Consider the following 57,671-nt stretch of genomic DNA (forward strand, 5'->3'; position numbering starts at 1 on the left):
TGAGGCCGGATTTGGCGGACAATTAAATGTATTTGAATTAATGAAAAGTATGATTGAAGCAGGAGCAGCAGGTGTTCACTTCGAAGATCAATTATCTTCGGAAAAGAAATGCGGACATTTAGGCGGAAAGGTGTTATTACCAACACAAACAGCAGTGCGCAATTTAATTTCAGCACGGCTAGCGGCAGATGTAATGGGCGTATCGACAATCATTGTTGCAAGAACGGATGCGGATGCAGCAGATTTAATTACAAGCGATATCGATCCAGTCGATCGAAAGTTTATTACAGGAGAAAGAACGCCAGAAGGTTTTTACCGTACAAAAGCGGGGCTCGATCAAGCAATTGCGCGCGGCTTAGCATATGCACCATATGCAGACCTTGTTTGGTGTGAAACATCTGAGCCAAATGTAGAAGATGCAAAGCGCTTTGCTGAAGCGATTCATGAGAAGTATCCAGGGAAATTACTAGCTTATAACTGTTCGCCATCCTTTAACTGGAAACAAAAATTAGGTGAAAAAACAATTGCAAACTTTCAAAAAGAAATTGCATCATACGGTTATAAATTCCAATTCGTAACGCTTGCTGGATTCCATTCCTTAAACTATAGCATGTTTGAATTAGCACGCGGTTATAAGGAGCGTGGCATGGCAGCATATTCTGAATTGCAACAAGCAGAATTTGCTGCTGAACAATACGGCTACTCCGCAACGCGTCATCAGCGCGAAGTAGGAACGGGTTACTTTGATGAAGTCGCGCAAGTTATTACAGGTGGTACATCTTCGACAACAGCGCTGAAAGGTTCTACGGAAGAGGCGCAGTTTACAAAATAAGTGAGGGGACAGGTGTCGATACTAGGCGCCTGTTTTCTATTGAAAAAATTCTTTTTGTATATCTGTTTCGTTTTTTAGGGTGATAGCTCTATTTTATAGAGAGTATAAAAATTGGAAGATTTATTTTTTAAAAAAAGTATACATCTTATCTTTATTATGTTATACTAATCTCAGTTGAATAATTAAATTAAGCAATCCATATATTATCAAGTGCTGAAAACGAACGAGAAAAAGTATGTGAGAACTGTTTTATGTTTCGTATTTGATAATGTGTGGATTCTTTTTTTACATGAAAAACTAAAAAATGTATTTTCTTAGGAGGAAATAAGAATGACAGTAACAGGACAAGTAAAATGGTTTAATAATGAAAAAGGATTTGGTTTCATCGAAGTTCCAGGTGGAAGCGATGTCTTTGTACATTTCTCTGCAATCACAACTGAAGGCTTCAAATCTTTAGAAGAAGGCGAAAAAGTTAGCTTCGAAATCGAAAATGGTAACCGTGGACCTCAAGCTAAAAACGTTGTAAAACTATAATTTTATTGTGTGTGATAAAAAAGATGGCTTTGGCCATCTTTTTTGTTATACATTTTTGAGGAAATACATATGGTGTAATAACCCTTCTTTGCTTCTTTACCTTACTCTATATGGGCATTTGGACTTTTGAAGCAGTCTTGTTCATGAGACTAACGAATATGTTATAAATATTTCAAACATGGAAAATCTACTTTTAGTTGAAATAATATCTCTATTTGGAACGAACTATATACATTTTTGACGTTGGGTATTTTTTATGGAAAGAAATAATGTCATTTTTAAGTTTTATAAAAGAATGTAAAAAAATTGAAAATTTTAATTATTTTACAAAAGGTGTGATACAATTATTTGTGCAGCTGCTAATATAAATGAATTTTATAGAAGGAGTGAACACACCATGGATGGTAGAGCTGAGCGCTATGTTGAAAATTACGTAATAAATAAAAAAACTATGGCTTTACTGCCTGTTATTTTAGGGGAAAAAAATGTAATAACGAGAGTAATTGAAGTGGAAGACTCTTTTTTTATGTTCCAAAAGCCGCTTGATATTGTAGAACGAAGCTGTCGTAAGCATGGATCGAGTTTTTTAGGGAGGAAAGAAGGAACCAAAGAGTTAACACGTATTACTCATAAAGCACCTATCGCAATTAGTCCCACCGATCAACTTTATTTCTTTCCCACGTATTCCTATTCAAGAAAAGAATGTGCATGGCTCTCTCATTTTCATATTGCAAGCAATAAAGAGTTAGCAGACGGCAATCTTATTATTCGGTTCATTAATGTGTTTGCAGTGAAATTAGAGATGTCAAAGAGTAGTTTTGAGAATCAACAAAACCGTACAGCAAAGCTGAGAACAGAATATGAAGATCGAAAAGATAAACAAGGAAACTTGCAGTTTAAGCCAGTTGCAAAAGAAGCGATATCAACGTTAAGACCAGCGTATGAAAAAGTCTACCTTGTAAAGGAAGAAGATATAGAAGGAGAATGATTAATAAATCAGGTAAAATGCTCATATAATAAAAATGAAAAGAAACCAGATATGATGAAGTAACTGGTTTCTTTTTTGTTACATGGAAACATGAAAGGTGTAAAATCCTGTCAAATCATGATAGATAATCATACGATAATCAGGAAGGGTTTTTACATCATCGTATGGAACTTTAATACATACATCTCCATCTGTTATATCTACCATTTCCTCTTTATACGAAGCAATGATAAAGTAGGGATAGTGAAAATAATAAAGGGGTAAATTGTAGAATGGATTTTCAAACAATCAAAGAATATTTTTCAACAGAAAATATGGACCAACTTGTCGAGAGTTACCGGGCGTTTGGTCTGCTCCTTGGCATTGGCTTGCCAATGGCAGAAGCGCTTATTCCCGTACTTCCACTGATCGTATTTGTTATGGCAAATGCGGTTGCTTTTGGTCTATGGCTTGGATGTTTCTATTCTTGGATCGGTTCGGTGCTGGGGGCGTTTCTTGTTTTTCTTGTTATTCGTAAGTTTGGGCGAAGTCGCTTTTTTTCTTTTATAAATAAACATCCGAAAGTACGGAGTGCGATGGGATGGATTGAACGAAAAGGATTTGCACCTATTTTTGTATTGTACTGTTTTCCTTTTACGCCATCTGCATTGATTAATGTAGTCGCGGGATTATCGCGCATTAGTGTAAGGCAGTTTGGATTAGCTCTAACACTTGGAAAGCTTGTTATGATTTTTATGTTAAGCTATATCGGTCATGATTTAACTTCTTTTATCCATAATCCTGTAAAAACAATTATTGTGATAGGAGTTGTTTTTATTCTTTGGTATGTTGGTAAGAAAATTGAAGTGAAATTAGAACTGCATTGAGGAGAGAAGTCCGCGCTGTACATACAGCTTCATTGTAGAAAAGGGTGAGGGGAGAGGCTGATGAAGCAAACTTTGAAAAAAGAAAGCGTAGAGTGGATGAGAACGATCCTTATCGGGATACTACTAGCTCTTTTTTTTCGAACGTTTTTCTTCTCGACTTATGTTGTAGAGGGAAAGTCGATGATGCCAACACTTCAAGATGGTAATATGCTTGTTGTGAACAAAGTGAGCTATCAAGTTGGAGAGTTACATCGATTTGATGTTGTTGTATTCCATGCGAATAAAAAAGAGGACTATGTAAAACGAATCATTGGTTTACCTGGAGATTATATTGAATATAAGCAGGATAAATTATATATTAATGGTCAATTTGTTGATGAACCGTATTTAGAAACATATAAGGAACAAGTGAAAGGACGCCAGTTGACAGGAGATTTTAAGTTGGAAGAGTTAACGAAAAAAAAGGTTGTGCCAAAAGGATATATTTTTGTACTTGGCGATAACCGTCTTGGTAGCTGGGACAGCAGACATTTTGGTTTTATAAAAGCAGATGCGGTTGTTGGAAAAGTCGATTTACGTTATTGGCCGATTAACGAAATGCAAATGAACTTTTCAAAAGGTGAGTAGAATGATTTATAATATAGAAAAGAGGAAAAAAGGCAAGCAGTCTCTGTTTGTCTTTTTTCGTGTCCTATAATACAATGATGACAGCAAACTAACGTTCGTTATATAGGTGAAAGGTGGGGTTATATGTCACTTCGATTTGTGATTGGAAGAGCTGGAAGTGGGAAAAGTACACTTTGTTTACGAGAAGTGCAAGAAGAGTTAAAAGAGCGCCCAAGAGGGAAAACAATCTTGTATCTTGTTCCTGAACAAATGACATTTCAGACGCAGCAGGCGTTAATAGGAAGTGAAGAGGTAAGAGCTTCTATTCGTGCACAAGTGTTTAGTTTTTCACGATTAGCTTGGAAAGTGTTGCAAGAAGTAGGAGGGGCAAGTCGTCTTCATATTGATGAAGCGGGTGTGCATATGTTACTTCGCAAAATTATTGAATCGCGCAAAGAAGGATTATATGTGTTTCAAAAAGCCGCTGAACAAAATGGCTTCTTTGAACATCTTGGAGGTATGATTGCAGAGTTTAAACGTTACAATATAACGCCATCTCATGTATATGAAATGTGGCAACAGTTAGATGCGCATAGCAGTAGCGCCGAACAAAAGTTGCTGGCAAATAAAATATATGATTTGCAGCTATTATATGATGATTTTGAACGAGCTTTAATTGGAAAGTATTTAGATTCGGAAGATTATTTACAGCTCCTTATTGAGAAACTGCCGTTTTCTGAGTATGTAAAGGATGCAGAAATTTATATTGATGGATTTCATTCGTTCTCCCCGCAAGAGCTTGAAATTATAAGGCAGCTAATGAGATGCGGAGCAAGAATGACGATTACATTAACGGTGGATGAAAAAACGTTCGCCCAGCCAGTCAATGAACTGGATTTGTTTTATGAAACAGTGCTGACGTATGAAAAAGTAAAACAAGTAGCACGTGAAGAGAAAGTGGTAATGGAAAAAACGATTTCGCTCGTAGAACAGCCGCGATTTCATTCTCCAGCATTAGCGCATTTAGAAGCTCACTATGAATCGCGTCCGAACGAAAAGTTTTACGGAGAGACGAGTATTGCCATCCATACAGCTGCGAATTTACGAGCGGAGGTAGAAGGAGTAGCGCGAGAAATTCGTAGACTTGTTGCAGAAGAGAATTATCGATACCGCGATATTGCCGTACTTCTTCGGAACGGAGAAAGCTATTATGATGTGTTAAGAACATTATTTGCAGATTATGATATTCCGCATTTCATTGATGAAAAGCGCTCGATGTCTCACCATCCGTTAGTCGAATGTATTCGTTCTGCTTTAGAAATAATTAGTGGGAATTGGCGTTATGATGCTGTTTTTCGCTGCGTGAAAACAGAACTTTTATATCCGCTGGATGTAAAAAAAGAAGTGATGCGTGAAGAAATGGATGAGTTTGAAAACTACTGTTTGGCGTATGGTGTCCAAGGTAAGAAATGGACCGCCGATGAGCCGTGGACGTATCGTCGTTATCGCTCTCTTGATGAGGGGAACGAGGTGATAACAGATCGTGAACGCCAAATGGAAGAGAAAATGAACCGTCTTCGTGAGATTGTAAGAACGCCAATCATTCGTCTGCAAAAAAGATTGAAACGTGCAAGTACTGTTATGCAAATGTGCGAAGCTGTATATTTATTTTTAGAGGAGCTAGATGTTCCGAAGAAATTAGAACAACTACGTGTACGTGCTGAAGAAAGCGGGGATTTCTTATTTGCGACAGACCATGATCAAGTGTGGGAAGAAGTGATGAATCTTCTTGATACATTTGTTGAGATGCTTGGAGAAGAAAGTATGTCTCTATCGGTGTTTATTGATGTGATGACGACAGGGCTTGAGGCACTTCAATTTGCCAATATCCCGCCATCGTTAGACCAAGTATTAATTGCAAATATCGATCGCTCTAGACTTTCAAATATTCGGGCAACATTTGTGATTGGTGCAAATGAAGGTGTGATGCCAGCTACGCCGACAGATGAAGGGATGCTTTCTGATGAAGAAAGAGATGTTCTTGCAGCAGCGGGCGTGGAATTAGCACCAACGACAAGACAAACGTTATTAGAAGAACAGTTTGTCTTGTATCAAATGGTGACAAGAGCATCTGAGAAACTATATATCTCTTGTCCTCTTGCAGATGAAGAAGGAAAGACATTACTAGCTTCTAGTTTTATGAAGAAAATAAAGAGAATGTTTCCTAATGTGAAAGAGACGTTTGTAACAAACGATGTAAACGACTTATCGCGCGCAGCACAAATTTCATATGTAACGACGCCAGAAGTAACATTGTCATATGTGATGCAACAACTGCAAACGTGGAAGCGATACGGTTTTGAAGGTGATTTAGACTTTTGGTGGGATGTATATAATTTCTACGTTACATCCGATGAATGGAAGCAAAAAAGCAACCGTGTATTATCCAGTTTGTTTTATCGAAATCGTGCGAAGAAATTAAGTACGGCTGTAAGTCGAATTTTATATGGAGATAAAATAAAAGGAAGTGTCTCTCGTATGGAATTATTTAATCGCTGTGCGTACGCTCATTTTGCACAGCACGGTTTATCATTGAGAGAGCGCGATATATTTAAATTAGATGCACCAGATATCGGGGAGCTGTTCCATGCAGCGCTAAAGAAAATTGCGGACAAGCTCTTGCGTGAAAAACGGACTTGGGCTGATTTATCCATAAAAGAATGTGAGCATCTTTCCATATTAGTAATAGAAGAAATTGCTCCATTATTACAAAGGCAAATTTTATTAAGCTCAAATCGACATGCTTATTTGAAACAAAAATTACAGCAAATTATTTTTAGAACATCGCTTGTGCTTAGGGAACATGCTAAGGCGAGTGGATTTGTTCCAGTTGATTTAGAAGTTCCGTTTGGTATGGGAGGCAAAGACTCATTACCACCGATGGAATTTACATTATCAAACGGTGTGAAAATGGAAGTTGTCGGCCGGATTGATCGAGTTGATAAAGCGGAAGATGAGAGCGGTACGTTTCTTCGCATTATTGATTATAAATCGAGCTCGAAAGCGCTGGATTTAACAGAAGTATATTACGGATTAGCATTGCAAATGCTGACGTATTTGGATGTCGTCATTTCTAATGCTGGTACGTGGATGAAACAGGGGGAAGTCGCATCACCAGCAGGTGTGTTATACTTCCATATTCATAATCCACTTGTTGAGGTGAAAGGTGACGCTTCTGAAGAGGAGATTGAGAAAGAAATTTTAAAGAAATTTAAAATGAAAGGGCTCGTGCTTGGAGATGCAGATGTTGTTCGTTTAATGGATAACAAACTATCAACAGGAAGCTCTGACATTATTTCAGCCGGGTTAAAAAAAGACGGAAGCTTCAGCGCACGCTCTAACATCGCAAGTGAACAAGAATTTTCTGTGCTACAAAAATACGTACACCATACGTTTGAAACGATCGGAAAAGACATTACAGAAGGTGTCATTGATATTGCTCCATATAAAATGGGGAATAAAGCAGCGTGCACATTTTGTCACTTCCGCTCTGTCTGCCAGTTCGATGAATCGCTGGAAGACAATCAGTTCCGTACATTAAAAGATATGAAAGATAGTGAAGCAATGGAGAAAATACGAGAGGAGGTCGGGGAATGATGGTAGAAAATTGGCCAGCAAAACCAGAAGGGAGTCAATGGACAGATGATCAATGGAAAGCTGTTGTGGCACATGGACGTGATATTTTAGTTGCAGCAGCAGCAGGTTCCGGGAAAACAGCAGTACTCGTTGAACGTATCATTAAAAAGATTATTAATGAGGAGAATCCGGTAGATGTCGATCGCTTACTCGTTGTAACATTTACGAATGCAGCCGCGCAAGAGATGAAAAATCGAATTGGGGAAGCGTTAGAAAAAGTATTAATTGAGGAACCGAGTTCACGGCATATACGGAAGCAGCTGAGCTTATTAAATAAGGCTTCCATCTCAACAATTCATTCTTTTTGTTTACAAGTCATTCGTTCATATTATTACATGCTTGATATCGATCCTCGTTTTCGCATCGCGAATCAAACGGAAAATGAGTTATTAAAAGAAGAAGTGTTAGATGACATATTAGAAGAAGAGTATGGAATGGAAGAGAATCAACTATTCTTTGAACTTGTCGATCGCTATACGAGCGACCGTAATGATGATGATTTGCAGCGAATGATTTTGGCGCTGCATACAGCAGCAGGAGCGCATCCAAATCCAGAAAAGTGGCTTGATAGATTAGTAGAAGCGTATAATGTGGAAGGAAAAACAATTGAAGATTTAATGTATGCTTCTTATTTATTAGAAGATGTGAAATTCCAGCTTGAAACAGCAACGGAGCACATTCGAAAAGCAATGGAATTAGCGATGCTTCCCGATGGTCCTGCTCCTCGCATGGAGACATTACAAACGGATCTCGTTTTACTAGAAACGCTATCTCATGCTGCGCGCAAGTCGTGGACAAGTGTATATGAAGCAATGCAGCATGTATCGTGGCAAACGTTAAAGCGTATTAAGAAAAGCGATTATAACGAAGATATTGTGAAACAAGTCGATTCTCTTCGCAATAAAGCAAAAGATGAAGTGAAGAAATTACAAGAAGAACTGTTTAGTCGTAAACCAGAAAGCTTTTTACGTGATTTTCAAGAGATGCACCCTGTATTAGGAAAACTCGTGCAGCTTGTTAAAGAGTTTTCGAACCGATTTCAAGCGATAAAACGTGATAAAGGAATGGTTGATTTTACAGATTTAGAGCATTTTTGTTTGCAAATTTTAAGCGAGCAAGGTGAAGATGGTGAACTGCGCCCATCGCCAGTTGCACTTCAATACCGCAATAGATTTGCGGAAGTTCTCGTTGATGAATATCAAGATACAAACTTCGTTCAAGAATCCATTATTAAACTCGTAACGAAAGACTCTGAGCAAGAAGGTAATTTGTTTATGGTCGGTGACGTAAAACAGTCTATTTATCGCTTTCGATTAGCAGAACCCGGCTTGTTTTTAGGAAAATATAAACGTTTTACACAAGAAGGATTAGAAGGCGGAATGAAAATTGATTTAGCGAAAAACTTCCGCAGTCGTCATGAAGTATTAGCTGGTACAAACTTTATTTTCAAACAAATTATGGGCGAAGAAGTTGGTGAAATTGAGTATGATGCTGACGCTGAATTAAAGTTAGGTGCAAGCTATCCAGAAGGAGAAGATGTAGCGGCAGAGTTATTATGCATTCACCAATCTGAAGAAGAAGTGCTAGATGGAGAAGAGGGTGAAGAAGTAGAAAAAGCGCAGCTGGAAGCACGTCTCATTGCGCAGCGCATAAAAGCGATGGTTGACTCAGGATATACAGTATATGACCGGAAAACGAATGAAATGCGTCAGGTCCAATATCGCGATTTTGTTATTTTACTGCGCTCGATGCCGTGGGCGCCGCAAATTATGGAAGAATTAAAGCTGCAAGGCATTCCAGTATACGCAGAACTTGCAACGGGCTATTTTGAAGCGACAGAAGTAAATATTATGATGAATGTTTTCCGCGTTATTGATAATCCGGTGCAAGATATTCCGCTAGCAGCTGTACTTCGTTCGCCAATTGTTGGGCTAAATGATGAGGAACTTGCGATGCTTCGTGCGCATGCAAAGAAAGGCTCTTTTTATGAGGTGATGCGCTCGTTCTTACGAGGAGCACCGCTTGAAGGAGAGAAGGAACTGCATGAAAAGCTAAAGTGGTTTTATCACTTACTGCAAGGATGGCGTGAGTTTGCGCGTCAGCAATCTCTTTCTGACTTAATTTGGAAAGTGTATCGTGAAACTGGGTATTATGACTTTGTCGGCGGATTACCTGGCGGAAAGCAACGTCAGGCAAACTTGCGTGTTTTATACGACCGCGCAAGGCAATATGAGGCGACATCATTTAGAGGGTTATTCCGCTTTTTACGCTTTATTGAGCGCATTTTAGAACGCGGTGATGATATGGGAACTGCAAGAGCTCTTGGAGAGCAAGAAGATGTTGTGCGCATTATGACCATTCATAAAAGTAAAGGACTAGAGTTCCCAGTTGTGTTTGTGGCAGGGCTCGGCCGTCGTTTTAATACGCAAGATTTAATGCAGCGTTTCTTATTGCATAAAGACTTCGGATTTGGTTCACAATTTATTGACCCGCGCAAGCGAATTAAATATACGACATTATCGCAATTAGCGATTAAACGAAAAATGAAACGCGAGTTAATTGCAGAAGAAATGCGTGTATTATATGTTGCGTTAACGCGTGCAAAAGAAAAATTAATTTTAATTGGAACGGTGAAAGATAAGGAAAAAGAAATGGAAAAATGGCTTGATACACGGGAGCATACAGAATGGTTACTACCAGATTATGTACGCGCTAGTGCGTCATGTTATTTAGATTGGATTGCTCCTTCCTTATACCGACATCGAGATAGTGAAATACTCCTTGAATTAGGACAAGGTACGATTCCAAATGAAATTTATGAATATGATACAAGCTGGAAAGTAGAATTCGTTGATGGCAAAACGTTACTCGCACCAGAGCCAGCTCAAGAAGAAAAGCAAGAGTTGTTAGAAGCGCTGCGTGAGAAAAAGGCTGTCCCGTTAGAGAGTGAACGAAAAGATGAAGTATATAATCGATTAACATGGAAATACGAATACGAGGATGCAACGCTTCAACGTGCGAAGCAATCTGTTACAGAGATTAAAAGAAATTATCAATCGGAAGATGGAAGTGATACGGCCTTTATTCAAAAACTACGTGCGCCAATTCGAACACGTCCGCGTTTTATGGAGAAAAAAGGCTTAACATATGCAGAGCGTGGAACAGCTGTTCATGCCGTTATGCAGCATGTTGATTTGAAGCAATCTATTACAATTGAATCTATTCAAGAGCAAATCGCAAAAATGGTGAATAAAGAGATCTTAACCTTTGAACAAGCAGAAGAAATCAGTGTCGAAAGAATAGTGGCATTTTTTGAAAGTCATCTTGGAAAACGAGTGTTAGAAGCGAAAAGTGTTGAGCGAGAAGTACCGTTTACGATGATGCTTTCAGCAAAAGAAGCGTATCAAAATTGGCAAGGTAAGAGCGAAGAGACGATACTCGTACAAGGGGTTATCGACTGTATGATCGAAGAAGATGATGGCATTACGTTAATTGACTTTAAAACAGATACAATTGAAGGGAAATTTCCAGGTGGATTCGATCAGGCGAAACCGATTTTAGAAGAGCGCTATAAAGTACAGCTTTCCTTATATGCTAAAGCACTAGAAAAAACGTTACAACACCCTGTAAAAGAAAAGTGTTTATACTTTTTTGATGGAAATCATGTGATTACGATTGAGGAATAGAAATGATGTGAGAAAGGAACTGTGTCACATGACGACAATAAGAATGAACGCTATGGTAGCATAAAAAAGTAGGAGACAATTCTCCTACTTTTTTATGCTGTCACGATTTGGTCTTGGTCGGCTACATCAGGGTCAAATGTATTTGTTGCACTTACACCGTTAAATGTGTTGACAATAAAAGCAACATTTGAAGCACCTGAGCCATTGTAGGCTTTCGTATTTTCTTTTGGAGAAACATTATAAAAATCACCTAAGTTAAAAGAGCCATTACTGTTTTGCACGATAAGGTTTCCGACAACAGATGGCATAAGATTCCCCCACTTCATTCGTCTTCTTTTCAACATTATATGGGTTATTTTCTAAAAGGTTCATTCATTCCATGTATTGACGGATTTGTATAATCCGAGAGTTGCTAAATACATAGTCAACAGAGCCGATTTGAAAACAAGCTGAATTTAATAGTGTGAGTAAGTTGACATCGTTTACTTCGATAAAAGGGCTTTCGTTTGTAATATTCAGTTTGACATCGGTTGAACGTTTCGGGATTGTAATATATTTATCAGTAAACAGTTTAAAAGCATCAAGTCGACCTTCACCTTTTAAATAAAAAGGGATTTCTCGATGCACTGCAAGAGCTCTACTTTTTAAGGCCATTTGATTTGCATCTCCAACTTGGAAGACGGCGCTAATCCCCATCGAGACGACAGAAGCATTTTGTACGATCGAGACATGTCGAAACATAAGTGTGCTTCTCCTTAACCTGGAGTAGAAGGAACATCTGTAACAAGTGGTACAAACGGTCCTTCTGTCACAGATTCAAACGGTGTATCAAGAATAGAAGAGAGAATAAGGAGATTTGCGTCTCCAATTAAAAAAAGGGAGGAAGAAGATACCCCATTTGTTTTAATTTGCCCTACTTTCATTTCACGGTTGATCACATTTAAGTTCATATACTTACTCCTTTCGGAAATTACCTGGTATATGTTGAATAAAGGAAAGAAAAGCTTTATCAATATCCTGCTTCATCGCTTGAACGATGACAGCATGCAAATGTTCTGGATTCGAAGTGATATCGTCATATGGCTGCACTTGAGACAAATAGTATGGAAGACGATGCTCCATTTGTTTTTTAATATCATCTATCATCATTTGACGATACATTTCATCAAGAGGTGTTCCTTCCTCTCTTTCGAAATGAAGAATTCTATTATATGCTTCTTCATCTAAATAACGATGCATTTCTTGAATAATACCTTGATAAAAGTCTGGATGAATATCTTGTTCTGTTTCAGGGTTTACTTTCAATGTTTCTGTATCCACTTGAAAGTCTTCAATTTGTTGTTCGGTCTTAGCAAAAGGATTTAAGCCGATATTTAATGTCCCATTTAAATTTTCTACTTTTAACTGATCGAATTTGTACTCCACTTTTCCTATAGAAGAGGAGGGACGACTTTTTAACTCTTCAATTTCTTCTTGTAATGTATGCACTTGTTGTTCTAAAGCATGAATGGTGTTTTGTTGCTGTTGAAGAATTTGTTGAAATTGCTGTAAATAAATATATACATCTTGATTCATGAAATATAATCTCCTTTTCAATAGGGAGGGTGCATGCTATATATTTATGATGGAACTCGGTTAAGAAGAACTAGGTGTTGGGTTAATCGAAATAATTTGTCCTTTTGCTTTGAGCGGACGGACGGGTGCTGTAAAGCCTCCTGTATTTGAAAATTTGGAGAGGGATTTAATACTTCCAGCTGTTCCAATTTGAAAAATAGAAGATGTTGTAATACTATCTATTTGAATTTTGTTAATGATAATACTCTGTTGCACATAGAAGTTCAATGTGTTATAACCTCCTTTTAATTCGTCCCTACAATCGCTTGGTCAACGACATCTGTATCATTAACAGTTGTTGTATTTTGATAGTTATATACAGACACGTTATCTCCAACATTAAAAGAACCGGCTCCTGCAAAGGCACGAGAGTAACTAATCGGTCGAATTGCGAATACATCTCCGATATGAAAAATTCCGCTTGATCCAATATTGACAATGCGAATCTGTCCGACCATTGCTGGCATAGCAAACACCTTTCATCAATAAAATTTTTAGTTTGTTATTATGTATGACTCGAAAAGTATATATATGTTTCATAAAACGGAAGTCTCTGTTTTCTTTCTACTTAGGAAAAATAAAAGACATACACTTTAATGAGTATGTCTATCTATCGTATGAATGGCGGTAGTATTTGTTTGTATAAGAGAAATAATATTTAAGAGCTTGTCCAATTCTTGACTGCAATTTACTGTCTTTTGAGAGGTAATTCCATAACGTTCAGCAAAATAGATCATTTTTTTTCGCTTTTTTTCAATTACTTGCTCAAACATACAATCGGCTCCACTCTATATAAATTTTTAAATGTATATATGTAGTACAAATTATACAAAAATTCCATAAAAAAGAAATCGCTTCGATAAAAAAGTAAAAATTCTACATTTTATTTGAAAAAGCAACTAAGAACCAATTGTAAAATAAAGAATATTGTAAAAAATAAGGAAGGATAGAAGGTTTTTTTCTAAGGAATGCGAATACAATTATAGTGTATGGAGTTTTAGGATGGAGAGTGGAAATTTTGCGTTTGGTGACGGTGAAGAAAGATGAGAAAGTGTTTATTGGTGTTGTAGACGAAGAGGAAAAGAAAGTGCTGCATTTAAGAGAAGCACAAAAACAAAAGGGTGAAAAAGTTACGCTTCCAATTACCATGTTAGAATGTATTGAAAGAGGAAGCGAATGTATGGAAAAGGTGCGTGAAATTGTAAATTGGGCAAACGAAAATAAACTAGCAGCTTACTATTCCTTACAAGAAGTGAAACTATTAGCTCCTATACCGAGACCACGGAAAAATATTCTTTGTGTTGGGAAGAATTACCGTGAACATGCGCTCGAAATGGGAGGAGAGGAATCTATCCCAAACAATATAATGATTTTTACGAAGGCACCTACGACTGTAATAGGGAATGGTGAAAAAATTAATAGCCATTCGCACGCGACGAGTGAATTGGATTATGAAGGGGAACTCGCGATTGTCATTGGAAAGCGAGGCAAACAAATTCCAAAAGATAAAGCAATGGAATATATATTTGGTTATACGATTGTAAATGATATAACAGCGCGGGATATTCAAAGGAAGCATAAACAATTTTTCTTGGGGAAAAGTTTTGATACATTTTGCCCGATGGGGCCGTATTTAGTGCATAAATCAGGGATTCAGTCTCCCAGTCAATTACACATTGAAACAAAGGTAAACGGGGAAGTTAGACAAACTTCTAATACGGAAAATATGATATTTCCGATAGAAGAAATTATTTCTACTGTGAGTAAAGGAATGACGCTTGAGCCTGGAGATATCATTGCAACCGGGACGCCCGCGGGCGTTGGAAAAGGCTTTAATCCACCAAAATTTTTGCGTGCTGGTGATGAAGTGATCGTAACAGTCGAGGGCATTGGAACATTAAAAAATATCGTAAAGTAAAAGACTACCTTTTTGAAAAGAGGTAGTCTTTCTTTCAATCTTTTAGTTCAAATGTCATTTCAAATCGTAAGAGAGGCTGTCCGAAAAAAGAGGATCGCCTAATTTATATTAAGATAATACAGCTTTAATTTTTTGGAACGCCCACTCTAAATCGTCTTCAGAAATAACAAGAGGTGGCGCGATGCGAATGACATTCTCATGAGTTTCTTTACATAGTAAGCCTTCGTCTTTTAATTTCTCGCAATATGGACGAGCAGGCGTATTTAATTCGATTCCAATAAATAATCCTTTACCACGAACTTCTTTAATCATAGGATTCTTAATTTCTTTTAATTGGCCGATTAATTTTTCTCCTAGTTGAAGAGAGCGCTCTGTTAATCTTTCATCTTGTAATACATCGAGAGCGGCAATCGAAACGGCACATGCAAGTGGATTACCGCCGAATGTAGAACCGTGAGAACCTGGTTCAAATACGCCTAGAATATCGCGGTTTGCTGCAACACAAGAAATTGGGAATACGCCGCCGCCTAGTGCTTTACCAAGGATATACATATCAGGGATGACCTCGTCCCAATCACATGCAAATAGCTTACCAGTACGGCCTAGTCCTGTTTGAATTTCATCTGCAACAAATAGAACATTCTCTTTCTTACATACATCATATGCTTCTTTTAAGAATCCAGCTGGTGGAATGTTGATGCCAGCTTCACCTTGAATTGGTTCTAAAATAAATGCTGCTGTATTCGGTGTAATAGCCGCTTTTAATGCTTCTAAATCGCCGTAAGGGATTACGATAATACCAGGAAGCATTGGGCCAAATCCGCGTTTATATTCATCGTTGGACGACATAGAAACTGCGCCCATTGTACGTCCGTGGAAGTTGTCTTCACAAACGATAATTTCAGCTTTATTTTCTTCTACTTTTTTCACATCATATGCCCAGCGGCGTGCTGTTTTGATTGCAGTTTCAACAGCTTCCGCGCCTGTATTCATTGGAAGAATCATATCTTTATGAGTAAGTTGTGCTACTTTTTCATACCAAGGGCCTAATTGGTCGCTATGGAAAGCACGTGAAGTAAGTGTAACGCGATTTGCCTGTTCAATTAAAGCATTGATAATCTTTGGATGACGATGTCCTTGGTTTACTGCAGAATATGCACTAAGTAGGTCCATATAACGATTACCTTCAGGATCTTCTACCCAGACACCTTCAGCTTTTGCGATTACGATTGGAAGTGGGTGGTAGTTGTTAGCTCCGTATGTGTCTGTAAGTTCAATAATATCCTTTGTTTCAATCATGATTGTTCCCCCTTTTGTTATTACAAGAAGTTTGTAAATACTCTAAATATTATATCATTTAAATGTGAAAAAGCGAAACATTTCCTAAAAAAGAAATAGACATGTTATCATATAAAGTGAATAAGTGTGACAAAGAGGAGGTTGGGGATTGTGACAACACATTTGCATATTACAGCATGGATATTAGGACTTCTTTTATTCTTTGTGGCGTATTCTATGTATACGGCAGGGAGAAAAGGAAAAGGTGTACATATGGGATTGCGTCTTATGTATATGATCATTATTGTAACGGGCTTTCTGTTGTATCAAAGCATTATGAAAACAGCTACAGGCAACATGCACATGTGGTACGGCATTAAAATGCTAGTAGGCATTTGGGTTATTGCTGCAATGGAAATGATTCTTGTGAAAACAAGTAAACAAAAACAAGCAGGAGCGTTTTGGGTGCAATTTATTATTGCGTTTGTTGTTGTACTATACATTGGATTACGATTGCCAATGGGATTTGCACCATTTGCGTAAAACAAAACCATCTTATTTTCCGTACGGAAGCATAAGATGGTTTTTTATTATATCTTGTTTATTGTGCATCTATATGCAATACTTCCCCATTTGCCTTTGTAAATTGAAATATATCTTTAGCACATGAGGAATAGCGGACATAATGATGGTGAAGAGCACATATCATGTCTTCGTTATCAAATAAAAGAATATTGACGCCTTCACATGGTTGCTCTTTCGGCTGCAATGATAAGAAGTTATGACAATAGATACAATCGTATAAAGAATAATGAATTGTTTGCAAAGTATCGATGAATAGAGAGAATGCAGAGTCAGATAGTTCTTCTATCCATTCGTTGTAACTGAAGAGCAATTTTTTTCGAATTCGTATCATTTCACCATTTTGCAAAGGGTGATGTTCATCGGCAATTTGCAATATATTTTTTTCGTAAAAGCGAGCTGGCAACCAATTGTTGTTATATAAAACTTCAAATCCATCTTCAATGATATCTTCTAATAAAAAAGCTTCATCATTCTCATCATCAAAAAAAATCCATTCATCGTTTATATACTCCACGTTCCCGATTGTATGAGCGCGCGGTTGATTATACAAAATATGTTTACGTTGTTTCATTTGTTATGTCTCCTTTTATAAAACTTGTTATTTCTGTTATGGACAGTTCAGGAACGCTTTATAAGTATGGAACACCTAATTTATATTGGGCATAGAATAAACACACACTTTAAGTAATAAATGCTTCATCATGAGAACCAATTAGGCTTTTACATGTCATATCTTCATTTTTCCTTTTTGGTTCTATTCAGCTTTTGAACGGAGTAAAGTTATACGGATATAGGATAGGAAGGATGATTTATATGTGCGGGATTACTGGATGGATTGACTATAAGCGGGCGTTAGAAGGAGAAAAAGAGACCGTTATGAAGATGACGGAAACGCTCGCAAAACGTGGGCCAGATGATACGAATATTTGGATTGATAAACATGTTGCTTTTGGACATAAACGATTAATTGTAGTAGATCCAGAAGGCGGAAAACAGCCGATGACTTGTCTAAAGGAAGAATCCAACTATACAATTTGTTACAATGGCGAGCTATATAATACAGAAGATATTCGAAAAGAGTTATTGCGAAGAGGTTACACATTTAAAGGACATTCCGATACTGAGGTGCTATTAGCTTCTTATATAGAATGGAAAGAAGAGTGTGTTAATCATTTAAACGGTATATATGCTTTTGCAGTATGGGACGAGAAAAAAGAGCATATTTTTATCGCAAGAGATCGTTTAGGGGTAAAACCATTATTTTATAAATACGATAGCGGAAGATTACTGTTCGGTTCAGAACTGAAAGTTATATTGGTGCATCCTGATGTCAAGGCGGAAGTAACGATAGAAGGTTTGGCAGAAATATTTGGACTTGGCCCATCTAGAACTCCTGGACATGGTGTATACGCTGGTATTCAAGAATTGCGGCCAGGCCACGCACTTACATTTTCAAAAGATGGTTTATGTGTATGGAGATATTGGAATGTAGAAAGTAAGAGGCATGAAGATTCATTTGAAGAAACGGTCGAGAAAACAAGGTTTTTATTACAAGATGCAATTACGAGACAATTGGTTTCAGATGTACCGCTATGCACATTTTTGTCGGGCGGAGTCGATTCAAGTGCAATAACGGCAATTGCCGCAAAAGAATATGAGCGCTCCGGAAAGGGACAGTTACACACATATTCTATCGATTATGAAGATAATGAAAAATATTTTCAAGCAAACGCTTTTCAGCCAAATTCAGATGCACCATTCATTGACCTCATGACGGAAACGTTCCGTACAATCCATCACCGCTGCGTCATTTCTAATGAAAGGTTAGCAGAATATTTAACAGAGGCTGTACTTGTTCGTGATTTACCAGGTATGGCAGATATTGATTCATCTTTGTTATGGTTTTGCCGAGAAATAAAACAAAAGTTTGTCGTGGGTTTATCGGGGGAGTGTGCAGATGAGATATTTGGTGGTTATCCATGGTTTTATAGGGAAGATGATTTACAATCTAGTGCATTTCCGTGGATGAGATCAACGAGGGCGCGGGAGCAACTTTTAAAGGAGGAATGGCGCCGAAAATTAAGGCTGCAAGAGTATGTGCAGCAACGTTATGAGGAGTCGGTACAAGAAGTACCAGTTTTAGAAGGTGAAAGCACAGTGGAAGCGAAACGACGACAATTATTCTATTTCAATATGATTTGGTTTATGACAACATTATTAGACAGGAAAGATCGCATGAGTATGGGAGCAAGCTTAGAAGTGCGCGTACCATTTGCAGATCATCGCCTTGTCGAATATGCATGGAATATTCCTTGGGAAATGAAAATGTATAAAAATCGCGAAAAAGGTCTACTGCGAAAAGCGTTAGAAGGTATATTACCCGATGATATTTTATATAGAAAGAAAAGCCCATACCCAAAGACGCATAATCCTCATTATACGAAAGTAGTAACAAGATGGTTACAAGAGTTATTAGAGGATAAGGGATCGATTTTACATGAATTATTTGATAGAAAAAAATTACAAGAATTAATTGAATCAGGGGGGAGTGCGTTTCAAACACCGTGGTTCGGACAATTAATGACCGGACCACAACTTTTGGCACATGTAGCACAGATTCATATTTGGTTTAAAGAATACGGAGTAAATATTAAAGAATAGGAAAAAATGGCTCACGCGTGTTGTGAGCCATTTTTATTTTCACCAATCGGGGCGTTAATGCAGGAGAAAATATCAAATAAAATCCATAATCATATTATAAGTAATATTTATTTAGAATTATTCTTTTGACATATTTATTATTGATTGATACACTTAGAAACAGATGTTCTTGAAAAAGATTCTCATTTATAAAATTGAGGTGTAAACAAATAATGAAAAAGAAAATAGGTTTACTTGTAATGGCATATGGAACACCGGAATCGTTGGAGGATGTAGAAGCGTATTACACGCATATTCGACATGGTTGTAAACCATCTGCGGAAGCGCTTGAAGATTTAATTATGCGCTATAAAGCAATTGGTGGTATTTCACCACTTGCAAAAATTACAAAGGAACAAGCTCGTCAGTTAACTGCTTCATTGAATGAAAAATTTACAGATTATGAATTTGTTTGTTACTTAGGATTGAAGCACGTTGCTCCTTTTATTGAAGATGCAGTAGCAGATATGAAGCGTGAGGGGATCGAAAAGGCAATTAGTATCGTATTAGCGCCCCATTATTCAACATTTAGTATTCAAGCATATAATGACCGTGCAATTCATGCTTCAAGAGAAATAGGAGGTCCTGTCATTGAACCGATTGAACAGTGGTATGACGAGCCGAAATTTATTGCATACTGGGCAAATCAAATAAAAGAAACATTTGGGAAAATTAAACATAAAGAAAAAGCGGTTGTCATTTTTTCAGCGCATAGTTTACCAGAAAAAATTATTGCTGCTGGTGATCCTTACGTAGAACAGCTCCAGCATACTGCAGATTTAATTGCAGCAGAAGCTGGCATTCCACATTATACAATTGGCTGGCAAAGTGCGGGGAATACAGGGGAGCCGTGGATTGGACCAGATGTGCAAGATTTAACGAGAGATTTGTATAAACAGAATGGTTATGAATCTTTTATATATTGTCCAGTAGGTTTTGTGGCAGAGCATTTAGAGGTTTTATATGACAATGATTATGAATGTAAAGTTGTGACGGATGAATTACGTGTTGCATACTTTAGACCAGCTATGCCAAACACGCAAGATGTATTTATTGATTGTTTAACTGAAATTGTTTCTAAAAAGGTAAACAAAATGATTGACAATAAGTTAATTTTGAATAATAATTAAATTATAATAATTTTAAATAAATAATAATTGTTAGTAATAAAGAGGAGGCTCTCTTGATGAATTTAAATAATCGCTTAACAACAAACCAAGGTGCTCCAGTTGGAGATAACCAAAATTCTCGTACAGCAGGTCGTCGTGGTCCGGTCGTATTAGAGGACTATCATTTAATAGAAAAACTTGCTCATTTTGATCGTGAACGTATTCCAGAGCGTGTTGTCCATGCGCGTGGTGCAGGTGCTCACGGTGTATTTGTAACGAAGCATAGTATGAAAGAATATACAAAAGCAGCATTTTTACAAAAAGAAGGAACAGAAACGCCTGTATTCGTTCGTTTCTCAACAGTTATTCACGGCCAAGGTTCTCCAGAAACAGCACGTGACCCACGCGGTTTCGCTGTTAAATTTTACACAGAAGAAGGAAACTATGATCTTGTAGGGAACCATATACCTGTTTTCTTTATTCGTGATGCGATTAAATTCCCTGATATGATTCATGCTTTAAAACCAGCACCTGATACAAATATTCAATCACCAGATCGCTACTGGGACTTTATGACATTATCTCCAGAGTCCACTCATATGATGACATGGGTATTCTCTGATTACGGAACACCTGCAAACTATCGTCAAATGGAAGGTTTCGGGGTGCATGCATTTAAATGGATTAATGCAGATGGCAAAATTGTATATATTAAATATCATTGGAAACCACAGCAAGGTGTACGTAACTTAAATGCGAAGGAAGTTGTAGAAGTACAAGGAAAAGATTTCAATCATGCAACTCGTGATTTATTTGATGCGATTGAAAGCGGAAATTATCCAAAATGGGATCTTTACGTACAAGTGATGCAAATTGATGAGATGGATTCTTTAAGCTTTGATCCATTAGATACAACAAAAGTATGGCCGGAAGATCGCTTCCCTCTAATTGAAGTAGGAACAATGACATTAAATCGCAATCCACAAAACTTCTTTGCTGAAGTAGAGCAAGCAGCGTTCTCTCCAAGTGCAACCGTACCTGGTATTGAGCCTTCTGAAGATAAAATGTTACAAGGACGATTATTCTCTTATCCAGATACACAACGTTATCGCCTTGGTACGAACTACTTACAAATTCCAATCAATTGCCCATATGCAGCAGTTCGTAACCAACAGCGTGATGGTGCAATGCAAGTGAATCAAAATCCATCAACGATTAACTATGAACCAAGTCGCCATGCGGAAAATCCAGTTGAAGATCCTAATTACCGTGACTCAACTATGAAACTTGAAGGTTATGTATCTCGTGAAAAAATTGAAAAACCAAACGACTTCGAGCAAGCTGGTGAACGTTACCGTTCATTTACAAAAGAAGAACAAGATAACTTAATCGCAAACTTAGCAAATGATTTAAAAGATGTGCATGAACAGACAAAATTACTTGCAATTTGTAACTTCTTCCGTGCCGATCGTGAATATGGAATGCGTTTGGCAAAAGCTTTAAATGTTGATATCTCAGCATATGTAGGAAATCTTACAAAATAAGTAGTTTATATTCTCTAATATAAAGTAATGGTTACATTTAGAAAAAAGACGACTGAGGGATAAATGCCTCAGTCGTCTTTTTGTTACTTTTTGCGTTTCTTATGACAATGACATTTGTAGTAATAGTAGTCATGGTGCTTATCATAGTAGAGATGATCGTATTTATCTTCATATTTGTCATAATACTTATCATGTTTGTCGTAGTATCTATCTTTGCATTTGTCTTCGTAATGATCTTCATATTTATCGTAGTATTTTTTATAACATTTACATTCCAAGTCGTAATGATGATCGCATTTATCGTCGCGTTTCTTATAATAGTATCCCATATTTCTACCCCTCCTTTTTATTTGTTACTACCACTTTATGAAATAAAAGAGAGAAAGTAAGTGTGCTTGTCCATTGTGATTAAAAAATCCGCGGTCTCTATATATGGTAAAAATAAAAAATCTCTCGTGTAAGAGGAACTGTGCAAGATGTGATATGCGTTTTTGAAAGAAAATTGATATACTATTCTTACAATTAAGATAAGGTTGGGGGATTTGTGTGAAAAGAATATGGCGAGGTACATGCACTTTGATTTGTATAACAATTTGTCTCATCATGCCTATACAACAAAGTTTGGCAAAAGAAAAAAGAGAATGGCAAGATGAAGTGGTATATTCCATTATGATTGACCGCTTTAATAATGGAGATGCGAAAAACGATAGCGGTCTGAATACGGAGAATTTAGAGGATTATCAAGGCGGGGATATCTCAGGAATTATAAAGAGGCTTGATTACATAAAAGATATGGGATTTACTGCAATTATGCTTTCACCTCTTTCGGAAAGTAAAAAATATGATGGAACAGGTGTGGGGAATCTGCGACAGGTAAATGAACATTTTGGTTCATTGCAAGATGTAAGGAAGCTTGTGCAGGAAGCTCATAAAAAGGAGATGAAAGTGATATTTCAATTTATCGCTGGAGAAGAAGATTCGCGACAAATGGTAGATGTAGTAAAATGGTGGATGCAAGAAGTAAATATAGATGGAAGTTATTTCATACATAGTGAAAAGTTGTCCAATGATTCGTTACATGACATGAAGAAACAACTAAAAGATATAAAAAAAGATTTTGTAGTTCTAACAGATGAAAAGGAAAGTGCACATAACGATTACTATAAAGCAATAACGAATGCATTTTCAAAAACAGATCGCTCCATTCAGCCATTATATCATGCAAGTTTAATAGAGGCGGAGCAAGTTATGAATACATATATTGATCATCAAAATACGAAAAGGTTTGTGCGTCTTGTAAAAGAAAATGGCTATTATCCGCCAGCTCGTTTAAAGTTAGCACTTGCTTATTTATATACATCTCCAGGGCTACCAATTGTCTATTATGGTACCGAAATCGCGCTAGATGGCGGAGACGTTCCAGATAATCGGCGGTTAATGGACTTTAAAACGGATGAAAAGTTTTTGCGATATATAACAAAACTAGGAGAATTAAGGAAAGAACTGCCGTCTTTACGCCGCGGTACCTTTGAACTATTACATGATGAAGAGGGAATGAGTATACTAAAAAGAACATATAAAGATGAAGTTACTATTATTGCTTTAAATAATACGAAAGTAACAAAAAAAGTTGCGTTGCTGGCAAATATAGTAGGAGAAAAGCGACAATTAAGAGGGCTGTTAGAAGATGAAATCATAAGGGAAGAAGGTGGGAAGTATTATCTTGTATTGAAGCGGGAAGAAGCAAATATATATAAAGCTGGTGAACAAACAAGTATCAATTGGGTATTTGTATCTATGATTGTACTTGTAAATCTTGCATTTATCGTGTTTTTAATTGCAGTCAAAAAGCGTGGGAAACAGGTATGAATAAGAAAACATCCTCCGCATGCGGAGGATGTTTTCTTATTAACGATAGTTAATGAATTGTACATCAATTGGTAAATCAGCGCTGCGAATTGCTGCGATTACTGCTTGTAAGTCATCACGGCTTTTACCAGTGACACGTACTTGATCATCTTGTACTTGTGTTTTTACTTTTAGTTTTAAATCTTTAATAATGCTGTTAATTTTTTTCGCATTATCTTTATCGATACCTTGTTGTAAGGTTGCACGTTGACGTACTGTGTTGCCAGCAGCATTTTCTACTTTTCCGTAGTTTAAGTTTTTAATGGGTACGTTACGTTTAATAAGTTTTGAAATAAGAACGTCTTTTACTTGTTCTAATTTAAATTCGTCATCAGAAATTAAAACAAGTTCTTCTTTTTCTAATTTAATGTCACTTTTGCTTCCTTTAAAGTCATATCGATTTTGAATTTCTTTTAACGCGATGTTAATAGCGTTTGTTACTTCAGGTAATTCTATTTTTGAAACGATATCAAAAGAACTCTCTTTTGCCATAGGAGCACCTCCAAATTAAATTCCACTTCCTATTATAGTTAATTTTGGGCAGTTGGACAAATAAAGGAAAAATCGTGTTATAATGTACTTTTGTTTGGAATGATAAAAATATAACTTTATATATAGAAGGGAATTAAAAAGTATGTATTTTAAACCAGGATCGATCGAACAGGTAACGGTTTTACGTCAAACGGAAATCGGATATATGGTCGGGCACGATGAAGAAGAAGTGTTCCTACATAAAAATGAAGTTGCAGGGGATATTGAAGAAGGTGACACAATTGATGTGTTTTTCTATCTTGATCACCAAGAGCGTATTGCTGCAACAATGAAGACTCCACTTATTACAACAAGTGATTGGAATTGGGTAAAAGTTGTTGAAGTGAAAGAGCGCTTAGGAGTATTCGTTGATATCGGTGTTTCGAAAGATATTTTAGTACCAGCGGATGAGTTTCCTATTTATACACCAGTTTGGCCTGAAGTAGGAGATGAATTATATTGTACGCTAAAATTAACGAAGCGTGGCCGCTTAATTGCGTTACCAGCAAGAGATGCAGACATGCAAGAAATTGTAGTGGAAGCAACTCCATCTATGCGTAATAAAAATGTAAATGGGCGTGTGTATCGCTCACTTCAAGTTGGATCATTTGTATTAACAGATGAACATTTCCGGGCTTTTTTACATCATACAGAACGAAAAGAGCAAGTTCGTATTGGCCAGCGTGTAACAGGTCGTATTATTGACGTGAAAGAGGATGGTACAATTAATATTTCACTTCTGCCTCGTAAAGAAGAGGGAATAGAAGATGATGCTACGGTTATTTATGAATATATGGAAAGTCGCGGGGGCGCCATGCCATTTTGGGATAAGAGTTATCCAGAAGACATTAAAGAACGATTCAATATGAGTAAAGCAGCGTTTAAGCGTGCACTTGGTAAATTAATGAAAGAAGGAAAAGTGTATCAAGAAGAAGGCTGGACATACTTTAAAAAATAAGAAAACGAACAAGCACTTTGCTTGTTCGTTTTTGAAAAGAAACCTTGTCATAATTTGTCGGGAAATCGATATTCCTTGTCGAATCGCCGATATATTTTATTTTGCGCCGATATATCGTGCTCAACCGCCGATAAAAGTGTTACTTGCGCCGATATAATTTCATATACCGAGCACTTTGCTCATCTATATTCCTATTTATTGTTGTTGCTTTAATAAACTGGAGAATGTATCTTTTAAATCGCTATCTTTTACGTTAATATCAGCTTTTTTGAATTCATTTAATAATATTTTTTGATGGATAGCTTGATCTGCTATTCGTTCTTTTTCGAGATTTTTACGAATGGAATCTTTTACTTCATTGTATGGTTTTAACTCTTTTTTGTCAGTTAATTTAATAATGTGGTACCCATATGATGATTTAATCGGTTTACTAATTTCTCCGACCTTCAATTTATAAGCTGCTTCTTCAAATTCAGGTGCCATTTTCCCTGGACCGAAGTAACCAAGGTCGCCGCCTTTCTCTTTGGAACCTGGATCTTCCGATTCTTGTTTTGCTAATTCTTCAAAAGAAGCACCTTCATCAAGTTTTTTCTTAATCTCGTTTGCTTTTTCTTCATTATTTACTAAAATATGGCTTGCTTTAATTTCAGGTTTATAATTCGCTTTTATATCTTTTTCGGTGATGCTTTCTTTAATCGCCTGTTCCATTGCTAATTTAAAGCGAATTTGATTTTTAAAGTCATCTTCATCTTTCAACCGATTACTTTCTAATACTGCTTTAAATTGATCACCGAACTGCTCTTTTGCCTTTTTGAATTCTTTATTGACCGCTTCATTAGATACTTTATATTTTTTTGTCATGATATCTTGTGCCATCATTTCGTATAGTACATCTTTTCCGTAGCGACTTTTTAATTGTTTCTCAAAATCACCTTTTGTAATGGTTGAAAATTTCGATGTCGCAATGGCATCTGAACTGCCTTGTGCACCACAAGCAGATAATGTGAATGTTCCGATCGCTAAAGTTGCAATGAGTAATGTTTTTCTCTTCATATTAGCACCTCATCAGAAAATGTTATTGTTATTGTAGAATAGAGAAGTGAAAACGAAGTGAATTTGAGATGTTTTTTAGCAAAACGTAAAAGTACATCAACGGTTTAGTTGATGTACTAAGACTATTAAAGGTGATCAGTTTTTTTCGAGTATGCGCGTTTTCCTTGCTGAATATTTTTTTGCTCTTGTTCATTTTTTAGAGCGCGTTTTGCATTATTATCACGTGCTTTTTTATCATTATCACTTGTATGTGGCATATGTATCAACTCCATTTCTAAACAGTTATATGTTTATCATTTCCGTTTTCGTAAAGACTATGTATACTGATAGTGAGGAACTCTTGACCGAGGTGAATGACAGATGGATTTGAAACTCAATTATGTAGAATTGATGAAAAAGTTAATTATTGTAATCATTGCAGGCTTATTAAATGCCATTGGAATGAATTTATTTTTAACACCGGCAAAGGTATATGCAAGTGGTTTTGCAGGTCTGTCTCAATTACTTTCTCAAATATTAAATGATTTTGCATCGATCCATGTATCAACAGGTGTGCTTTTCGCACTGTTTAATATTCCGGTTGTTATATTAGCATGGAAAAAGGTTGGAAAAGCATTTACTTTATTTAGTTTTTTATGTGTTGTCTTTATGACGTTATTTTTAGAAATTATTCCAGTGCGAGCTGTTTCACATGATATTATTTTAAATGCAATTTTTGGTGGGCTTATTTCAGCGATTGGAGTAGGGATTGCATTAAAGTGGGGAGCATCTACAGGTGGTTTAGATATTATTGCAATGATTATATCGAAGGTAAAAGATAAGCCTGTCGGAACATACTTCTTTTTCTTTAATGCCATTATTATTCTGGCCGCGGGATATGTATATGGCTGGGAGAAAGCACTTTATACATTAGTCACTTTATATGTATCATCGCGCATTATTGATGCGATTCATACACGCCATGTGAAAATTACAGCCTTTATCGTGACGAAAAATGGCACTGATGTACGAAAAGCAATTCAATCACGTTTAGTGCGAGGCATTACGACCGTACCGGCGACAGGGGCATATACGAATGAAAATAAAGAAATGTTAATGATTGTGATTACACGTTATGAGTTATACGAGTTAGAAAGAATTATTAAACAAGTCGATCCAGGGGCATTTACAAATATTGTGCAAACAGTTGGGGTATTTGGCTTATTTAGAAAAGATTAAAGAGGACCATTTCGGTCCTCTTTTTTAATATGCATTTGTAATACTTTGCAATTGCTCTTGCATTTCACGAAGCTGTATTTTTTCAGCTGTACTTGAATGAGTATAAGCGGACTGCAAAGCGTTTTTTGCTCGGTATACGAGTTCTTGCTGCTCAGTACCACTTGAACAAGAAATGGCTTTCGAAACAGCGTCTCGTGCTTGCTGAAATAGTAAGTTCCCCATTTAAACCCCTCCAAGAGAAGAGTTGTTTCGTTCTTTTTCTGCATCAGCTAATGTACCGCGGTACGGGAATCTTGCATCATGCTTCATAACAGCATCTCGACCTTGCTGGATAAAACGTTTTGATTTGTTCTTTTTACCCATTCGTAATTCCCCCTTTTGTTAGCTGAAAACAATTGACGCGACTTGCGTCTACTTATAGTATGAGCGATTTAAGGTAAACTATAAGTAGGGAATTTTTAGATTACAATCCAAGAGCCTCTTCTAAATAAAGGGCAATGCCGTCTTCCTCATTCGTTAATGTTGTGTAGTTTGCAAGCGACTTTAATTCAGGAATCGCATTTCCCATAGCGATACCGTGACCTGCATACTCAATCATTTCGAAGTCGTTATCTTCATCACCAAAAGCGATAATGCGCTCTTGTGGAATGTTATAATGGCTTGAAATCTTTTGCAATCCAATCGCTTTATTCAGACCGCTTTTTACGATTTCAATAATCGGCCAAGGAGCGCCCCACTTGCGGTGATCAATGACTTCAGCATGCATATCTGTTAAGTGCTGACGAATTTTATTTGCTTGCTCATCAAGGGTATCGATTAATAAGCATGTTGGATGGTCTTGTAGAATATTTAATAAATCTCCTGTGAAAATATTTGGAGAACCAAATTCAAAAATATGTTTTTTATCCTCATCAATTTCTCGAACATATACATCATCCATCACTTCAGCATAAATATTTTTTACACCAAAATCGAAGCAAGCTCGTACAATTTCTTGTGCAGTTGAAAGTTCGAGAGGTGAATGATGTGTCCCCCAATTTGCGTCAAGTGGGTGATGTACATATGCACCGTTAAAATTTACAATCGGTGTGTTTAGACCAAGTTCTTGATAATATGTTTGACTAGCGCGAAATGGACGACCTGTTGAAATGACAACGATATGTCCTTGTTCTTTCGCTTTTTCGAGCGTTTGTTTTGTTCGCGCTGAAATCACTTTATCATCTGTTAATAGAGTACCATCTAAATCTAATGCAATTAAATGCTGTTTTTTCATATTTTTCACCTCTTATAAAATTTTTTATGTCGATCTGTATTTCCATTTGTTTTATGCAGAAATAAGAGGTTGGAAAAGGGAGACCTCCATAGATGAAAGTTTCACTATATATCCATCTTACGTCGTGAAGTGCTAGAATGTCCACTGTTTATAGCTTAAAATAAGAAAAGTCAATATATTTTTAGAAAGTTCAAATAATATTTCTTTCATTTTGTACAATTTGTGAAAAGGGTTACATGAACTGGCTATACAGACTATAATGAAAACGTAATCTTCTCGTATATGTTTGACTCTCCTTTGAAACTGATCTCGTATAGATCAGTTTCTTTTTTTTCAACATACTTGCTTTATTTTCCTTCTTTATTAAATAAATACATATGTGTAGGATCTAAAAATATGATTTGTTTCCTAAACATAACAGAAAGGCTTTTTGGAAAATGGATATACTAATGTTGTAAAGATTCATGGAAGGAGAATGAAGATGGGACAAAGTCATAGATTTCGTGCTGGGCAAAAAGCTCCAAACAATGGGCTCTACGTCGAGATTGGTGAAACTGGCAGTATGGTAAAAAATCCTCAAATGGTAAAATTAACAGCTGGTGAAAGATTCCCGGAAAATTCAAACCATAACCGCCAGTGGACATATAAAAGAAAACCGTAAAGAGACCCGCAGCTTATTGCTGCGGTTTTTTATGTAACTTCTGAAATATGCAATCAAATTGATTGTATAAAAAAGGAGATAAGAGTATAATAAATTACAAAAGGTCAAAGAAAGTCAAATAGTCAACAAAGGTCAAAAAATGTGGAGGAACTGTAAAGATGGACTTAAATCAAATGACGACAAAAACACAAGAAGCGATTATGAGTGCCCAATCTTTAGCGGTATCTCATCATCACCAAGAAGTAGATACTGTTCATCTATTGCTTGCGTTGCTAAAGCAGCAGGATGGATTAGCGGTACGTATTTTTCAAAAAATGAATGTGAATATAGAACAATTAACGAAAGAAGTGGAAACGCTTATTCAGAAAAAGCCATCTGTAACAGGAAGTGGGATAGAAGCTGGGAAACTGTATATTACAGGCGCTTTGCAACAATTGCTCGTTAAGGCAGAAGCGGAAGCGAAAAAACTGCAAGATGAATACATTTCAGTAGAACATGTATTATTAGCTTTTTGTGAAGAAACAGGGGATGTAAATCGTCTATTTTCTAATTTCCGTATTACAAAGGATACATTACTACAGTCTTTAATGGCAGTTCGGGGGAATCAAAGAGTGACAAGTCAAAATCCAGAAGTAACATATGAAGCGTTAGAGAAATATGGCCGTGATTTGGTCGCAGAAGTGAAACAAGGAAAAATTGACCCTGTAATTGGACGCGATAGTGAGATTCGCCGCGTCATTCGCATTCTTTCGCGTAAAACAAAAAATAACCCTGTGTTAATTGGTGAACCTGGTGTGGGGAAAACAGCCATTGTGGAAGGATTAGCGCAGCGAATTGTAAAAAAAGATGTACCGGAAGGATTAAAAGATCGCACCATCTTTGCGTTAGATATGAGCGCCCTTGTAGCTGGAGCAAAATTCCGCGGGGAGTTTGAAGAACGTTTACAAGCTGTATTAAATGAAATTAAAAAGAGTGAAGGACGTATTCTGTTATTCATTGATGAACTGCATACAATTGTAGGAGCTGGGAAAACAGAAGGAGCAATGGATGCTGGGAATATGTTGAAACCGATGCTTGCGCGCGGCGAGCTTCATTGTATCGGTGCGACAACTTTAGATGAGTACCGAAAATATATTGAAAAAGATCCGGCGTTAGAACGTCGTTTTCAACAAGTATTAGCGGAAGAGCCAACGGTGGAAGATACGATTTCTATTTTACGTGGTCTCAAAGAGCGTTTTGAAATTTATCATGGTGTAAATATCCATGACCGTGCGCTTGTAGCAGCTTCTGTATTATCTGATCGCTATATCTCTGATCGTTTTTTACCGGATAAAGCAATTGATCTTGTTGATGAGGCATGCGCTACCATTCGGACAGAAATTGATTCTATGCCAACAGAATTAGATGAAGTAACGCGCCGCATTATGCAGTTAGAAATTGAAGAAGCGGCGCTTGGAAAAGAAACGGATCGCGGTAGTCAAGAAAGGTTGAAAACATTACAGCACGAGTTATCTGATTTAAAAGAAGTGGCAAGTGGCATGCGTGCGCAGTGGGAAAAAGAAAAAGAAGAAATTCATAAAGTACGCAACTTGCGCGAGAAATTAGAGCGTTTGCGCCGTGAACTGGAAGAAGCAGAAGGAAACTATGATTTAAATAAAGCGGCTGAACTTCGTCACGGTAAAATTCCAGAGGTAGAAAAAGAATTAAAAGTAGCAGAAGAAGCCGGAACACATCATGAAAACGAGAACCGTTTGCTTCGTGAAGAAGTAAGTGAAGAAGAAATCGCAAATATTGTTTCGCGCTGGACAGGAATTCCAGTAGCGAAATTAGTAGAAGGAGAACGTGAAAAGTTACTGCGATTAGAGCAAATTTTATCAGAGCGTGTAATTGGTCAAGAAGAAGCAGTAAGTCTTGTAGCAGATGCAGTTCTTCGTGCGAGAGCAGGAATTAAAGACCCGAATCGCCCGATTGGTTCTTTCATTTTCTTAGGACCGACAGGGGTTGGGAAAACTGAACTTGCGAAAACATTAGCACAGTCGTTATTTGATAGCGAAGAACAAATGATCCGGATAGATATGTCTGAGTATATGGAAAAACATGCGGTATCCCGTTTAATTGGAGCGCCTCCAGGATATGTAGGGTATGAGGAAGGCGGACAATTAACAGAAGCGGTTCGTCGCAAACCATATTCCGTTATTTTATTGGATGAAATTGAAAAAGCACATCCGGAAGTGTTTAATATTTTATTACAAATGTTAGATGATGGTCGCATTACCGATTCACAAGGACGAACAGTCGACTTTAAAAATACAGTAATTATTATGACATCAAATATTGGATCCGCATATTTATTAGAAGGATTACAAGAGAATGGCGCTATAAAAGAGGAAGCAAGAGACCTTGTTATGGGGGAACTTAGAGGACATTTTCGTCCTGAGTTTTTAAACCGTGTAGATGAAATTATTTTATTTAAACCACTTACAACTCATGAAATAAAAGGAATTGTTGATAAGATTGTAAAAGAATTACAAGGACGTTTAGTGGAGCGTCATATTACAGTTGCATTAACAGAATCCGCAAAAGAATTTATTGTAGAATCTGGGTTTGACCCTATGTATGGTGCACGTCCGTTAAAAAGATATGTGCAGCGCCAAATTGAAACGAAACTTGCAAGAGAATTAATTGCAGGAACAATAATAGATAATAGCCATGTAGTAGTAGATGTAGAAAATAATGAATTCGTTGTGCATGTGAAATAAAAAATGTCCGGACATTGATCCGGACATTTTTTAATGTTGCTCTGCTGGTTCGTTTGGAATTGCAGCTGCAATTGCCATTACAAGAATTGCAAGAACAACTGAGAAAATAGACGCTTGTTTAAAATCGTATATACCGCCAGTCATAGAGCTAATTACATAACTCATCATATGTACAAGCAGGAACGACCAAATAAAGGCCCAAATTACACGCATCTTTTCACACCCCTATTCGTTCAATCTGCCTTTATTGTAACACAATTGAAAAAAGAATATAGAAAAATATTTGTGGAATTTTCAAAGCAAATTCGTATTCCATTCATACATTATAAAGAGAAGTTTTTTATGTTTAGAAAATAAGGCGGGAGACAAATGAGTATTACGGAACGTTTTTTCTACTTGGAAGAAGAACCATGTGTGATTTACTTACCAGAAAAACCTAATGGATTTTGCATTATGCTTCTTGGCGATTACAACTACTTTATTGAGAATGGTACAAGTTTATGGATGCAGCACACAGGAAGAGCGTATTTTTTAAATGGACTTATAAAGAAAGGATATACCGTTTTTTCATCCAATCTATACGGAAGACATTGGGGAAATGATCAGGCTGTTCGTTTAGCAAAGCGATTATATCATGTTGTGATGAAGAAAGAGACCTTAAATGAAAAAATTCATATATTGGCAGATGGAATGGGAGCGCTTGTAGCTCTTGAGATGATGCATCGTAATCCGGAATGCATACGTTCTGTTGCTATGTTAAGTCCATGTCTAGATTTACCAGCATATGTGGAATTTGAGAAAGAACATAAATTTTTCTATAAAAGATTAGTGAAAGAGTTATTGCAAGCATATGAGGTGAAGGAAGTAGAGCTAGCGACGAAAATTGATAAAAAATCATTCCGATATTTACCTTCTTGCGTGCCAGTTAAAATGTTTGTCTCGACACAAGAAAAGAAGGAACGTAAGCAGCTGTTTCGGGAATACGAGAAACAGCGATTGGATAAGAAATGTGACACATCTTTATCGTTTCACTTACAAGATGTGAAATATAAAACGATTCATCAAGTATGTCGTTTTTTCAAAAAATACGAGGAAGAATTATGAAGCTCCAACATACATAAAGAAGGAGCTATTTGTTTAAGAGAAAGAAAGGATTGATGACATGAATCGCGTGCTCATTATAGGTGCTCTTACATTTGTTGGATATCATCTTGTGAATAAAATGCTCGCTGAAGACATTGAAGTGTACGGAATGGACTTTGCAGATTTTGAGAATATCTCAAAAATAGAGGAAGAAAAGTTAATGTTAATTGGACGGAATGCTTTATTTACCTATTCCGACATTAGAGATGATCGGGAATGGCATGAAATAGAGAACAATCCCTTTGATGCGGCATATTTTTGTTTATGTGAACCGAACCAAAATGCGGGATTTCGAAAAGAACAGGTCATTTTACAATATTTAAAACGTGTTACGCATATGTGTGAAGCAAATGAAGTGAAGCTAAATGTCGTTTCATCTATTGAAGTCGGAAACCGGAACGAATCGGAAAATAAGCGAATGTTTATGAAGATTGAAGAAGAAGTAAAAAAAGGTGATCTTTCCTACAGCATATTTCGTGTCCCTACATTGTATGGACCGTGGCAACCAACATTTATGATCTATCATCAACTGATGCTATCGGAAATAAATGAACAGGAATGTGAGTTAACTTCTACTGAAAATAGGTGTGACCTTTTATATGTAGAAGATGTATGTGAATATTTATTGGAAAAGGGAACGGATATAGAGAATATAGGGGTATATAACTTAATTAGCGGGAAGAGAAAACTTTGGGAAAAAGGAATGCATCTTTTAAATGCGAATGATAAAATGAAGGGGCGTGTGGAAGAAAAGCAAGAAACATTTGCTAACATTTGCATGGAAAAACATACCCCGTTAGAATTCGGTTTAAACAAACAATTTGCGCACGTAAAAAAATATAAGCGATTATATGAAGGTTGAAGCGCTATATATTTACAATTCGTAAATAAAGATAGCGAGATGAGAAAGGATGAAATGATATGAATGAAAAAAATATGCAGTTTTTACAAATCGCAATGAAATATTTACCAGAGGCAAAAGCAATTTTAGATGATCATGGAGTGGCACTTGATATGGAGAAAGCCCAGCCGGTATTAGAATTGTTAATGAAAGTGATGAATGAAGCATATGAACTAGGCAAGACAGAAAAATAATTTGTTTATTAGGAAGGAAAGCCGACAATTGTTGGCTTCTTTTTTATGGAGAAAATATAAGGAAGGAATGAAGGGGATTTCTTTGCGTAAAGTTTCACGTTCCGACGAAATATATTCTAGACAAATAAACATTTATGTTTTAGAATTAGTACCACGTCATAATATTTGATATAAAACGGAGGGCTGCAATGTGAATGTAGGCATTTTAGGAATCGGAAGATATGTGCCAGAAAAAGTAGTCACAAATCATGATTTAGAGAAGATAATGGACACATCCGATGAATGGATTCGTACAAGAACGGGAATATCGGAGAGACGAATTGCCGATGATACAATAGATACATCATATATGGCTGTTGAAGCCTCTAAAAAAGCAATAGAAGATGCGGGAATTACTGGTGAGGATATAGATTTGATTTTAGTTGCAACTGTAACACCGGATCATTCTTTTCCTGCTGTAGCATGTATGGTCCAGGAACAAATTGGTGCAACACATGCAGCTGCAATGGATTTAAGTGCAGCATGCGCTGGCTTTATGTACGGGATGATTACAGCTCAGCAATTTATTCAAACAGGTACTTATAAACACATATTAGTGGTAGGCAGCGATAAATTATCGAAGATTGTCGACTGGAAAGATCGCAATACAGCAGTTTTATTCGGAGATGGAGCAGGAGCTGTTGTTATGGGAGCTGTTTCAGACGGTAAAGGAATTCTTTCATTTGAATTAGGAGCAGATGGAAGAGGTGGAAAGCACCTTTATCAAGACGAATATGTTATGATGAACGGCAGAGAGGTCTTTAAATTCGCAGTTCGCCAACTTGGTGATTCTTGTCTCCATGTTTTAGATAAAGCAGGTCTCACAAAAGCTGATGTTGACTTTTTAGTTCCGCATCAAGCAAATATTCGTATTATGGAATCTGCAAGAGAGAGATTAGATTTGCCACAAGAAAAAATGAGTAAGACGATTGAAAAGTTTGGAAACACATCTGCTTCTTCTATTCCAATTGCTATGGTAGAAGAATTGGAAAAAGGACGAATTCAAGATGGGGATCTTATCATACTCGTTGGCTTTGGTGGTGGATTAACATGGGGGGCAGTTGCTCTTCGTTGGGGTAAATAAGGACTGAGAGAAAAAAGGAGTGTATTTTGTATGGAAAAAAAGAGGGTCGTAATTACTGGATTAGGAGCTGTAACGCCAGTTGGAACAGATGTTGAAACTGCTTGGGAAAATATTAAAAATGGTGTATCTGGAATCGGACGACTAACACGATTAGATCCAGAGCAATTTCCAGCAAAAGTAGCAGCAGAAATTAACGACTTTGAAGTCGAAAAATATATTGAGAAAAAAGAAGCGCGTCGCATGGATCGATTTACACAATATGCGGTAGCGGCAGCAAAAATGGCAGTTGCTGATGCGAAATTAGAAATTACAGAAGAAAATGCACCGCGCATTGGTGTATGGATTGGTTCTGGAATTGGGGGTATGGAAACATACGAAGAACAATTCAAAATCTTCATGGAAAAAGGCGCGCGCCGCGTAAGTCCGTTCTTCGTACCGATGATGATTCCTGATATGGCAGCTGGTCAAGTATCGATTGCGACAGGTGCAAAAGGAATTAACACTTGCTCCGTAACAGCTTGTGCATCAGGAGCAAACTCAATTGGAGATGCTTTTAAAGTCATTCAGCGCGGGGATGCTGATGCGATGATTGCAGGGGGGGCAGAAGCGCCTCTTACGCATATGGCATTTGCAGGATTTAGTTCAGCGAAAGCATTAACATTTAATGAAGATCCAGCGACTGCATGTCGTCCATTTGATAAAAATCGCAGCGGTTTTGTCATGGGAGAAGGTGCAGGTATTCTTATTCTTGAAGAATTAGAACATGCATTAGCACGCGGTGCTCATATTTATGCAGAAGTTGCTGGTTATGGTGCAACAGGAGATGCATTCCATATTACACTACCTGCGCCAGGTGGTGAAGGCGGCGTGCGCGCAATGCGTCAAGCCTTAGCTGATGCAGGTCTTAAACCAGAAGATATTGACTACATTAATGCGCATGGTACAAGTACAGATGCCAATGAAAAATATGAAACAATGGCGATTAAAGAAGCATTTGGTGAACATGCATATAAAGTAGCAATTAGTTCCACGAAATCAATGACAGGTCACTTATTAGGAGCAGCTGGTGCTGTTGAGGCAATTTTCTCTATTAAGTCCATTACAGATGGAGTCATTCCTCCAACAATCAACTATGAAACACCAGATCCAGAATGTGATTTAGATTACGTACCAAATGAAGCAAGACATCAAGAAGTCCGCGCCGTATTAAGTAACTCATTAGGATTTGGCGGACATAACGCAGCGCTAGTATTTAAGGCATATAAATAATGAGAACGAAAGAGGCTGTCCAAAGTAGGGCGGCCTCTATTTATTTTTGTCCTTAATGTGCCCTCTTCTTTTTCTGCATATATATAAGAAAAGGAGGTAGGTAAGATGGGGGTTATTCAAACTGCTAATTGGATGAGATTATATTATGGACGCCCAGAAAAGCTGTGCGAGAAGTTTACAAAGTATATTCCATTACCAAAAGAGCAGCTATATCGATTTCTCATTTCAAAAGGTATGTATCGTCCTGTGCGAAAAGGTGAAAATGAAATTCGGCAATTAGAAGAAAAACAAATTTGGACAAAATTGTCCGCAGAATATGAAGCGTTAAAAAAATGGTTAGGAGGTCCGGATGTTCCGGTCTTTCTTTTACTATCAGATCCATATAATCGCACCGTACAAGAGGAGTACAATGGAAAAGCTGGTTTAACAATGCGGCATGTTATCTTTTTATTTGTATGCGGGAGAAATTCGATTCAAGAATTAAAAGCGTTGCTGACTCATGAATATCACCACATATGCCGACTGCATCAAATCGTCAAAAGAGAACAGGAGTATACGTTATTAGATACAATGGTCATGGAAGGATTGGCAGAACAAGCCGTTATAGAACGACATACAGAGCAGGCGTGCGCCCCGTGGACGTTATATTTTTCAAAAGAAGAAGCGTTGTATTATTGGAAGAAAGTAATAAAAGAGAAACGAGATATAAGGAGAGGGACAAGGGAGTATGACGCTATTTTAAATGGAATCGGACCGTATCCGAAAATGTTAGGGTATGGGGTAGGTTTTCATATTGTAAAAGAATGCGTGGAAGTAACAAAAGAAAATACGCTTTCTTTCATGTCTATCGATGCCAAGCATATATTAAAAAAGGCGAATGCATTTGCTGAATAGTCACTTTGGGAACTTGGCGATGCCAAGTTCTTTTTCGTCATTAAAATAATAAGTAGAATATATTTCCTTACATGGAATAAATTTTACCGAAAATGAACATAATGATTGGTACAAATAGTAGTGAAGTGAGGGGTAGAGAAATGTTATATCTGCATGATGTATGGGTAAATTGGTTTGAAGGTGAAGAAAATGGGTATAACGTTTGTCATTTTTACGAATGGCGGAAAGATGATACGATTGAATTGTTAGATCAAGTGCCATTATTAAAAGTAGATGCCACATTATATCATTACATCGAGAACGAATTATTAGAACTTCCACAACAATTATTGGAAGACGTACATCATAAAGCTTATATTCGTAAAAATCATGAACGTTTGCAACAAGAGTATTGCTTCGTTGTTACAGATGGAAGAGGAATTATCGCTGTAGATACAATTGGATACAATGTACCAATTCGAAAGAGTAGACTGATTCCTCGTCAAGAGCAAATGGTGTATGAGATGGTGGAGAATGTACAAGCAGAGAAGTACAAGTTTCAAATGGAAGAAACGGAAAAAGAACATCATATTTTATCACCATCACCTCATATTATGAACGGATTAACCCGTAAAGAAAGACAGTTAAAGCAATTATTATTTATGGCGTTAGATCAATTACATACAACGAAAAATCCAGCTGAAATTCGCTATTGGTACACAGAGTGGGATCCATCTGCTTATGGAGCAGTTCAACATATGGAATTTGAAGATGTTTGGAAACAGCTTTATGAAGAAGCGAAAAACGGCTGGTCAGAAAAGCATGAACAGCTATGTGAACGCCTTGTAAAAGGACAACCATTCTTTGAAAAGTTATGGGAAATGGAGAACGAGCAGAAAGTAAACTAAAAAACCGCCGCAATGGGCGGTTTTTTTAGTTGATTTTAGAGTAGCAGAGCGAGCTGTCTGCGCTTTTTGTAGAATCCAGTTCCGGCAGCAAGCTCTTCGTGTCTAAGAACCTTCCGCATAAGAAGGCAAAGAACGCCTTCTATGCGAAAGAACCTTAGCCAGTCAGAGCTGAGCGAGCCGCCTGTGCTTTTTGATGGAATCCAGCTCTGGCGTCGAGAATGTTCGGTGGCTTCGCGCCTTCCTGCGAGGCAAAGAGCGCCTCTACGTCAGGAGCTCCATCCCCCTCACATTTTAAGCGAGCCGCTTGTGCTTTTTGATGGAATCCAGCTCCGGCGGCGAGAATGTTCGGTGGCTTCGCGCCTTCCTGCGAGGCAAAGAGCGCCTCTACGTCAGGAGCTCCATCCCCCTCACATTCTAAGCGAGCCGCCTCCGCTTTTTATGTTACCTACGTTTTCTGCTTAGTCCCATTGCGTTTTCTACTTTGCGCAGTTGTTTTATTGCGACGCGGTTTGCTTTTTCGGCACCTTTGTCTAGGATTTCGTCTAGTTCTGGAGAGTTGATTAGTTCGTTATATTTTTCTTGGATTGGTCGGATTGCTTCTGCGACTACTTGTGCTAGGTCGCCTTTGAAGTCACCATATCCTTTTCCTTCATATTGTGCTTCTAGTTTTTCAATTGTTTTTCCAGAGAATGAAGAGTAGATTGTTAATAAGTTTGAGATACCAGGTTTGTTTTCTTTATCGAATTTTACGATACCGTCAGAGTCTGTTACGGCGCTTTTAATTTTCTTTTCAATTGTTTTTGGTTCATCAAGCATGCAGATCATTGCCTTTGGATTTGGATCCGATTTACTCATTTTTTTCGTAGGTTCTGTTAATGACATAATGCGCGCACCTACTTTTGGAATGCGAATTTCAGGAATTGTGAAGACTTCGCGATAACGTTTATTAAAGCGTTCTGCTAAATCACGTGTTAGTTCCATATGTTGTTTTTGATCGTCACCAACTGGTACGATTTCAGTGTTGTAAAGTAAAATATCAGCTGCCATTAATGGTGGATACGTAAGCAGTGCAGTTGGAACAGATTCGCGGCCAGCTGCTTTATCTTTATATTGCGTCATGCGTTCTAATTCTCCAACAGATGCGATGGATTGCATAATCCATCCTAATTGAGCATGTGCTGGAACTTCGGATTGGACAAATAAAGTTGCTTTTTCCGGATCAATGCCGCATGCAATATATAATGCCGCAAGACTGCGAATATTTTTGCGAAGTTGTACAGGATCTTGAGGGACTGTAATCGCATGTTGGTTTACAATACAGAAATAGCAGTCATGTTCATTTTGAAGTTCTGTAAATTGTTTCATTGCTCCTAAATAGTTTCCAAGCGTAATGGTTCCACTTGGTTGAATACCAGAAAAAATAACTGACATACATCATTCCTCCTTAAATTTTCAATAATGAATGATTGAAGAGCAGGCTACTATGAATTGGTTGTCAGGGTGGAGAAGGGCTAAGCGAGCCGCCTGTGCTTTTTGATGGAATCCAGCTCCGGCGGCAAGAATGTTCGGTGGCTTCGCGCCTTCCTGTGAGGCAAAGAGCGCCTCTACGTCAGGAGCTCCATCCCCCTCACATTCTAAGCGAGCCGCCTCCGCTTTTTAAATAAAAAAAGTCCATTCATCCCTTATGACAATAGGGACGAATGGACCGCGGTACCACCCTAATTATTTCACAGTTGTGAAATCTCTTTAATCCATTTAACGTTTGGATTACGCCAAAGCCTACTTCTTTCGGTTCGGTTTGGTGCTCAAAAGCCCATTCCATATTGTGTAATTACTTGTTTGCACCGACCACAAGCTCTCTGAAATTACTACAATATGTACTCTTCTTTATCATTGCATCGTATTAGATTTATTCTTTGATAACGATCGTTCTTGAATAAGAATGAACGATCGTTATTGTGATAACAAAATGTTTGCAAATCATTATATCATTACGAAAGATGGTTTGCAAACTACATCAGAATGGTGACACTAATGATTGTTGAAAGGGCTGCTAGTAGAAGACCTGCGAGACAAATTGGATAGGTCCATTTGAATGAATATGTTTTATAGATCCGTTCTTTTTTATCTTCAGGTGCTTCCAGTTCTTCAATAAGAGATTCAATTTTTTTGTTCGTTCCAAATACTTTTTGGAAGGCGTACATCGTTACGTTGAAAAAGCCATTTTGAAATAAGAATAAAAAGCCACCCACAATCACAAAAACTAGTGCAATATAAAAAGATAAATTGACGAAATTTAACAAAAAATGAGGTGAAGAGAGCAAAGCACCGATACTAGAAACGATGATTGCTATGAAAATTAGTATACAAGTATGGAAAAAAATTTGTTTCAAAATGTTCCCCTCCGTAAAAAAATTTTACTGGAATTATTATACTATGAAAGTTATAATGAGTAATATAATTAATTATTTGAAAATTATACGCAATTGTAAGTTGTATTTCAATATGGTGGAATCAATGCTAAGTTATCCCTTTATCAAAAAATAAATATTTTATTTAAAATTTTAACAAAAAAACAAAAAATTATATTCACAATTGTTGTATTATATGTATAATGAAAATTGTAGAAACTTGGAGATTATTCTTTCAATTTCTAGCGAATTGGGTACAGGACGTGCAATTAGGGGAGGCAGTGCAGCTATGAAGAGAAAGATACCATTATTACTTGCGTCAACATTGACTGTAAGCATGTTACTTGGGGCTTGTAGTTACCAAAAAGATGATGGAAAAGCAAAAGGGAAAGAAGCGGCATCTAGTAGTAATGGAAAGCCGATTCTGAATTTGACAGAACCATCAGAAATTCCGTCAATGGATGCATCATTAGCATCAGATTCAGCATCATCAACAGTGTTAAACAATACGATGGAAGGATTATATCGTATTGGTGAAAAACAAAAAAGGATGCCTGGTGTTGCAGAATCATTCGAAAAGTTGGATGACGGTAAGAAGTATATATTCAAGTTGAGAAAAGATGCGAAATGGTCAAACGGCGATCCTGTCACAGCGAAAGATTTTGTATATGCATGGAAAAGAGCAGTAAATCCAGATACAAAAGCAACATATTCTTATATTATGTTTGATATTAAAAATGCAGAGAAAATTCATAAAAGAGAATTGTCACCGGATCAATTAGGAGTCAAGGCGGTTGATGACTATACATTAGAAGTGGAATTAGACAACCCAATTCCTTATTTTGTTGATTTAACAGTGTATCCTGTATTTTATCCGCTGAACGAAAATTTTGTGAAGTCACAAGGAGATAAATTTGGTTTAGAAGCCAATACAACTTTGTATAATGGACCATTTGTGATGAGTGAATGGAAGCATGAACGTAGTTTCCAACTTAAGAAAAATCCATCCTATTGGGATAACAAAACTGTTAAAATCGAAGAGATTAACTTTAATATTGTAAAAGATACAGCAACGAATGTGAACTTATATGAAACAAATGCGATTGATCGTACACCATTAAGCTCGGAATTTGTAGATAAGTTTAGACAAAGTTCAGAGTTTAAAACGAGAGAAGAAAATGGGGTTGCCTATTTAAGATTTAATCAGAAAAATCAGTTCTTACATAATAAAAATTTACGAAAAGCAATCTCCATGTCTTTTGACCGTGAAAATATCGCGAAAGTTATTTTAAATAATGGAGCGATTGGTGCTTACGGATTTGTTGGAAAAGATTTTGCTGAAGGTCCAAATAAAAAAGATTTTCGCGCTGAAAATGGTAAGTTAGTTAAAACGGATACAAAAGAAGCAAGAAAACTTTGGGAAGCCGCGAAAAAAGAGCTTGGAACTGATAAAGTTGAACTATCAGTTTTAAACTTTGATGATGACGATTCCAAAAAAGTTGGTGAGTTCTTAAAAGGTGAAATTGAGAAGAATTTACCAGGTGTAACCATTCATATAAAACAACAACCGTTTGCGCAAAAAATGAAATTGGAAGACTCAGGGGAATATGATATTTCACTTGCTGTTTGGAGTCCTGATTATCCAGATCCAATTTCATATTTAGATATGTTTGTGACAAATGGTACGCAAAACAAAACAGGATACTCAAACCCAAAATATGACGAATTCATTCAAAAAGCAAAAACAGACACAAAAGATTTACAAGCTCGTTGGAATAATCTTCTAGAGGTTGAAAAAATGTTAATAAAAGAAGACGCTGTTATTGCACCAATATTCCAAAAAGGATCTGCCTATGTTATAAAAGATGGTGTGAAAGACATTATTCCAATTTCTTATGGTGGTAAACTAACATATAAATGGGCGTCCGTTGAAAAATAGTAGTTTTTATCGGCAGCCCGATTGGTGAGGATTCATAATCAGTAGGGGATGAAGAACCCCCTGCTGATTAAAGTTTCACTTAATTTCATCGTTTATAAAGGGGATATGTCCATGATGGGCATATGCTCTTATTTTAAAAATATAAAAGTAAGAATATTTAAAACTATCTTATTGCTTTTGAAAAAAATGGGGAGGTGCTTGACTATGGGACGTTATGTATTAAAGCGTTTCGTATATATGTTTTTGACATTATTTTTAATTACATCATTAACATTCTTCTTAATGAAATTATTGCCGGGTTCTCCACTCAAAAATCAGGAGAAATTATCTCCGGAACAAAAAGAAATCATTTTGGAGAAATATGGTTTAAATGATCCGGTACCAGTGCAGTACGCACGCTATTTAGGAAACTTAGCAAAAGGCGATTTAGGAGTATCGTTCCAATATGATAATCGTCCGGTAACGGATATGATTGCAGAACGTATTGGACCATCCGCCCAGCTCGGTTTTCAGGCAATTCTTTTAGGGTCATTTATTGGGCTAATTTTAGGAATTATTGCAGCACTTCGAAATAATACATGGGTCGATTATGGGGCGACGATTATTTCCGTACTCGGAATGTCGGTACCATCCTTTGTATTTGCAGCACTATTACAATATTTCGTAGGGGTAAAACTCGGCTGGTTCCCAGTTGCATTCTGGAAAGGACCTGAATTTACAGTTATGCCAACAATCGCTTTATCGATGGCAGTTATTGCAACAATCGCACGTTTTGCTCGTGCTGAATTAATTGAAGTAATGCAAGCTGATTATATTTTAACAGCGAAGGCAAAAGGAATTAGTCAAGGCGTCATTATTGTGAAACATGCTCTTCGTAATGCACTGATTCCAGTTGTTACAATTTTAGGGCCGATGGTTGCAGGGTTGATTACAGGAACACTTGTTATTGAGCAAATTTATGCTGTTCCTGGACTTGGGGAACAATTCGTTAAGTCGATTACATTAAATGATTATACAGTTATTATGGGGACAACAATTTTCTATAGTGCAGTCTTTATTTTCGTTATTTTCATCGTAGATATTTTATATGGAATTATTGATCCTCGTATTCGTTTAGCGGGAGGGAAAAAATGATGAAAGATGTACAAAAATTATCTCCAGATTTATTTCAACCAGCAAATCAAAGTAATGTTGATAATGAAGTCATTGCCCGTCCGAGCTTAACGTTTTGGCAAGATGTAAGAAAACGCTTATTTCAGCATAAAGGTGCAATGTTCGGTCTTGTATTATTAGTTATTATTACATTACTAGCGATTTTTGGACCGATGGTAAGTAAGTATTCTTATAAAGATCAAGACTTAAGTCGTGCGAAATTGCCACCAAAAATTCCAGTGCTCGAAAATATTCATTGGTTACCATTTGATGGAACAGACCAATATGGTGTGGATCAATATAAAAAACGTGATATTAAAGAGTCTTTCTGGTTCGGTACAGACGACCTAGGTCGCGATTTATGGACAAGAACATGGGATGGGACACGTGTATCATTATATATCGCGCTTTTAGCAGCTGCGATTGATTTAATTATCGGGGTTGCATACGGAGGGATTTCAGCGTTCTATGGTGGACGAGTAGATAATATTATGCAGCGTGTTATGGAAATTATTAACGGTATTCCGTATTTAATTATCGTTATTTTAATGGTAATCATTATGGGATCTGGTATATGGTCAATTACACTTGCGATGGCGATTACAGGTTGGATTGGGATGTCACGTATCGTTCGTGGACAAGTATTAAAATTAAAAAATCAAGAATATGTATTAGCATCACGTACACTAGGTGCCACAAACACACAATTAATTATCAAACATTTAATTCCAAACGTAATGGGGCCGATTATCGTTATGACAATGTTCACAATTCCAACTGCGGTGTTTGGTGAAGCGTTCTTAAGTTTCATTGGTCTTGGTATTCAGCCACCATTTGCATCACTTGGCTCACTTGTAAATGATGGTTACAAATCCATTCAAACGTATCCACATATGATGTTCATCCCTGCGATTGTCATCAGTATGTTAATTTTAGCATTTAACTTAATGGCGGATGGATTACGCGACGCGTTAGATCCAAAAATGCGTAAGTAAAAGAGGGGAGAGGTAAAGAATGAAAAAATTGCTAGAGGTAAAAGATTTACAAGTCTCCTTTGATACGCATGCAGGTGAAGTACAAGCTGTACGCGGTGTTACTTTTGATTTGAAAAAAGGAGAAACATTAGCGATTGTAGGGGAGTCTGGTTCCGGAAAATCAGTGACTTCCAAGGCGTTAATGGGATTAATCCCAAATCCGCCAGGACGTATTAAAAAAGGAGAAATTTTATTTGAAGGTCGTGACTTAACAAAACTAACAGAAAAAGAAATGCAGGCTGTGCGTGGAAAAGAGATTGCGATGATTTTCCAAGATCCAATGACGTCCCTCAATCCAACGATGACAATTGGCAATCAAATTATGGAAGGCCTTATTAAGCATCAAGGAATGAGCAAAGCGGATGCTCGCAAAGTTGCATTAGAGCTTCTTGACCTTGTTGGGATTCCAAATCCAGATGCTCGTTTAAAACAATATCCGCACCAGTTTTCCGGTGGTATGAGACAGCGTGTTGTAATTGCAATGGCACTAGCTTGTAATCCGAAATTATTAATTGCCGATGAGCCGACAACTGCACTTGACGTTACGATCCAAGCACAAATTTTGGAATTAATGAAAGATATTCAGCAAAAAACAGAAGCAGCTATTATTTTTATTACGCATGATTTAGGTGTAGTGGCAAATGTTGCTGATCGTGTCGCTGTTATGTATGCGGGGAAAGTTGTTGAAATCGGAACAGTTGATGAAATTTTCTATAACCCGAAACATCCATATACGTGGGGCCTTATTGCTTCTATGCCAAGTTTAGATGGTTCTGAAGAAGAACTATATGCAATTCCGGGAACGCCACCAGATTTATTAAAGCCGCCAAAAGGTGATGCGTTCGCACCACGAAATCCACAGGCTTTAAAAATTGATTTTGAAATGGAGCCACCTTTATTTAAAGTGAGTGATACACATTATGCGGCAACTTGGTTACTTCATGAGCAAGCGCCGGAAGTAAAACCACCAGCAGCTGTTGAAAAACGTATTCTTCAAATGAAAGCAGGTGAACAACATGACTAAACAACGTGAAAAATTAATTGAAGTAAAAAATGTAAGTCAACACTTCAACGTAAGTGGTGGTGTTGTTAAAGCGGTTAATAATATTTCATTTGATATTTACCGCGGAGAGACATTTGGTCTTGTAGGAGAATCTGGTTGTGGAAAATCGACAACTGGAAGAACGATCATTCGTTTATATGATGCAACAGCTGGAGAAGTATTATTTGATGGTGAAAATGTACATGGTAAAAAATCTCGAGCAGAACTAAAAAAATTCAACCGAAAAATGCAAATGATTTTCCAAGATCCATATGCATCGTTGAACCCTCGTATGACAGTAGGAGATATTATTGCAGAAGGCATTGATATTCACGGATTAGCAAAAAATAAAAAAGAACGTATGGATCGTGTGCATGAGCTATTAAAAACAGTTGGTTTAAATAAAGAACATGCAAACCGTTTTCCGCATGAATTCTCAGGTGGACAACGTCAGCGCATCGGGATCGCTCGTGCCTTAGCGGTAAAGCCTGAATTTATTATTGCCGATGAGCCAATTTCAGCGCTTGACGTATCCATTCAAGCACAAGTTGTCAACTTAATGAAAAAACTACAAAGAGAAAAAGGGTTAACATACTTATTTATTGCCCATGATCTATCGATGGTAAAATATATTAGTGATCGCATTGGTGTTATGTATCGTGGTCAAATTGTAGAATTGGCGAGCAGCGATGAATTATATGAAAATCCAATTCATCCGTATACAAAATCTTTACTTTCAGCGATCCCACTTCCAGATCCAGATTATGAGCGAAATCGTAAACGTATTGTATACGATCCATCTCAGCACCAATATGGAAGTGAAGTACCAACAATGCGAGAAATTCGCCCGGGACATTTTGTTTTATGTTCGGAAGCTGAGTATAAGAAATATAAAGGAATTTATCAATAAAAAAAGCGGCTTTCATTGCCGCTTTTTTTATGCTTGCATAGGCACTGTTTCTTCTTGTACTTCTGGTTTAACAAGCGCATAATTTTCCCACAATCGACTTCTCCAGCGGAAGAACATAATAATCGCACGTGTCCATTCATCAATTGCGATTGCTAGCCAGATTCCAGGAAGTCCCATGTGTAAATAAAATACAAAAAAGTATCCGAGTGGTAAGCTCATTAACACCATAGAAAAAGCTCCGATGAGAACAGGATATTTGGCGTCACCTGCTGCACGCAGTGAATTGATAATAACGATATTCATCGTGCGTCCTGTTTCTAATAGAATGCTGAGTAAAAGAACGGTCGCCCCTAACGCGATTACATCTGGATTATGTGTAAATAATTGCATTAATTGTATGCGGAATGTAATTACGAGAATGACCATACATAAAGTGACAAATAGAGCCCATTTCACACTTTTCCATACGCGTACATAAGCTTCATCTTGCTTACTTCCACCAACTAAACGCCCAACGATAATCGCTGTTCCCATTCCAATCGCGATAGCAAATAAATATGTGAACATGGAAATATTGGTTGCGTATTGTCTAGCGGCTAATGAATCAGCCCCTAAATACGTTGCGTAGTATAGAAAGACAATTTGACAAGCTTGGTACATGACTTGCTCAAAGGCAGAAGGAATTCCGATTTTTAAGATTTTTCCTACATATTCTTTCGATAGAGTAAAGTAATAGGTCAATTTGACGCGGTATTCCATCACACGATAAAGCAACCAGAAGAAGACAATCAATGCGATCAGTCGGCTGAATGCAGAAGATATCGCCGCTCCTTGTACTCCAAGTTCAGGCATACCGAACTTTCCGAAAATCAGCATATAGTTTCCAGCAATATGAAGAATATTCATTCCGAATGAAATAAACATGGCTTGTTTTGTAAATCCATGTACACGAATAATAGCAGCAAGTGAATTAATAATTGCTTGAAGAAAAATTGCTCCGCCAACAATGGATAAATAATTTTGAGCGTAAATTAATACATCACCTTGTAAATTCATTGCCGCCATCATATGTTTTGCAAACAAAAGAAAACCGGCGCTTATTACAAGCCCGACTACCAAGTTTAATGTAACTGCTAGTGCTGATATTTTAGAGGCTTCCATATATCGTTTCGATCCGAGGTATTGAGATACAACAATCGCAGCGCCGTTTCCGATTACTTCCAGTACTAATATTGCAATGTGGAGATATTGATTGGCTGCACCAACGCCTGATACAGCATCATCAGATAATGCACTTAACATAAACGTATCGGCAATCCCCATTAACATAAACAGAAAAACTTCTAAAAAAATAGGCCAAGTTAAGAAAAATAAATTTAACTTCTCCTCTTTTATATCTTTTGCATGAAGAGCTGTCATTACGTCCCCCTCTTTACAAACATTGTTTTTTAGCAAAGTGTATCTTATCATACTTTATTAACACTTGCATGCATTTTGTTGCGTAATTTATAAAGTTTTTAAACGCGATTTTTCTAGTTAGAATGATTATACAAGTATATCTATGTTTATAAGAAGTGGTTATATTTTGATAATTTTAAGTTACGAAAGCGAAAGAAGTTTTTTTGTATTATAAATAGAAAAAACAGTAATATAAAACGTTTACAAAGAAGTTTATAATAACAGAAAATTTTAATGAAATAGAAAAAAGATACCAAAAAATTATATTTATGTGTATAATATAAATTGTTGGAATATACATATATTTCTTTTTGTTCGAAAATGAAAAGGTTAACATTTGTAGGGGGATGGAATTATGAGGAAAAAACTACCGATTTTCGTAGCATCTACGATGGCAGTAAGTATGGTGTTAGGGGCATGTAGTTATCAAAAAGATGAACCGAAGGCAAAAGGGACTAGCGGTAAAAGCGGTGCAAAGCAAGTCTTAAATTTAATTGAAACACAAGAAATTCCAACGATGGATCCAGCTTTATCAGCCGATTCGCTTTCTGCCGAAGTAATGAATAATACAATGGAAGGATTGTATCGCCTTGGAAAAGGAGATAAATTAGTTCCAGGAATCGCGACAGAATTTAAAAAATCAGATGACGGTAAGAAATATACATTTACATTACGGAAAGATGCGAAATGGTCTAACGGAGATCTTGTAACAGCGAAAGATTTTGAATATGCATGGAAGCGAGCAATTAATCCTGATACGGCTGCAAAATCTGCATATATGATGTACGATATAAAAAATGCTGAAAAGATTAATAAAAAAGAAATGGCACCGGATCAATTAGGGGTAAAAGCCATTAATGATTATACATTGGAAGTAGAATTAGAGCATGCTGTACCATATTTTGTAGACTTATTAATATATCCTTTATTTTATCCTGTAAATGAAAAGTATGTAACAGAGCAAGGGGATAAATTTGGACTAGAAGCGAACACAACACTTTACAACGGTCCATTTGTATTGAGTGAGTGGAAACATGAGAGAAGCTTCCAGATGAAAAAGAATCCATCTTATTGGGAGCATAAAGAAGTAAAATTAGAAGAAGTGAATTTTAATATTGTAAAAGACACAGCTACACCGATTAATTTATATGAAACAAAAGCGGTAGATCGTGCTATATTATTGGCAGAATTTATCGATAAATATAAAGGAAAACCAGACTTTAAAACATTTGAAGAAACAACAGTATTCTTCCTTCGTTTAAATCAAAAAGATCCAGCATTAGCGAATAAAAATATTCGTAAGGCCATTTCGCTTGCTTTTGATAGAAAACCATTTGTGGAGACAATCTTAAACAATGGATCTACAGCAGCAACAGGGTTAATCCCGGGAAATTTCATGTTTGGGCCGAATAAAAAAGATTTCCGGGTGGAAAATGGTGACATTGTGAAACCAAATATAAAAGAAGCTCAAAAATATTGGGAAGCGGGTAAAAAAGAGCTTGGTAAAAATGAAATTGAATTAGAATTATTAAATGAAGATGTGGAATTGTCGAAAAAAACAGGTGAGTATTTAAAAGGGGAATTAGAAAAGAACTTACCAGGTTTAACGCTGAAAATAAAGCAACAACCATTTGCGCAAAAATTAAAACTAGAAGGTGCTGGCGACTATGTCATGTCATTCACTGGTTGGAGTGCTGATTTTCCAGATCCAATTTCATACCTTGATATGTTTGTAACAGGTGGCACACAAAATAAAATGGGATACTCGAATCCAAAATATGATGAAATAATTATGAAGGCAAAGAAAAATGGGAACGATGCAAATGCTCGCTGGAAAAGCTTACTTACAGCAGAAAAGATGCTGCTAGAAGATGCAGCGATTGTACCAGTATACCAGCGCGGAAGAGCGTATTTACAAAGAGAAACAGTTAAGGATCTATACTTTCATAAATATGGAGGAGATTTAAGCTTTAAATGGACATCTGTTGAATAATTAAATCATTTCGTTAAAAAGGAAGAAACAGGAGTCAAACGGCTCCTGTTTCTTAATACACACGTTTTTTATAAATATCGTTTCCGCCTACTTGTTTCCAACCAGATTGTATGTCAGAGCTTCGCTTCACAAATTTCAATTTTTCTTTCCTACCGAAAAATTTTTCCCCTATTCCATTTGTAATAACACCAATGAATGCTGTAATTCCGATGACGAGGGCCGCAACAATTGCAAAATCCATAAAAAAAGCAATCATGTAAAAATTCCCCCTTTCTCTCTTTATCATTTATTGTATGAAAAAAAAGATATAAAAGAAAGAAATATCAGAAAAAAACATAAATGAGCTAGACAGTTCATGATAGATTTGATAAAATAAAAGAGAACAGATGTTCCTTTTTGTAAGTATTACATTTGTAAGTTGTTTTACTAAGAAAATGTAAGAAATCCTGTTTTTTATTCAGATTTATTTATGCTGGAACGGGAAAATATATGTGAAAAAAGCTTTAACAATGCGTGATTCCGATATGTAACAGAGGGGTGAATTCGATAGAAAAATACAGTGTTACCATGTTTCGTATTGGAGTAAAGGAGCATTTGGATTTTCTTGTTAGAAAGGAAATTTACTGTATATTTCTTACTGATTCTATTGTATAATGATTATAGAAGTTACTTATTAAAAGTAATTATTATGTGTTTGAAAAATACTTCTTGAGCTGTTGCTTACACGGAAAGCCATTTTTTATTTTCTTGTAAGACAAGTTATAGTAAGGAATTGCTGAAAGTAGAAATTTAAACTGTAATTAGTACAGAAATTGTACTCTTTAAGGAGAGTGAGTCTTGTATGGTAACATTATATAGTTCTCCAAGCTGTACGTCTTGTAGAAAGGCAAAATTATGGCTAGAGGAAAATCATATTCCCTATACAGAACGTAATATTTTCTCAGATCCATTAACGATTGAGGAAATTAAAGAAATTTTACGTATGACAGAAAGCGGGACGGATGAGATTATTTCAACTCGCTCGAAAGTTTTCCAAGAATTAAATGTTAACTTAGAATCTTTACCACTTCAAGATTTATATAAGATGATTCGTGATTATCCAGGTATTTTACGTCGTCCAATTATGATTGATGAAAAACGCCTGCAAGTAGGGTATAATGAAGACGAAATTCGTCGTTTCTTACCACGTACAGTAAGAACATTTCAATTACGCGAAGCACAACGTCTTGTAAATTAATAATAAAGTTATGTATATGAAAACCTTCTACTTATTATAATGAGTAGAAGGTTTTTGTATAAGAAAATATACCAATTATGTGTTATTCATTCGTGTTACGCGGTTTTACGTGCTGAACAATGATTCCGATAGCGAGAACTGTCAAAACGAAAAGGAACGGAATGCCAGCTGTAAAAGTAGGATTTTGATGAAAGAATGTTGCGAGTCGTGCCTCATGTGTAATCATTTTTCCGGCTGTGTAAGCAAGAATCGCTCCGCCGCAATAAATAAGAAGAGGAAAGCGTTCCATCAATAATAAAATAAGTTTGCTGCCCCAAATAATAATCGGAATAGAAATGAATAGACCGACTATGACGAGAAGAATATTTCCGTGGGCCGCTCCAGCGATGGCAAGAACATTATCAAATCCCATGACAAGATCAGCAAATACAATTGTTCGAACAGCTTGAAAGAGAGTTGTTTTTGCTTGAATAGAAGAAAGATCATTGCTATTATCAGTAAGTAAATTGACGGCAATCAGTGTCAGTAAAATGCCGCCAATCAGTTGCAAGAAGGGAATATCAAGTAAATAGACAGCGAGTATTGTGAGAAAAATTCGTAGTACAATGGCTAAGCTAGTACCTATAAAGATGGCTTTGTTCCGTTTAGATTCAGGTAAGTTCCGGCTAGCTAGTGCGATGACAATCGCGTTATCGCCACCTAATACAACATCAATACCGACAATCATAAGTATAGATGTTAAAAAATCTACCCCCATTGTTTTGCCTCCATTATTCTGTTTTAATGAGTGGTTATGTATGGAATACAAAAGTTTCATAAGTTTGATTTCCATGTTTCGAAATCTCACTAAGAAATGAACTGTAGTATATTGTACGGTGTAATTCGTAAATGTATGTCCAATTTTTTCATAAAGGTCGCGAAGGTTTTTATTAACTAATCGTTAAGGTGCTGTTCTTAGGAATCTCCCGCTTCAAACAGCTCGTAAGAGTGTGAAGTGAGGGGAGTTCAAAGAGCTAGGCGGATAACTGTTTTTGCAAAATAAAATAATTTTATTTCCATTCTGGAGAATCTTATCATAAAATGAAAGTACAAGAATCTATTGATTTGTCATATGAGTGGGGAATCCCTTCATAACAATTCCAAATAGGAAGGGAGAGTTGGATTTTGGATATTGAAAGAATTAATGATCATACGATGAAATTTTTCATTACGTACGTTGATATAGAGGATAGAGGATTTAATCGCGAGGAAATTTGGTATAATCGCGAGCGAAGTGAACAATTATTTTGGGAAATGATGGATGAAGCACGTGATTACGATGACTTCTTTATTGATGGACCATTGTGGATTCAAGTACAAGCGTTAGACAAAGGGATTGAAGTGCTTGTAACGAAAGCACAGCTTTCAAAAGATGGACAAAAATTAGAATTACCGATAGGTCTCGATAAAATTATTGATATTCCTCTAGATGAAAGCATTGAATCGTTATTTCAACAAGAATTAGAGGAAGAAGGAACGGTTACGAATTTTAATGAAGATGGAACACTTGGATTTTTAATTAAGTTTGAAGATTTTGAAGATGTTATTTCATTAAGTCATCGCCTAATTTTTGAAGATATAAAAGACCAACTATATTCATTTGAAAATCGTTATTATGTATATGTTGAATTCGATGAAGTGCTACACGATGAGGAAGAAATTGACCGTATTTTAAGTATTATTTTAGAATACGGAGAGGAATCTACTTTAACGATTCACCGTGTGAGTGAGTATGGGAAAGAGATTATGAGCGAACATGCACTTGAGACAATTCGTAAGCATTTTCCTTCTAAAACGTAGGCCGATTTCAATTATATGAAATCGGCTTTTTATATGATGGGTATAATAGGGAAAGTATACTTTCGCTAGTAGAAAGCTTTTTTTAGTAAGGGGGGTAGAAATGAAAAATACATTAAAACTACTTTTCTTTTTTGTAGGATTATTTATAGCGTTTGTTTCGTTACGTATGGTTATTGATGTAGCTTTTTATTCAGATGTAATAGGCATACGAAATATTTCGTTTTTAGGTATTACAAGTATTTTATTTACCATTTCAGCATTTTTAATTGGTTGTGTAATTTTCTTAGAAAATAGACACCCTTCTAAAACATTAACATGGCTCATTGTACTAGGCATTTTCCCTGTCATTGGCTTTTTTGCTTATTTATTATTTGGACAAAATTTTCGAAGAAAGCGCATGTTCCAAAAGAAGGCACTTTTGGATGAACAGGCTTTCTTACAGTACAAGGGACATGAAGATTATAGAGAGCGTATTTTACAAAAACATAAACATCAGGAGCTATTATTTCGTTTAGCTGATCGCCTTGGGGCACTGAATATTTCTTTTCAGACGGAAACAAAGGTGTTAACGAATGGTGAAGAAACGTTTCAAGCCATTTTGCAAGGCTTACAAAAGGCGAAGCATCATATTCATATGGAATACTATATTGTGCGCGATGACAAACTTGGGACAAAGATTAAAGATATTTTAATCCAAAAGGTGAAAGAAGGAGTTGTTGTTCGCTTTTTATATGATGCGGTAGGTAGTTTTAAACTTTCAAATGCCTATATTGAAGAATTGAATAAGGCGGGAGTGCAGATGATCCCGTTCTTCCCAGTCCGTTTTCCCATTTTAAATGATAAAATTAATTATCGAAATCATCGAAAAATCGTGGTGATTGATGGGAATGAAGGGTTTGTAGGGGGACTTAATATTGGCGATGAATATTTAGGAGAAAATAAATATTTTGGATTTTGGCGAGATACGCATTTATATTTACGAGGCGAAGCTGTTCAAAGTTTACAATTGATTTTTTTACAAGATTGGTTTTATATGACAGGCGAAGCTGTACTAGCTCCTGAATATTTACAAGCACAATCTGTAGAAGGAGATCATTGGGGGGGCGTACAGCTTGTAGCAGGAGGGCCAGATAACAAATGGGAAACGATTAAACATCTATATTTTGCGATGATTGCCTCTGCGAGAAAATCGATTTGGATTGCTACACCGTACTTTATTCCCGATGATGATATTTTGTCGGCGCTGAAAGTTGCCGCGCTTGCAGGCATTGATGTGCGTTTATTAATGCCGAGCAAACCGGATAAGCGCACAGTCTTTTATGCATCGAGATCGTATTTCCCGGAGTTATTAGATGCAGGTGTGAAAATATATGAATATGAAAAAGGATTTCTGCATAGTAAAGTTGTAATTGTTGATTCTGACTTGGCTTCCATTGGGACAGCAAATATGGACATGAGAAGTTTTCATTTGAATTTTGAAGTAAATGCCTTTTTATATGATACAGGGAGTATTCGAAAACTTGTACAAGATTTTGAAGAGGACTTACAAGTGTCAAGCGAAATTCATGGTGATCATTTTCATAAACGACGCCTGCATAAACGGATTGTTGAATCAACATATCGCTTACTATCGCCATTATTATAAAAAGGTGTTCTGAAGAGAACATCTTTTTTTCTTTAAGGTAGACAGGAATGAGGACGTATGTTGCAGAATGTAACGAAATGTAGAAAGGATGTGGCGCTATTGTTTGTGGCGAAGCGAGAAAACGGTGAAACAATCCACCTTCTCTATCATCAAGATAAGAAAAAATTGCTTATATTACGAGAAAAGGAACGTTTTTTTTGTCCAGCTTGCGGAAAAGAAGTACAATTAAAATTAGGGAATCAAAAAGTTTGGCATTTCGCTCATAAAAATATCGAGCAGTGCATAGGCTCAGCAGAACCTGAATCAAATTATCATATGAGGGGGAAAGAACAGTTATATAGATGGATCATATCGCAAAAGTTCTGCGCCGAAATTGAGAAGTATCTCCCGGAAATTCGTCAGAGACCAGATATTTTAATAGAGAGGAATGGGAGAAGACTGGCGATTGAATATCAGTGCACGTCCATTTCGGCAAATCAATTACAAAAGCGAACATATGCGTATCAGAAAGCAGGCATACAAATCATTTGGATATTAGGCGGTAACCAATTGAACAGAAATGCTACGTATTGGACTTCTATATCTTCTTTTCATGCTTTTTGTATTCAATCTTATCCTCAACCATATCTCTTATTTTTTTGCCCCGATAAAAAAATATTCCAAAAGTGTATATTTTTGATCCCATTCTCTACGAATATTCATTTTGCACATATCATTCCTTTTTCTATACGAACAAGTACATTTGAAAATATTTTTCAGCAAATTCCTTTTCAAAAAGGCGTGTTAGAAAGAGTATGGCAAAATAAAAAGAACTACTTTCGCATGCACGCTCTACCCATTTGGAATGGTCATCAGAAAGCATTGCTTCGTATGTTCTATCAACTGAAAATTTCTCCATCTATTTTTCCCTCTGAAATTGGAGTTCCGCTCCCATCTGCTTTTTCATTTCAAACATCGCCCTTTATATGGCAAGCGTTTCTTTGTCTAGACTTTATGGAGAATTTTAAGCGTGGAGACTATTTTTCCTTACATGCTGTATTTTCTTATGTAAGTAACAAGCGTAACTTGAAAAGACGAATCTTACCGTATTTTCCGCAACATGTATGGAAATTAGCCATTATAGAGTATATGGATTTTTTATGTAGCGCTGGAATAATTGAAAAAGTAGATAAGTATAAGTATCGAAAAGTAAAAGGAATTACGATATTAAAAACAGAGAAGGAAATAAAAGAATATGATACGATTTGTCTAGCACATGCCATATCGCTATTTGAAGCAAAGTATAACATGTGAAATAGAAAAAAGGATATAATAAAAGGGTACCCAGAAGGAATTACATAAGAATCATCGAAATTAAGTAAAGAGTTTAGAAGGAGGGTCTATTCATGTCGGAACAAAATGCAGGAAAAGTATTACCAGATCGCAGTGAAATTGAAGAAAAAAATACGTGGCGTTTAGAAGATATCTTTCAAACGGATGAAGCGTGGGAAAAAGAATTTCAAGCCATAAAAGAGCTATTACCGAAGTTAAATGAGTTTAAGGGTAAGCTTGGTGATTCTGCCGAGTCCTTATTAGCAGCATTACAATATGAAGATGAAATTTCTATGCGGTTAGGAAAATTATATACATATGCACATATGCGTTACGATCAAGATACAACCAATTCTACTTATCAAGCACTCAACGATCGTGCGATGAACTTATACTCACAAGTTTCCAGTAGCACAGCATACATCGTGCCTGAAATTTTAAAGATTTCACAAGAACTGTTACAGTCGTTCTTACAGGAAAATAAAGAATTACGCGTGTATGAACATGCATTAGAAGAGATTACACGTCAGCGTCCTCACGTATTATCTGAGGCTGAAGAATCATTGCTGGCAGAAGCGGCTGAAGTCATGAGTTCTTCAAGTAATACATTTGGGATGTTGAATAATGCGGATTTAAAATTTCCATCGATTAAAGATGAGAATGGAGAGGAAGTAGAAGTTACGCATGGTCGCTATATTCAATTTTTAGAGAGTGATGATCGTCGCGTGCGCCATGATGCTTTTCATGCTGTGTATGAAACGTACGGGAAATTTAAAAATACATTTGCGAGTACTTTAAGTGGTGCGGTAAAACGCAATAACTTCAATGCTCGCGTACGCAAATATGATTCTGCACGTCAAGCAGCATTAAGTAACAATCATATTCCGGAAACGGTATATGATCAACTTATCGAAACCGTACACAATCATTTACATTTATTACACCGTTACATTGATATTCGTAAACGTGCAT

General features: G+C 36.7%; 57 protein-coding genes and 1 other annotated feature (2 of these 58 cut by a window edge). Of the genes, 35 read left to right on the forward strand and 22 right to left on the reverse strand.

Features of this window, described 5'->3' with window-relative positions; all coding sequences use genetic code 11:
* The 3 genes from aceA to MR059_RS10925 form a co-directional block, all read left to right on the forward strand.
* Window positions 1-832 carry the 3' portion of an isocitrate lyase gene (gene aceA, locus MR059_RS10915; protein ID WP_011983943.1) on the forward strand. It extends 446 nt beyond the left edge of the window, so only the last 832 of its 1,278 coding nucleotides appear in the window; its start codon lies off the left edge, out of view; it ends in the stop codon at window positions 830-832.
* Window positions 833-1,162: 330 nt separating this feature from the next.
* Window positions 1,163-1,366, forward strand: a complete 204-nt coding sequence (locus MR059_RS10920) for a cold-shock protein (RefSeq protein ID WP_011983944.1) — start codon at window positions 1,163-1,165, stop codon at window positions 1,364-1,366.
* A 397-nt stretch (window positions 1,367-1,763) separates the two neighbouring features.
* Window positions 1,764-2,354, forward strand: coding sequence for a competence protein ComK (locus MR059_RS10925; protein ID WP_242161756.1), 591 nt, complete (start codon window positions 1,764-1,766; stop codon window positions 2,352-2,354).
* 78 nt (window positions 2,355-2,432) lie between these two features.
* Here the strand turns inward: MR059_RS10925 and MR059_RS21815 are convergent, their stop codons facing one another.
* The gene (locus tag MR059_RS21815; RefSeq protein WP_255815495.1) at window positions 2,433-2,561 is read right to left on the reverse strand and encodes a hypothetical protein; all 129 of its coding nucleotides are present in this window, start codon (window positions 2,559-2,561) and stop codon (window positions 2,433-2,435) included.
* A 65-nt stretch (window positions 2,562-2,626) separates the two neighbouring features.
* Here MR059_RS21815 and MR059_RS10930 point away from each other — a divergent pair, with 65 nt between their 5' ends.
* The 4 genes from MR059_RS10930 to addA all read left to right on the forward strand — a co-directional run bounded on the left by MR059_RS10930 (window position 2,627) and on the right by addA (window position 11,208).
* Window positions 2,627-3,220, forward strand: coding sequence for a TVP38/TMEM64 family protein (locus tag MR059_RS10930; protein ID WP_011983946.1), 594 nt, complete (start codon window positions 2,627-2,629; stop codon window positions 3,218-3,220).
* Window positions 3,221-3,280: 60 nt separating this feature from the next.
* Window positions 3,281-3,847 (forward strand): signal peptidase I, encoded by a 567-nt coding sequence (gene lepB / locus MR059_RS10935; protein ID WP_011983947.1) that lies wholly within the window; start codon window positions 3,281-3,283, stop codon window positions 3,845-3,847.
* Window positions 3,848-3,970: 123 nt separating this feature from the next.
* Window positions 3,971-7,483 (forward strand): helicase-exonuclease AddAB subunit AddB, encoded by a 3,513-nt coding sequence (gene addB, locus MR059_RS10940; RefSeq protein WP_011983948.1) that lies wholly within the window; start codon window positions 3,971-3,973, stop codon window positions 7,481-7,483.
* Window positions 7,483-11,208 (forward strand): helicase-exonuclease AddAB subunit AddA, encoded by a 3,726-nt coding sequence (gene addA, locus MR059_RS10945; RefSeq protein ID WP_242161764.1) that lies wholly within the window; start codon window positions 7,483-7,485, stop codon window positions 11,206-11,208. The genes addB and addA overlap by 1 nt, the downstream gene beginning before the upstream one ends.
* 92 nt (window positions 11,209-11,300) lie before the next feature.
* Here the strand turns inward: addA and MR059_RS10950 are convergent, their stop codons facing one another.
* The 7 genes from MR059_RS10950 to MR059_RS10980 form a co-directional block, all read right to left on the reverse strand.
* The gene (locus MR059_RS10950; protein WP_011983950.1) at window positions 11,301-11,516 is read right to left on the reverse strand and encodes a spore germination protein; all 216 of its coding nucleotides are present in this window, start codon (window positions 11,514-11,516) and stop codon (window positions 11,301-11,303) included.
* A gap of 64 nt (window positions 11,517-11,580) precedes the next feature.
* Window positions 11,581-11,949: a spore germination protein GerPE gene (locus MR059_RS10955; protein ID WP_011983951.1), complete on the reverse strand. Its 369-nt coding sequence runs from the start codon at window positions 11,947-11,949 to the stop codon at window positions 11,581-11,583.
* A 14-nt stretch (window positions 11,950-11,963) separates the two neighbouring features.
* Window positions 11,964-12,158: a hypothetical protein gene (locus MR059_RS10960; protein ID WP_011983952.1), complete on the reverse strand. Its 195-nt coding sequence runs from the start codon at window positions 12,156-12,158 to the stop codon at window positions 11,964-11,966.
* 4 nt (window positions 12,159-12,162) lie between these two features.
* A complete protein-coding gene (gene gerPC / locus MR059_RS10965) occupies window positions 12,163-12,783 on the reverse strand; it encodes a spore germination protein GerPC (RefSeq protein WP_011983953.1) in 621 nt (206 codons plus the stop codon).
* Window positions 12,784-12,843: 60 nt separating this feature from the next.
* Complete coding sequence (locus MR059_RS10970) at window positions 12,844-13,050, reverse strand: spore germination protein GerPB (protein ID WP_011983954.1); 207 nt, start codon at window positions 13,048-13,050, stop codon at window positions 12,844-12,846.
* 17 nt (window positions 13,051-13,067) lie between these two features.
* Window positions 13,068-13,289, reverse strand: coding sequence for a spore germination protein (locus MR059_RS10975; RefSeq protein ID WP_011983955.1), 222 nt, complete (start codon window positions 13,287-13,289; stop codon window positions 13,068-13,070).
* 126 nt (window positions 13,290-13,415) lie between these two features.
* Entirely contained in the window at window positions 13,416-13,595 is a 180-nt protein-coding gene (locus MR059_RS10980; protein WP_011983956.1) for an aspartyl-phosphate phosphatase Spo0E family protein, read from the reverse strand.
* 245 nt (window positions 13,596-13,840) lie between these two features.
* On the opposite strand from MR059_RS10980, the gene MR059_RS10985 reads away from it, so the two are divergent.
* The gene (locus tag MR059_RS10985; RefSeq protein WP_179196689.1) at window positions 13,841-14,740 is read left to right on the forward strand and encodes a fumarylacetoacetate hydrolase family protein; all 900 of its coding nucleotides are present in this window, start codon (window positions 13,841-13,843) and stop codon (window positions 14,738-14,740) included.
* 108 nt (window positions 14,741-14,848) lie between these two features.
* On the opposite strand, the gene MR059_RS10990 is transcribed toward MR059_RS10985, so the two are convergent.
* Window positions 14,849-16,039 carry an ornithine--oxo-acid transaminase gene (locus tag MR059_RS10990; RefSeq protein ID WP_048722287.1) on the reverse strand — a complete coding sequence of 397 codons (1,191 nt, stop codon included), beginning with the start codon at window positions 16,037-16,039 and terminating at the stop codon, window positions 14,849-14,851.
* 216 nt (window positions 16,040-16,255) lie between these two features.
* Here MR059_RS10990 and MR059_RS10995 point away from each other — a divergent pair, with 216 nt between their 5' ends.
* Window positions 16,256-16,561, forward strand: a complete 306-nt coding sequence (locus MR059_RS10995; protein WP_235436381.1) for a YisL family protein — start codon at window positions 16,256-16,258, stop codon at window positions 16,559-16,561.
* Window positions 16,562-16,619: 58 nt separating this feature from the next.
* On the opposite strand, the gene MR059_RS11000 is transcribed toward MR059_RS10995, so the two are convergent.
* Window positions 16,620-17,174 carry a DUF2777 domain-containing protein gene (locus tag MR059_RS11000; protein ID WP_011983960.1) on the reverse strand — a complete coding sequence of 185 codons (555 nt, stop codon included), beginning with the start codon at window positions 17,172-17,174 and terminating at the stop codon, window positions 16,620-16,622.
* 242 nt (window positions 17,175-17,416) lie between these two features.
* On the opposite strand from MR059_RS11000, the gene asnB reads away from it, so the two are divergent.
* From asnB to MR059_RS11020, 4 genes are all read left to right on the forward strand, one after another.
* Window positions 17,417-19,264, forward strand: coding sequence for an asparagine synthase (glutamine-hydrolyzing) (gene asnB / locus MR059_RS11005; protein ID WP_041809521.1), 1,848 nt, complete (start codon window positions 17,417-17,419; stop codon window positions 19,262-19,264).
* Between the two features lie 209 nt (window positions 19,265-19,473).
* Entirely contained in the window at window positions 19,474-20,433 is a 960-nt protein-coding gene (gene hemH, locus MR059_RS11010) for a ferrochelatase (protein WP_242161765.1), read from the forward strand.
* Window positions 20,434-20,489: 56 nt separating this feature from the next.
* Window positions 20,490-21,956, forward strand: a complete 1,467-nt coding sequence (locus MR059_RS11015) for a catalase (protein WP_011983963.1) — start codon at window positions 20,490-20,492, stop codon at window positions 21,954-21,956.
* Window positions 21,957-22,502: 546 nt separating this feature from the next.
* A complete protein-coding gene (locus tag MR059_RS11020; protein ID WP_242161757.1) occupies window positions 22,503-23,825 on the forward strand; it encodes an alpha-amylase family glycosyl hydrolase in 1,323 nt (440 codons plus the stop codon).
* Window positions 23,826-23,864: 39 nt separating this feature from the next.
* Here MR059_RS11020 and MR059_RS11025 read toward each other — a convergent pair whose 3' ends face one another.
* Window positions 23,865-24,356: a YajQ family cyclic di-GMP-binding protein gene (locus MR059_RS11025; RefSeq protein WP_011983965.1), complete on the reverse strand. Its 492-nt coding sequence runs from the start codon at window positions 24,354-24,356 to the stop codon at window positions 23,865-23,867.
* Window positions 24,357-24,498: 142 nt separating this feature from the next.
* Here MR059_RS11025 and MR059_RS11030 point away from each other — a divergent pair, with 142 nt between their 5' ends.
* Complete coding sequence (locus MR059_RS11030) at window positions 24,499-25,353, forward strand: CvfB family protein (protein WP_011983966.1); 855 nt, start codon at window positions 24,499-24,501, stop codon at window positions 25,351-25,353.
* 195 nt (window positions 25,354-25,548) lie between these two features.
* On the opposite strand, the gene prsA is transcribed toward MR059_RS11030, so the two are convergent.
* Window positions 25,549-26,406 carry a peptidylprolyl isomerase PrsA gene (prsA, locus tag MR059_RS11035; RefSeq protein WP_011983967.1) on the reverse strand — a complete coding sequence of 286 codons (858 nt, stop codon included), beginning with the start codon at window positions 26,404-26,406 and terminating at the stop codon, window positions 25,549-25,551.
* A 125-nt stretch (window positions 26,407-26,531) separates the two neighbouring features.
* Window positions 26,532-26,663, reverse strand: a complete 132-nt coding sequence (locus MR059_RS11040; RefSeq protein ID WP_011983968.1) for a DUF3941 domain-containing protein — start codon at window positions 26,661-26,663, stop codon at window positions 26,532-26,534.
* Between the two features lie 103 nt (window positions 26,664-26,766).
* On the opposite strand from MR059_RS11040, the gene MR059_RS11045 reads away from it, so the two are divergent.
* Window positions 26,767-27,624: a YitT family protein gene (locus tag MR059_RS11045; protein ID WP_011983969.1), complete on the forward strand. Its 858-nt coding sequence runs from the start codon at window positions 26,767-26,769 to the stop codon at window positions 27,622-27,624.
* A gap of 24 nt (window positions 27,625-27,648) precedes the next feature.
* Here the strand turns inward: MR059_RS11045 and MR059_RS11050 are convergent, their stop codons facing one another.
* The 3 genes from MR059_RS11050 to MR059_RS11060 form a co-directional block, all read right to left on the reverse strand.
* Entirely contained in the window at window positions 27,649-27,846 is a 198-nt protein-coding gene (locus MR059_RS11050; protein ID WP_011983970.1) for a DUF3813 domain-containing protein, read from the reverse strand.
* Window positions 27,847-27,987, reverse strand: coding sequence for a hypothetical protein (locus MR059_RS11055; protein WP_011983971.1), 141 nt, complete (start codon window positions 27,985-27,987; stop codon window positions 27,847-27,849).
* Window positions 27,988-28,087: 100 nt separating this feature from the next.
* Window positions 28,088-28,897, reverse strand: a complete 810-nt coding sequence (locus MR059_RS11060; RefSeq protein ID WP_011983972.1) for a Cof-type HAD-IIB family hydrolase — start codon at window positions 28,895-28,897, stop codon at window positions 28,088-28,090.
* Window positions 28,898-29,378: 481 nt separating this feature from the next.
* Between MR059_RS11060 and MR059_RS11065 the strand changes: the two genes are divergently transcribed.
* Window positions 29,379-29,558, forward strand: a complete 180-nt coding sequence (locus tag MR059_RS11065; protein WP_041809524.1) for a YjzC family protein — start codon at window positions 29,379-29,381, stop codon at window positions 29,556-29,558.
* A 158-nt stretch (window positions 29,559-29,716) separates the two neighbouring features.
* Window positions 29,717-32,317 (forward strand): ATP-dependent chaperone ClpB, encoded by a 2,601-nt coding sequence (gene clpB, locus MR059_RS11070; RefSeq protein ID WP_011983974.1) that lies wholly within the window; start codon window positions 29,717-29,719, stop codon window positions 32,315-32,317.
* Window positions 32,318-32,347: 30 nt separating this feature from the next.
* Here clpB and MR059_RS11075 read toward each other — a convergent pair whose 3' ends face one another.
* A complete protein-coding gene (locus MR059_RS11075; RefSeq protein WP_011983975.1) occupies window positions 32,348-32,530 on the reverse strand; it encodes a YjzD family protein in 183 nt (60 codons plus the stop codon).
* Window positions 32,531-32,686: 156 nt separating this feature from the next.
* Here MR059_RS11075 and MR059_RS11080 point away from each other — a divergent pair, with 156 nt between their 5' ends.
* From MR059_RS11080 to MR059_RS11110, 7 genes are all read left to right on the forward strand, one after another.
* Window positions 32,687-33,421 carry an alpha/beta fold hydrolase gene (locus MR059_RS11080; RefSeq protein ID WP_011983976.1) on the forward strand — a complete coding sequence of 245 codons (735 nt, stop codon included), beginning with the start codon at window positions 32,687-32,689 and terminating at the stop codon, window positions 33,419-33,421.
* 58 nt (window positions 33,422-33,479) lie between these two features.
* Window positions 33,480-34,322, forward strand: coding sequence for an NAD-dependent epimerase/dehydratase family protein (locus MR059_RS11085; RefSeq protein ID WP_011983977.1), 843 nt, complete (start codon window positions 33,480-33,482; stop codon window positions 34,320-34,322).
* A gap of 59 nt (window positions 34,323-34,381) precedes the next feature.
* A complete protein-coding gene (locus MR059_RS11090; RefSeq protein WP_011983978.1) occupies window positions 34,382-34,555 on the forward strand; it encodes a ComZ family protein in 174 nt (57 codons plus the stop codon).
* 190 nt (window positions 34,556-34,745) lie between these two features.
* Complete coding sequence (locus MR059_RS11095) at window positions 34,746-35,678, forward strand: beta-ketoacyl-ACP synthase III (RefSeq protein WP_011983979.1); 933 nt, start codon at window positions 34,746-34,748, stop codon at window positions 35,676-35,678.
* Between the two features lie 30 nt (window positions 35,679-35,708).
* On the forward strand, window positions 35,709-36,947 hold the full coding sequence (fabF, locus tag MR059_RS11100; RefSeq protein WP_011983980.1) for a beta-ketoacyl-ACP synthase II: 1,239 nt from the start codon (window positions 35,709-35,711) through the stop codon (window positions 36,945-36,947).
* A gap of 105 nt (window positions 36,948-37,052) precedes the next feature.
* A complete protein-coding gene (locus MR059_RS11105; RefSeq protein ID WP_011983981.1) occupies window positions 37,053-37,841 on the forward strand; it encodes a DUF2268 domain-containing putative Zn-dependent protease in 789 nt (262 codons plus the stop codon).
* Window positions 37,842-37,981: 140 nt separating this feature from the next.
* Window positions 37,982-38,728, forward strand: a complete 747-nt coding sequence (locus tag MR059_RS11110; RefSeq protein WP_011983982.1) for a YjbA family protein — start codon at window positions 37,982-37,984, stop codon at window positions 38,726-38,728.
* A gap of 441 nt (window positions 38,729-39,169) precedes the next feature.
* On the opposite strand, the gene trpS is transcribed toward MR059_RS11110, so the two are convergent.
* Both trpS and MR059_RS11120 read right to left on the reverse strand, forming a co-directional pair.
* Window positions 39,170-40,159 (reverse strand): tryptophan--tRNA ligase, encoded by a 990-nt coding sequence (gene trpS, locus MR059_RS11115; protein ID WP_087097970.1) that lies wholly within the window; start codon window positions 40,157-40,159, stop codon window positions 39,170-39,172.
* Window positions 40,160-40,417: 258 nt separating this feature from the next.
* Window positions 40,418-40,631 (reverse strand) — a binding site (T-box leader).
* 109 nt (window positions 40,632-40,740) lie between these two features.
* On the reverse strand, window positions 40,741-41,121 hold the full coding sequence (locus MR059_RS11120) for a DUF3899 domain-containing protein (protein WP_011983984.1): 381 nt from the start codon (window positions 41,119-41,121) through the stop codon (window positions 40,741-40,743).
* 307 nt (window positions 41,122-41,428) lie between these two features.
* Here MR059_RS11120 and MR059_RS11125 point away from each other — a divergent pair, with 307 nt between their 5' ends.
* The 5 genes from MR059_RS11125 (at window position 41,429) to MR059_RS11145 (ending at window position 47,216) form a co-directional block, all read left to right on the forward strand.
* Complete coding sequence (locus MR059_RS11125; RefSeq protein WP_087098021.1) at window positions 41,429-43,078, forward strand: peptide ABC transporter substrate-binding protein; 1,650 nt, start codon at window positions 41,429-41,431, stop codon at window positions 43,076-43,078.
* Between the two features lie 204 nt (window positions 43,079-43,282).
* Window positions 43,283-44,212, forward strand: coding sequence for an oligopeptide ABC transporter permease (gene opp3b / locus MR059_RS11130; protein ID WP_011983985.1), 930 nt, complete (start codon window positions 43,283-43,285; stop codon window positions 44,210-44,212).
* Window positions 44,209-45,225 carry an oligopeptide ABC transporter permease gene (opp3C, locus tag MR059_RS11135; protein ID WP_011983986.1) on the forward strand — a complete coding sequence of 339 codons (1,017 nt, stop codon included), beginning with the start codon at window positions 44,209-44,211 and terminating at the stop codon, window positions 45,223-45,225. The genes opp3b and opp3C overlap by 4 nt, the downstream gene beginning before the upstream one ends.
* 19 nt (window positions 45,226-45,244) lie before the next feature.
* On the forward strand, window positions 45,245-46,288 hold the full coding sequence (locus MR059_RS11140) for an ABC transporter ATP-binding protein (RefSeq protein WP_011983987.1): 1,044 nt from the start codon (window positions 45,245-45,247) through the stop codon (window positions 46,286-46,288).
* Window positions 46,281-47,216: an ABC transporter ATP-binding protein gene (locus tag MR059_RS11145; protein ID WP_011983988.1), complete on the forward strand. Its 936-nt coding sequence runs from the start codon at window positions 46,281-46,283 to the stop codon at window positions 47,214-47,216. The genes MR059_RS11140 and MR059_RS11145 overlap by 8 nt, the downstream gene beginning before the upstream one ends.
* A gap of 27 nt (window positions 47,217-47,243) precedes the next feature.
* Here the strand turns inward: MR059_RS11145 and MR059_RS11150 are convergent, their stop codons facing one another.
* Window positions 47,244-48,686 (reverse strand): MATE family efflux transporter, encoded by a 1,443-nt coding sequence (locus MR059_RS11150; protein ID WP_081428351.1) that lies wholly within the window; start codon window positions 48,684-48,686, stop codon window positions 47,244-47,246.
* A gap of 343 nt (window positions 48,687-49,029) precedes the next feature.
* Here MR059_RS11150 and MR059_RS11155 point away from each other — a divergent pair, with 343 nt between their 5' ends.
* The gene (locus MR059_RS11155) at window positions 49,030-50,667 is read left to right on the forward strand and encodes a peptide ABC transporter substrate-binding protein (protein ID WP_011983990.1); all 1,638 of its coding nucleotides are present in this window, start codon (window positions 49,030-49,032) and stop codon (window positions 50,665-50,667) included.
* A gap of 52 nt (window positions 50,668-50,719) precedes the next feature.
* On the opposite strand, the gene MR059_RS11160 is transcribed toward MR059_RS11155, so the two are convergent.
* Window positions 50,720-50,923: a hypothetical protein gene (locus MR059_RS11160; RefSeq protein ID WP_011983991.1), complete on the reverse strand. Its 204-nt coding sequence runs from the start codon at window positions 50,921-50,923 to the stop codon at window positions 50,720-50,722.
* A gap of 585 nt (window positions 50,924-51,508) precedes the next feature.
* Here MR059_RS11160 and spx point away from each other — a divergent pair.
* Window positions 51,509-51,904 carry a transcriptional regulator Spx gene (gene spx, locus MR059_RS11165; RefSeq protein ID WP_000258267.1) on the forward strand — a complete coding sequence of 132 codons (396 nt, stop codon included), beginning with the start codon at window positions 51,509-51,511 and terminating at the stop codon, window positions 51,902-51,904.
* 82 nt (window positions 51,905-51,986) lie between these two features.
* Here the strand turns inward: spx and MR059_RS11170 are convergent, their stop codons facing one another.
* A complete protein-coding gene (locus MR059_RS11170; protein WP_011983992.1) occupies window positions 51,987-52,661 on the reverse strand; it encodes a TerC family protein in 675 nt (224 codons plus the stop codon).
* Window positions 52,662-53,068: 407 nt separating this feature from the next.
* Between MR059_RS11170 and mecA the strand changes: the two genes are divergently transcribed.
* The 4 genes from mecA to pepF form a co-directional block, all read left to right on the forward strand.
* A complete protein-coding gene (gene mecA / locus MR059_RS11175; protein ID WP_011983993.1) occupies window positions 53,069-53,743 on the forward strand; it encodes an adaptor protein MecA in 675 nt (224 codons plus the stop codon).
* 100 nt (window positions 53,744-53,843) lie between these two features.
* Window positions 53,844-55,388, forward strand: a complete 1,545-nt coding sequence (gene cls / locus MR059_RS11180; protein ID WP_242161758.1) for a cardiolipin synthase — start codon at window positions 53,844-53,846, stop codon at window positions 55,386-55,388.
* A 90-nt stretch (window positions 55,389-55,478) separates the two neighbouring features.
* Window positions 55,479-56,681 (forward strand): competence protein CoiA, encoded by a 1,203-nt coding sequence (locus MR059_RS11185; protein ID WP_242161766.1) that lies wholly within the window; start codon window positions 55,479-55,481, stop codon window positions 56,679-56,681.
* Between the two features lie 92 nt (window positions 56,682-56,773).
* Window positions 56,774-57,671: the 5' end (the start) of an oligoendopeptidase F gene (gene pepF / locus MR059_RS11190; protein ID WP_011983996.1), read on the forward strand. It continues 929 nt past the right edge of the window; 898 of the gene's 1,827 nt are visible here — the first part of the coding sequence; it begins with the start codon at window positions 56,774-56,776; its stop codon lies off the right edge, out of view.

Origin of the sequence: Bacillus cereus group sp. BfR-BA-01522, assembly GCF_022662635.1 — a bacterium.
GTDB classification, from domain to species: domain Bacteria; phylum Bacillota; class Bacilli; order Bacillales; family Bacillaceae_G; genus Bacillus_A; species Bacillus_A cytotoxicus.

Excerpts from the sequence above, each read along its gene's own strand:
- opp3C (WP_011983986.1), top strand. The coding sequence starts at position 44,209 with ATGATGAAAGATGTACAAAAATTATCTCCAGATTTATTTCAACCAGCA.
- MR059_RS11140 (WP_011983987.1), top strand. The coding sequence starts at position 45,245 with ATGAAAAAATTGCTAGAGGTAAAAGATTTACAAGTCTCCTTTGATACG.
- spx (WP_000258267.1), top strand. The coding sequence starts at position 51,509 with ATGGTAACATTATATAGTTCTCCAAGCTGTACGTCTTGTAGAAAGGCA.
- MR059_RS10920 (WP_011983944.1), top strand. The coding sequence starts at position 1,163 with ATGACAGTAACAGGACAAGTAAAATGGTTTAATAATGAAAAAGGATTT.
- addB (WP_011983948.1), top strand. The coding sequence starts at position 3,971 with ATGTCACTTCGATTTGTGATTGGAAGAGCTGGAAGTGGGAAAAGTACA.
- MR059_RS11150 (WP_081428351.1), bottom strand. The coding sequence starts at position 48,686 with ATGATAAGATACACTTTGCTAAAAAACAATGTTTGTAAAGAGGGGGAC.
- MR059_RS10955 (WP_011983951.1), bottom strand. The coding sequence starts at position 11,949 with ATGTTTCGACATGTCTCGATCGTACAAAATGCTTCTGTCGTCTCGATG.
- MR059_RS11160 (WP_011983991.1), bottom strand. The coding sequence starts at position 50,923 with ATGATTGCTTTTTTTATGGATTTTGCAATTGTTGCGGCCCTCGTCATC.
- MR059_RS11085 (WP_011983977.1), top strand. The coding sequence starts at position 33,480 with ATGAATCGCGTGCTCATTATAGGTGCTCTTACATTTGTTGGATATCAT.
- MR059_RS10925 (WP_242161756.1), top strand. The coding sequence starts at position 1,764 with ATGGATGGTAGAGCTGAGCGCTATGTTGAAAATTACGTAATAAATAAA.
- MR059_RS10950 (WP_011983950.1), bottom strand. The coding sequence starts at position 11,516 with ATGCCATCTGTTGTCGGAAACCTTATCGTGCAAAACAGTAATGGCTCT.
- MR059_RS11090 (WP_011983978.1), top strand. The coding sequence starts at position 34,382 with ATGAATGAAAAAAATATGCAGTTTTTACAAATCGCAATGAAATATTTA.
- clpB (WP_011983974.1), top strand. The coding sequence starts at position 29,717 with ATGGACTTAAATCAAATGACGACAAAAACACAAGAAGCGATTATGAGT.
- MR059_RS11000 (WP_011983960.1), bottom strand. The coding sequence starts at position 17,174 with ATGAAACAACGTAAACATATTTTGTATAATCAACCGCGCGCTCATACA.
- MR059_RS11040 (WP_011983968.1), bottom strand. The coding sequence starts at position 26,663 with ATGCCACATACAAGTGATAATGATAAAAAAGCACGTGATAATAATGCA.
- MR059_RS11080 (WP_011983976.1), top strand. The coding sequence starts at position 32,687 with ATGAGTATTACGGAACGTTTTTTCTACTTGGAAGAAGAACCATGTGTG.
- MR059_RS11145 (WP_011983988.1), top strand. The coding sequence starts at position 46,281 with ATGACTAAACAACGTGAAAAATTAATTGAAGTAAAAAATGTAAGTCAA.
- MR059_RS11015 (WP_011983963.1), top strand. The coding sequence starts at position 20,490 with ATGAATTTAAATAATCGCTTAACAACAAACCAAGGTGCTCCAGTTGGA.
- MR059_RS11110 (WP_011983982.1), top strand. The coding sequence starts at position 37,982 with ATGTTATATCTGCATGATGTATGGGTAAATTGGTTTGAAGGTGAAGAA.
- MR059_RS11170 (WP_011983992.1), bottom strand. The coding sequence starts at position 52,661 with ATGGGGGTAGATTTTTTAACATCTATACTTATGATTGTCGGTATTGAT.
- MR059_RS11060 (WP_011983972.1), bottom strand. The coding sequence starts at position 28,897 with ATGAAAAAACAGCATTTAATTGCATTAGATTTAGATGGTACTCTATTA.
- cls (WP_242161758.1), top strand. The coding sequence starts at position 53,844 with ATGAAAAATACATTAAAACTACTTTTCTTTTTTGTAGGATTATTTATA.
- MR059_RS21815 (WP_255815495.1), bottom strand. The coding sequence starts at position 2,561 with ATGGTAGATATAACAGATGGAGATGTATGTATTAAAGTTCCATACGAT.
- MR059_RS11155 (WP_011983990.1), top strand. The coding sequence starts at position 49,030 with ATGAGGAAAAAACTACCGATTTTCGTAGCATCTACGATGGCAGTAAGT.
- MR059_RS11075 (WP_011983975.1), bottom strand. The coding sequence starts at position 32,530 with ATGCGTGTAATTTGGGCCTTTATTTGGTCGTTCCTGCTTGTACATATG.
- MR059_RS11055 (WP_011983971.1), bottom strand. The coding sequence starts at position 27,987 with ATGGGTAAAAAGAACAAATCAAAACGTTTTATCCAGCAAGGTCGAGAT.
- MR059_RS10995 (WP_235436381.1), top strand. The coding sequence starts at position 16,256 with ATGTATACGGCAGGGAGAAAAGGAAAAGGTGTACATATGGGATTGCGT.
- MR059_RS11025 (WP_011983965.1), bottom strand. The coding sequence starts at position 24,356 with ATGGCAAAAGAGAGTTCTTTTGATATCGTTTCAAAAATAGAATTACCT.
- MR059_RS10990 (WP_048722287.1), bottom strand. The coding sequence starts at position 16,039 with ATGATTGAAACAAAGGATATTATTGAACTTACAGACACATACGGAGCT.
- MR059_RS11045 (WP_011983969.1), top strand. The coding sequence starts at position 26,767 with ATGGATTTGAAACTCAATTATGTAGAATTGATGAAAAAGTTAATTATT.
- trpS (WP_087097970.1), bottom strand. The coding sequence starts at position 40,159 with ATGTCAGTTATTTTTTCTGGTATTCAACCAAGTGGAACCATTACGCTT.
- gerPC (WP_011983953.1), bottom strand. The coding sequence starts at position 12,783 with ATGAATCAAGATGTATATATTTATTTACAGCAATTTCAACAAATTCTT.
- addA (WP_242161764.1), top strand. The coding sequence starts at position 7,483 with ATGGTAGAAAATTGGCCAGCAAAACCAGAAGGGAGTCAATGGACAGAT.
- prsA (WP_011983967.1), bottom strand. The coding sequence starts at position 26,406 with ATGAAGAGAAAAACATTACTCATTGCAACTTTAGCGATCGGAACATTC.
- MR059_RS11125 (WP_087098021.1), top strand. The coding sequence starts at position 41,429 with ATGAAGAGAAAGATACCATTATTACTTGCGTCAACATTGACTGTAAGC.
- MR059_RS10930 (WP_011983946.1), top strand. The coding sequence starts at position 2,627 with ATGGATTTTCAAACAATCAAAGAATATTTTTCAACAGAAAATATGGAC.
- opp3b (WP_011983985.1), top strand. The coding sequence starts at position 43,283 with ATGGGACGTTATGTATTAAAGCGTTTCGTATATATGTTTTTGACATTA.
- MR059_RS11105 (WP_011983981.1), top strand. The coding sequence starts at position 37,053 with ATGGGGGTTATTCAAACTGCTAATTGGATGAGATTATATTATGGACGC.
- MR059_RS11030 (WP_011983966.1), top strand. The coding sequence starts at position 24,499 with ATGTATTTTAAACCAGGATCGATCGAACAGGTAACGGTTTTACGTCAA.
- MR059_RS10980 (WP_011983956.1), bottom strand. The coding sequence starts at position 13,595 with ATGTTTGAGCAAGTAATTGAAAAAAAGCGAAAAAAAATGATCTATTTT.
- fabF (WP_011983980.1), top strand. The coding sequence starts at position 35,709 with ATGGAAAAAAAGAGGGTCGTAATTACTGGATTAGGAGCTGTAACGCCA.
- MR059_RS10975 (WP_011983955.1), bottom strand. The coding sequence starts at position 13,289 with ATGCCAGCAATGGTCGGACAGATTCGCATTGTCAATATTGGATCAAGC.
- lepB (WP_011983947.1), top strand. The coding sequence starts at position 3,281 with ATGAAGCAAACTTTGAAAAAAGAAAGCGTAGAGTGGATGAGAACGATC.
- MR059_RS11065 (WP_041809524.1), top strand. The coding sequence starts at position 29,379 with ATGGGACAAAGTCATAGATTTCGTGCTGGGCAAAAAGCTCCAAACAAT.
- asnB (WP_041809521.1), top strand. The coding sequence starts at position 17,417 with ATGTGCGGGATTACTGGATGGATTGACTATAAGCGGGCGTTAGAAGGA.
- MR059_RS10960 (WP_011983952.1), bottom strand. The coding sequence starts at position 12,158 with ATGAACTTAAATGTGATCAACCGTGAAATGAAAGTAGGGCAAATTAAA.
- MR059_RS11050 (WP_011983970.1), bottom strand. The coding sequence starts at position 27,846 with ATGGGGAACTTACTATTTCAGCAAGCACGAGACGCTGTTTCGAAAGCC.